Here is a 52,272-nt window from a genome sequence, read left to right on the forward strand (position 1 = left end):
TTGCGACTATCGTGAGGGAAGCATTACTGCTGCGAGCAGATAAGCGATGGTAACCGGTACGAACCCCACCGAGAAGAGCAGGACGATACCGACAATCCGCAGCAGTCCTACCGGCAGTCCCGACCAGGTTGCCAAGCCTTGGAATACCCCCAAGATCAGACCTCGTCTTTCCCGATAGAGGGTTCTCCCCTCTTCTCTGGTGTAGTACTCCATTATTTCTGCTCCTTCTTCTTGCTCATCGACTGCTTCAGACTCTCCAGTTCGGCCTCAAGAGCACTGTCGTTCTCCATCTTGGTGAACTCGTCGCTGGCAGTGGGGGTGCCGTGGTAGCCTGCCATCTCTGCATCGGCTTCCATCCGTTCGATCTTGCTTTCCAGCTCGCTGAACTTGCGGGCAAGCTCCGCACTGTCACTGTTCTTCAGCGTCATGGCGACCTGCTTCTTTTCCTTTGCGCTTCTGGCGCGCTGGACCAGGATCTGCTGCTTGTCCTTCACTTCCTTCAATTTGTCGGAAATCTGGGCAAGTTGGCTGGTCTGGCTGGTAAGGATCGAGGCGATGGTGGCCAGCTGTTCGTCGCAACGCTTCACTTGTTCAGAAGCAAACCGCTTCTCAACCAAAGCCTCTCTGGCCAGGTCTTCCCTGCCGTTGGTGATGGCGAGCTTCGCCCGGTCTTCCCAACGAAGGACGGATTTTTCGAATTCAGCCTTTTCCCGTGCCAAGCTCGTCTGTTCGGCTTTTCTGGCAGCCATGGAAGAACGAGCCTTGGTCTGTGTCTCCTCCAGTTCGGTGATCATCAGGCTGATCATTTTTGCCGGATCCTCAAGCTTGTCCAAAGCACTATTGACATGGGAATTGAAGATATCGGCGATACGTTTGAACATCTGCATCATTGTCTCCTTTCGCCACTGTGTGGCTGGTATGGTTTCGTTTTGTACATAGACACTATTGCATATGGCGTGCCAACTTTCTAAAAGCAGTGAAAACACGCTGTTTTTTTCGGAGAAATCGTGAAAATCCGGTTGATTTGCATTGGTGATGGTGAAAAATGCCAATTGCCTTGGGAATCAATGCCATTACATTCAGCTTGTAAGGGTTCAGCAGAGTGTGTAGACTGAGGTGCATGAGTACCTTATATATGGTGGCCACCCCCATCGGGAATCTGGATGACATCACCTACCGGGCAGTACAAACGCTGCAGACGGTCGAGGTGATCGCCTGTGAAGACACGCGGCATACCCAATTGCTGCTTTCCCATTACAACATTTCCAAACGCCTGATCGCCTGTCATGCCCATAATGAGATCAATTCCGCCCAAGGCATCGTCGCCCTGCTTTCCGACGGGAAGGATGTTGCATTTGTCTCAGATGCCGGTACACCGGGTATCAGCGATCCCGGTTCACGAGTGGTGAGCGCCGTACGCAATGCGGGCTTTCCCATCGTACCCATTCCCGGGCCTTCCGCCCTTGCCACCCTGGTCAGCGTTGCCGGCTTTGTGGGGAAGACTTTCACCTTCGAGGGATTTCTCAGTCCGAGGAAGGGAAGGAGAACCAAGCGTCTAGAGGCCCTGCTGGCCCGCGATGAGGCTTTCATCATCTATGAATCCCCCTTCAGGATCATAAAGACACTGCAGGAAATCGGGGCGCTCGATGAAAAACGCACCGTGGTGGTCGGCCGGGAGATGACGAAGAAGTTTGAGGAGTTTCTGCAAGGGACTGCACGATCGGTAGCCGGACAATTGTCCGATCGACCTGCGGTCAAAGGGGAATTCGCCGTACTGGTAGCCCCCTCGGAGGCAGCGCAAGACGATGATAACGATAGCGAAGCTGAATAGCCTGAAGGACCGCACCTGCGTACGTAAGACTGCGCTTCTGTTCCACCAATCGGCGAATCTTGCCCTGCAGGGGAACGAGGACCGGACCTATATCCAGGCGCTGACCGGCCTGTTCTCCAACTCCCAATTCACCACAGTGCTTGATGGGCCGACGCATACGCGTTTGTTGCAATTGGCTTCTGCTTTACCTGGGAAGACAGGGAGGGAGCTTGCCCTGCTGTGTGACGACATCCACTATCTTCTGCTGGGTGCCTTGGGCAGCGATCCCTCCGATTGGGATTTTGTGGATGCGCAAGGACAGTTGGATCCTTCCAAGCGGCGGGTGTTGGATCATATCCTGGTGCTTGACCGGCTTCGTTCCCCCTACAACGTAGGTTCGATTTTCCGCAGTGCGGATTCCTTCGGGGTGAAAAAGATCTATCTGGTGGAAGGGAGTGCAAACGTCGAACATCCACGGACGGATCGGACAAGCAGAGGATGCACCCATACCGTGGATTATGAGATTCTCGCAGAGGATGCCTTGGTGCAGGCGCTTTCGGCACTCAACCTGCCGATTTTCGCCTTGGAGACCGGGGGAACGAACCTTCAGGGCTTTGCCTTTCCCCAAAAAGGCGTAGGCATCATCGGAGGTGAGGAGCTGGGCGTCAGCCCGCAGCTGCTCAACCTGTGCGATGCATCCCTTGGACGGGTTACGATCGAGCAAGGGGGAACCAAAGGTTCCCTGAATGTGGCCGTTGCCGCTGGAATCATGATGCATGGATGGTATCAGGCATGAGAATTTTTTCTTCCACTTCCCTGGATGCTGAACAGAATTATCAGCGTATGACCGAGCAACCGGTCAAATCATTGGTGTTGCAATTGGCCACCCCGACGATCATCAGTATGCTCATCACCACGTTTTACAATATGACCGATACGATTTTCGTCAGTCGGTTGGGAACCGAGAGCAGTGCGGCAGTGGGAATCGTATACTCGATCATGAGCATCATTCAATCCATCGGGGTCACCTTGGGCCAAGGTTCGGCGAACACCGTCTCCCGGTTGCTCGGCGCAAAGCAGCGCAAGGAAGCGGACCAGGTTTTCAGCACGGCATTCTTCACCTCGATCGCCTTGGCCTTGCTTTTCTCTGTCTTGGGACTTTCTTTCACCCGCGGCTTCGTCCGGTTTCTCGGCTCTACACCCACCATTGAGCCCTATGCCGTCCGGTATGCGTCGGTCATCCTCATCGGTGCTCCCTGGATGGCGGTCAGCTATACCATGAACAATAACCTGCGCTCGGAAGGCAAGGCGTTTCTGGGAATGATCGGAATGAGTACGGGAGCAATCCTGAATGTCATCCTTGATCCGATTTTCATTTTCGCACTGCACATGGGAATCCAAGGAGCCGCGCTTGCCACCGTGCTCAGCCAGGGTGTCAGTTTTGCCATCCTGATTTCCCATTTTTTGCGCAAACGGAGCAATCTCACGCTTGGCTTCAGATATATCCGGCTGAAGTGGTGGATCTACCGCAGTATTCTGGTGGTGGGTGCTCCTTCCTTGTTCAGGACTTTGCTGCATACTGTATCGGCCATCTGCCTGAACGTGTTCTCAGCCCCCTTCGGGGATGAGGCCATTGCCGCCATGTCCATCACCACCCGCGTGATGCAATTCCTCAACTCCGCCTTGATCGGTTTCGGGCAGGGCCTGCAACCGGTGGCCGGTTTCAGCTGGGGCGCCAAACGCTATGATCGTCTGGTGGAAGCCTTCAAATTCTGTGTTCGTACCGGAGTGTTTGCATTCACGCTCATCGGGGCGGTGTGCTTCGTCGGAGCCAAGTACATCATGCTGCTGTTCCTCTCCGATCCTGTGGTGGTTGCCATCGGTACGGTTGCGATCCGCTACCAATGCATCCTCATGCCCCTCTCAGCGTACAATACGCTCAGCGGTATGGTTTTCCAGAGCACCGGTCACGGGACGAGCAGTTCCATCCTTGCCTTGGCAAGGCAGGGGTTCTTCTTTGTACCGGTAGTATCGCTTTTGCCCCTGTTCATCGGACTGCAAGGCGTACAGCTTGCCCAACCGATCGCAGACATTGCAACCTTCATACTCTCCCTGGCGTATATCCTGCCTTTCCTCAAAAAGCTCAGGACCTTATCCTCGATTGGATAGAACTGCCTGGTACATGCGCTTCAACCGGTCCTCGATTTCAAAATTGAAATTCCCCGCACTCCAATTGCCCTTGGCATTGCGGATGCCGATGGGACGACCGGTAAGCAACTGCATTCCCTCATCGATATTGCTGATCGGATAAATGGAGAACTGTTTTTCCTTGATTGCGTTCAGTACCTCATAGGGAAGAATAAGATTCCGTACATTCTGGATGGGGATGATCACCCCTTGTCGACCGGTCAGTCCGGTAGCCTGACAGGTACGGAAGAACCCCTCGATCTTTTCGTTGATGCCACCAACCGGTTGGATCAAGCCCATCTGGTTCACCGATCCGGTGACGGCGATGTCCTGACGGATGGGAAGATCTCCGATGGCCGAGAGCAGGGCGTACAGTTCACTGGAGGAAGCACTGTCCCCGTCGACCTCGGCATAAGATTGTTCGAAGGCGATGCCTGCATAGATGGAAAGTGGGAAGGATCGGGCATAATGCTTACGCAGGTATCCTTCCAGGATGAGCAGTCCTTTGTCGTGGATTTCTCCACTCAATCCCGCTTCATGCTCGATGTTGACGATTCCTTCGTTTCCGGGGGCTACCGTACAGGAGATGACGGTAGGGGTGCCGAAGGACGCGCTTCCCCGATCCATGACTGCCAGTCCGTTGACCACCCCGATCTTGGTCCCGGAAAGGCTGATGATCATTTCACCGTTGATGATTTCCTCATTGATCTTGCTTTCGCTGATGCCGTTGGCATAGGAGCGTTCATCGTTGACTTTAAGGATCAACTGGTCATCTATCTGGTCCTTTCCCGTCTGACGGGCCCACCAATCAGCTTCCTCCAGCAGATCGTATAGTGCGGAAAACTGGGTTGAGAGATGACTGCGTGACTCCACATACCAACAACTGTAGCGAAGCAACTGGGAGAATGCGCTCTCAGCGATGGGCAGCAACCGGTGCCACTTGGCGTATGTATCCAGATTGGTGATGCTTTGGGCTATGGTTTGTGGGTTCAACGGCATGGAATAATCGAATTGAGAACTTATCTTGAACAGGGTGAGAAAGCGTTCATCCCCCTCAGCAAGGGTGTCGAACGTATCCTCGGTCCCAATGAGAATGACTTTAACCGGAAGATTGACCATCTGGGGACGGACTACGCTGTTACGCAACTCCCCCTTCACTCCGACTCCTCCCTCCAATGCCAAGGCATGGGCATCGAGATAGCGTTTAAGTGCGTCGTACAGTCCCGATTCACTGAGCAATTCCTCAGCATCAATGATGATGAAACCTCCGGATGCTTCCAGAAGCGAACCTGCGTGCATCGCGAGATGGGGGATTTTCTCGTTCGGGTCGACCGATCCGAAAAGATTGGAGAACGAAGGGTGGGATTCGATGACCAACGGACGCTCGGTGCTTCGTGCGTGGTTGACCAGCAGATTGACCCGGTATTTGGTAGCGATTGGATCGGCCTTGATCGCCTTCTCATCCAAATGCTGGAGATGAGTCGCCTGTCTTGCAAGGTCGGCTTTCAAATGGTTGAAATATTCTCTGACCGGAAAGGCTTGGAATTGCGCCTCAAGCTCGCTTACAAGGGCAAGAGAACGGGGGAGGAAGTCCTTTTTCTCGAACGCCAGAGCCAGGATCTCCTGATTGAATTGCTGGCAGGCATCACAGAAGATCTCACCTTGTCCTGCGGGGAACACCAATGCCTTGGGGCTGTCTGGCTGGGGAAAATTGCAGACGTATACGACGTCCCGGAGCAGTGTGGTGTCACTTCGCAGTTGTTGGATGCAATATTTGACCGCTTCATGCCGTCCACTGCCGCTGTCGCCGCTGACAAAGATGTTGTATCCACTTTTTTGCAGGGAAAGTCCGAGGGTAAGGGATCTGAGGGCACGAGGTTGGCCGACGATGCGTTCACTGCTTCCAAGCGTTCTGCCAGCCTGGATTGTCTGCAGATCGAAATCGAAGGATGCTTCTTCGTAAGTAAGAGGGCGGACCCTCGTCGTTGCTTCTTGCATGCTCGAACTATAGGTGGTGGAACAAAAGGTGTCAACTCTTTATACTGCACCTATGAAACGCTCGGAATTAGTCACCTATCTTGATACCTATTTGCAAGTTGCATCCTTCATAGGAATCGACCGTTCCCTCAACGGTTTGGTCGTAGGCGGCCGGGACCGCGCAATAGGCAGGGTTGCCTTTGCCGTCGATGCCTGTCTGTCCACCTTCCAGAAAGCCCTGGAATGGGAAGCTGATCTTTTGGTGGTGCACCACGGATTGTTCTGGGGGTCCCCGCTTTCGGTCACCGATGCCCATTATCAGCGTCTGCGCACCCTGATCGAAGGGAATCTGGATCTGTATGTTGCGCATCTTCCCCTTGATGCCCATCCTGAGGTGGGCAACAATGCGGTCATGGCGAAACGACTGGGCCTTGCAGAGGTACGTCCGTTCGCCCCGTACAAAGGGGTATCGCTCGGGTATATGGGTACGCTTTCCCAAAAACGTGATCCAGCATGGGTATGTTCGACCCTCGGTTTCGACCATCCAACGATGCTCCCATTCGGCAAGGCACAGCTGCAAACGATCGGGATTGTCAGTGGAGGGGCGAGCGATGATGTCCATGCGGCTTTGGCGGAAGGTTTGGATTGTTTCATCACCGGAGAGGTTGAGCACCAGATCTACCACGATGCATTGGAAGCGGGAATCACGGTGATCGGGGGAGGACATTACCAGAGCGAGGTGTTCGGTGTACAGGCGCTTGGTGAACACCTGCAACAAACCTTTGGTCTTTCCACCCACTTTGTTGCCAACCCAACCGGGTTATAGTATAGTCACCACTATGGCACCAAAACAACACAGTCGATATCTGCCCTTGCTGCTTACGGTTTTCATTCTCTTGCTCGACCAGCTTTCCAAAGCTTGGATCGTCGCCCATATTGCAGAGAATACGGTGGGGTATCGGTTCCTTGGTGATTTTCTGGCCATCGTGCATGTACGCAACACGGCCATCGCTTTCAGTATGGGCGATTCGTTGCCGTTGATGGTAAAGTTCCTTTTCTTCATCCTGGTGCCCCTTGCTTTGGTGGTTGCCGTCTGCATTGTCTACGGTTCGAGGAAGTTTACGCTTTCATCCTTCCATCGTTGGGTGCTTGCCTTGTTCCTCGGCGGGGGGATCGGAAATTTGATCGACCGTATGTTCCGCGATTTCCGGGTGGTCGACTTCATCAGCGTAAAGGTCTACGGTTTCCTCGGATTCGAGCGTTGGCCGACTTGGAATGTAGCCGATGCCTCCTTGGTGGTCAGCGGCATCCTGCTTGCGCTCAGTCTTCTGTTCGAACAACCCAAAAAGGAAGGTGATGATGTCTAAGAAAACAAATACCCTTTGGTTCATGTTGGCGGCGACGGTGGTGAACATCCTGCTGATGATGATTCTGTTCATCATTTGCTTCGTGCTGATCACTCGCTTTGTCGATCCCAACAGCTCCTTGATACCGCTTTGGTTGGGTTTGACCTTCCTGGTAAGTATCGGAGGCAGTTTCTTTGTGTATTCCAGGATCATCAAATGGATGAATGCCAAGTACAAACTTGAAGACAAGCTTGACCCGTTGTTCAATCCCAAAAGACGGCCTCCCCGCCGCAAGGAGTAGCGGTCATGGACTTGCCGCTCGCCACCTTCTCCAAGATTTCCTGGTATCCGTTCAGCGATGAGCCGGTCATTCGCAGTCTCTGGTATATGCCGCGGCTTTGCGATCCGTTCTTTCTGTTCCCCGAGGAGAGTCCCGATGGCAAATGGCACCTGTTCGGCCATACTTGGGTGGGTATCGAGCATTTCATCAGCGAGAACGGCATCAGCTGGGAACCCAGGAAAATGATCGAATTGCGCGGCCATTCCCCATCCATATATCAGGAAGACGGCATCTACTATCTGGTATACGAGAAGCATAATGCCTCCCTTCCGGCATGGCGTAAAGGCAGATTGCGTAGGAAGGAGGAGGAAAAGATACAGTACAGTCGGTTCGAGATGCGTTCCTCGACCGATTTGATTCTGTTCAGTGAACCGAAGATCATTCTGGACAGCCGTCAGATTCCTTTTGCAAAGGATGGATTGAAGAAACCAAGGATTTCCCGACCCCAGATCATCAGGGATTCAGGTGGATACCGTCTCTATTTCGGGGCTTCTCATCTTGCGTTGCCCGACACCCATCAGAAAACCAGCCGATATTTCGCCTTGGCTCTTTCCAGCACGTTGGAAGGGCCGTATGCCCTGGCCAATGAAGGCGAATGCCTGCTCCAACCCAATGCTGACGATCCGTATCGCAACATGGCGGTCGGCAGCATCAAGGTGGTTCGTGCCCAGGACGGATTTGTCGGATTTGAGTGTGCAATGTATTGGGATAAGAAACTGGGGAGAACCAATTCGGTGCTCCTACAGTTGGAGAGTCAGGACGGGCTGGTTTTCAAGCCCTCCTACCGGGCCCCGCTGCTGACTGTTCCCGAGTCGGGATGGGCCAGCCGGTACATCGTGGGATGCGATCTCCATTACAAAAGCGAGGAAAGTTGCTGGTATTGCTATTTCAGCGCCAATGCAAAGGCAGGCATCCTACCGGTGCGCGAATCGATCGGGCTGTTGCTCGGCAAGGAGCCTTCCTTGCGCAAAGTCTTCATCTGAGATCTTCGCGAGGATTCCATTTTGTGCTTCCTTCCCATACAACCGTAGTACCACCGTCCGCTTCGGTTCGGATGATCTGATGCTCCAGCTGTGGATTTTTCGCTTCCAATGCGTTGGGATCGAGACTGAAGGTGTGTACCGTCAAATCATCACCAAGGAAGGTTTGGCGCTGGAAGGATAGATCAGCTATGACAACTTTGTAGCGGTTGCGGAATTCGGGGGGAAGACTCTCCAATGCCCAGTTCAAATAGGAAATATTGTTGACATGGTGATTTCGGTCGGTATCGAGATAGGCGATTGATGGTTTGTATGCAGATACATGAGTCAGTTCTCCTGTCTCAAGCACGCTGCGCTTGGGCAGATTCATGTCCAAATGATGGGCCTCGTCCTCCAAGGGGGGAAGTCCGATGCGCAGACTCATATCCAACGGCCGACAGGGCCTCGCGGTATCGAGGTCAAGGATCGCCCAGTGGGTTTTGGCGACGAACAGGGGATTGCCTTGTCCATCATATCCCTTCACGGCTCGGGGCAGATGCAGGCGGATCGGTTGTTGTGCCCAAGTCTCTACGGTGATGGGCTCAGGCCATTGCGTGTAGCGGAATACCTCCATATGGCTGCGGGTGATCACCCAGGTCTTTCCTTCCTTGTGCATGGCTGGAATCGAACAACCTCGTTGGGCGGCGTGCATACCAGCGACTTCCTGGACTATTTGGAAGTAGAAAGCCAGGCGTGCTTCGGCAAAGCAATCGGTCTCATAGCTGTAGGTGGTGAAGGCGCTGTGCGCCACGTTGCCGTCATCGATCATTGCCGTTTCCCTGGACATCCGTTTCTCCTGTTTCCTTGGTGTTGCGGTAGAAGCGCAAGGTGCTTCTTCCATATTTGCGCTGGTCGTAACAAACCAGATTTCCGATCCGCTGTGGCCATTGGCCTTTTTCCTCACTGGGATAATGGATGATGAACAACCCGTTTTCGGTCAATAGGTGCTGCTTGTCGACCGACTCGGCCAGCCCCACTTTCCCGTGCATCGGGAAGGGTGGGTCGGCGTATACGATGTCATATTGGCATTTCGCCGTGGGGATGAAACGATGTACATCGGCCATGAATAGTTTGATCTCGCTTTCCACCATGCTGATGTTTGCCTGAATCGTAGCCTTTTTTCCCCGATCCTTCTCCACCAGATGCACCGGACTCGCTCCGCGGCTTGCGGCCTCGATGCCGACACATCCGCTGCCGGTGAACAGATCAAGCCAACTTTTTCCCTCGAGATTTCCCAGAATCGAGAACAAGGACTCTCGCATCATATCCATTGCAGGTCGAATGATTCCTGGAGGACAGGCGACCGTCCTTCCCCGATAGATGCCTCCGGTTATGCGCATAGTTCACACCTCATGGCTAGGATGATAGTTAATGGAGGAAGGTTGTGCAAGTTGCCGCTTCACCCTTCGCCGTGTTCCTCGTCGAAGGGAGGAGCTATGGCAAGCGTGGTGCGGATCGGTTCATGTTCCGCTTTGAGCAAACCAGGATCTTCAGAAAGTATTCGATCAGCCTCATCCCTGGCCAGCTCGATCAAAGGCAGGTCGTCAGAAAGGGATGCATAGGCCAGTTTCAGGTATCCCGACTGCTTGGTTCCTGCGATTTCTCCGGGGCCGCGGATCATGAGATCCTGTTCGGCGATAGAGAAGCCATCGTTCGATTCCTTCATGACCTTCAGTCGTTGTTTTGCTTCCTCGGTCAAAGCATCCCCGAAAACAAGAAAGCAGTAGGACTGCAAGGTGGATCGTCCCACCCGACCACGGAGCTGATGGAGGGCTGACAGCCCGAACCGGTCGGCATGTTCGATGACCATGCAGGTTGCATTGGGGATGTCGATGCCCACTTCCACCACGCTGGTCGACACCAGATAGGCAAGGGTCCCCGCCTGGTATTGCTTGAGGATCGACACTTTGGTCTCCTCATCCAATTTGCTGTGCATCAAGGCGGAAGGAACCGAAGGGTACTCGGTCTTGAGGAACTCGAACATGGTCTGTACATCCCTGAGTTCGCTCTCTCCGCTGTCATCAATACGGGGATAGACGAAGTAGGCCTGATGTCCTCGTTTGAACTCAACCCCAACCGCTTGGTACATCCGTTTTCTGCTCTGCTCATTCACCAGATGGGTGATGACGGGCTTGCGTCCGACCGGCATCGTCTTCAAGGTCGATACATTCAGATTTCCGAATACCGTCAGAGAAAGGGTGCGGGGAATCGGGGTGGCGGTCATCAAGAGCAGATCGGGGACCTGGGCTTTCCCCAGGAGGGCGAGCCGCTGCTCGACTCCGAACCGATGCTGTTCATCTATGATGACATACCGAAGATTTTTGAACACGACCTCAGCAGAGAAGAGTGCATGGGTGCCGATGACGATGTCCACTTCCCCTTGTCTGATTGCCTCCAGCAGCAGCTTTCGTTCCTTGTTCTTTACCGAACCGGTAAGGAATGCAAGGCGGATCCCCAATTCGGAAAGCAGGGCAAACCCCGACTCTGCATGTTGTCGGGCAAGTAGTTCCGTCGGTGCCATGAAAGCCGCCTGACCACCTTGGGAGAGTACATGCAGGGCACTGATCCAAGCCACCAAGGTCTTCCCGCTTCCCACATCACCTTGCAGCAGGCGGTTCATGGGGAGCTCACTATCCAGGTCCTGCCTGATCTCCTTCAGACTGGCCAGCTGGTCAGTCGTCAAACTGAACGGAAGGCGTTCGATGCATTTCAGTTCCAGCTTGGTCGGAATGCTTGGTCCTTTTGGTGCCAGACGTTGCGCCAGACCCTTGTGCCTGCGGGCGACCAATTGCAGATAGAATAATTCGCTGAAGGCCAAAGTCCTACGGGCATGTTGCAACTCTTCGATCGATTTGGGAAAGTGATAGGTCCTGATGGCCTGATCCGTGGACATCAAGTTCAGCCGCTCGTTCATCGAGGGTGTCAGCTCATCAGCAAATCGGTCGACCCCTGCGAGGATGGCTTGCATATTCGCCCTGATCAAGCGCTGGCTGAGTGATCCGCGCAGTGGATAGATCGGAAGGATTTTCCCGAATTGTTTGGGCCAATCCCCATCCTCAGTGGCGGGATACAGCTCGAATTGACTGCATTGCAGTTCCCCCCGGTGAGAGGTGACTGCACCATAGAGGTAGTAGATGCGTCCGATCTTGATGGTTTTTTCCAGAAAGTTGCGGCCGAAGCATAAGAGGCTCAACCGCCCTTCGCCTAAACCCGATACATCACGTACAAGAATTTTCAGGGTACGTTTCTTGCCGGTCTTCAAGCCGAAGTAGGAGTGGGAAAGTACCTGTACGAGGGTATTGGCCATTTGTCCATCGGAAAGATGGGAGAGCGGTTGAATCTGGCTGCGGTCCTCCCAGGTCCGGGGGGAGAGCAGCAACAGGTTACTGTAGGTTGCAATCCCCAGTTCTGCATAGGCCTCTTTTGCACTGGGGCCGACGCCGCTCAAGGCAGTGATGCTTGTCTGCAGGTTTCGCAGGTATTCCATGGCCTTAGAAGCTCAAGCCGGCGAAGAATCCCATCAAGAAACGCAGAAGCAAGGAGCTGAGAATGTACAACACGATGAAGAAAACCAAGCTGGTGATGACCAACTGACGGTCATTGATAGCCTTCTTGGGATAGAAGAGCCGCTGTACCCAGTTCATCACTGATCCGATCATGGAGTCAAGCATGGTGATGTACCCGATCGTCTGGGGACTTCGTTTGAAGCAAAAGAACAAACGGATGCCCAAAAGGATGATCAAGAACCAGAATATCGGGCTGATCAAATAGGACCACAAGGTTTGCAGGACCAAAGCGAAAACCATGCCGACAGTCAGTTTCCCATAGGAACCATATAAGCGGAGCATGGATTGCACGACCGACAGGACGCCAAGTGCCACCAAGGGGGTCAGATCGAAATGACTTCGTCTGAGGCTTTCGATTCCCTTGAACCAGGACAGATAGGGATCGACGATCTTGCCCAGATAGTAGGAAAGGGGATTCTCCTGCAACTGTCCGGGAATCCGTATCCACGTGAGGACGATCCTGAGCCAGATCAACAAGGAATAGAACGAGAGCAGACTGGCAGCGATCGAGGCGATGGTCATGAAAATGTTCGATCCAGCCGTTGCACTCGCTATCCCGCTTTGAGAGAAGGTTTGGTTCATGGTATTCCTCCATCTTTCAAGATATCGAAGTTTTTTCCGTTAGTCGAACCAAATTTGCAGGACTGCCGGATTTTCTTTCATTTCTGTTTCCAACTCATCGCAATAACGGGTGGAAAATTCCCTTCCACATTCCACGGTCATACCGGTTTCTTCGCCCTCTTGGGTGAAATGCAGCAATACCGTGCAACTCCCCCCCCAACTGAGGCAGGTATCCCGCAATTGGAAAATACGTTCGGTATTGCAGAACGATTTCTCCAGTTCTATGTGACATCGGCTTACGGCAATCGGTGCAAGCTGATTCGGATCTGTGAACACCTGTTCGATCAGATAGGAAATTTTGTCGTTGCCCCGGGAATTGTCGAATTTACCGACGAATCCGTAAATGCCGTCGACATGCAGTATGTCACGGTATTGGTCGAAGATTTTGGGGAATAGTGTTGCATCGAAGGTGGCATTCCGGTCGGTGAGCTGCAAAAAGCCCATCATCGTGCCCTTTTGGGTGGTAAAAGGCCTGATTGAGCTGATCATGGCGATGATGTTCGTCGGTCGGGAAAACGGGACTTTATCCAGGAATGCTGTATTGACCGTTACCCGTTGGGCGATGGCTTGGGCGAAGGCATCCAAGGGATGTCCGGAAATATAAAAGCCGAGAAGACCTTTCTCCATCTCCAGTTTCTCAGGCAATTTCCAGTCGTCGACCGGACGCAGGGAAAAGGTCTCCATCGCTGCTTCGGTTTCTTCGTCGAACAGGGAGATCTGGCCGAAAGCGGTGGCTTCCTTCCGTTTCTGAACGTAGGCAATGGCATCGCCGAGGTTTTCCAGCAGCGTGGGTCGGTTGGTTCCCAAACTGTCGAAGGCACCGGCCTTGATCAAGGACTCCAGTAGCTTGGTATTCATTGCCTTTGCATCCAGGCGGGTGAGGAAGTCAAGCAGGTCCTTGAAGGGGCCCCTCTCCTCCCGTTCCTGTACCAGCAGCTCGACCACGCCTTCCCCGACATTCTTGATACCGGCAAGACCATAGACGATTTTCCCGTCGACGACCGAAAAATGCTTGTCCGAGTAGTTGACCGAAGGAGGAAGGATTTCGAGTCCTTGGTCCTTGGCAACCTGCAGGTATTCACTGAACTTGTCCGGGCTGCCCATTTCATTGGTTAGGTTCGCAGCCCAGAATTCCGCCGGATAGTTGGCCTTCAAGAAAGCTGTCTGGTAGGCGACAACCGAATAAGCGACGGCATGGCTCTTGTTGAATCCGTAACCGGCGAACGGCTCGAGCATTTCGAAGATTTCGATGGCGTGCTGTTCACTGCGTCCCAATGCCTTCGCTCCGGCGACGAACTTTACCTTCTCCTTTTCCAGGGCGGCAACCTTTTTTTTACCCATGATGCGTCTGAGGATGTCTGCGCTGCCCAGCGAGTATCCTGCGATGATCTGGGCCACCTTCATGACCTGTTCCTGATACACGATGACCCCATAGGTGGTCTTCAGTTCCTCTTCCAGCTCGGGATTTGCGTAGGTGATGGGCTGTTTACCGAGCTTGCAGTTGATGAACTGGGGGATGTATGCCATCGGGCCGGGACGATAGAGTGCATTCAAGGCGACCAGATCCTCGATATTGGAAGGTTTTGCTTCCTTGAGGATGTTCTGCATTCCCTGGCTTTCAAACTGGAACACGGCGGTGCTGTCCCCTTTGCACAGCATGGCAAAGGTTTTGGGATCCTGTTCGTCGATGGCGTTGATGGTGAAGGATGGGTCTTTCTTGTGGATCAGATCCTCGGTGTGCTTGATCAGCGTCAGTGTCTTCAGTCCCAGGAAGTCCATCTTGACCAAACCGCATTCCTCGATGAGGTCCATTGTATATTGGGTGGAAATGGCTCCGGTCTTTGCATCACGATACAGCGGAACGTAGTTGATCAACTGTTCCTTGCCGATGACTACGCCTGCGGCATGGGTGGAGGTGTGTCGGTTCAGCCCTTCCAGGCGTCGTGCAGCATCGAAGAGTTCGGCGTAAATGCCGCCTTTGGCTTCCAATTCCCCGAGTTCGCTGTTCTGTTCAAATGCCTTGGACAGAGTCATCTTGGGATCATCAGGAATGAGTTTGCAGATGGCATTCGATTCGTCGAAGGGGATGTCCAACACCCGTGCCACGTCCTTGACCACCGCTTTTGCCTTCAAGGTCCCGAAGGTGGCGATCTGGGCGACCCGTTCAGTCCCGTAATGTTCGGTCACGTAATTGATGACTTCCTGCCTGCGTTCGAAGCAGAAGTCGATGTCAAAGTCGGGCATGCTGACCCGTTCTGGGTTGAGAAAGCGTTCGAAGAGCAGATTGAACTTGATCGGATCGACATCGGTGATCTGGATGGCATAGGCAACCAGGGAACCTGCTCCCGAGCCGCGGCCGGGACCTACGGGGATGCCATGTTCCTTCGCCCAACGGATGTAATCCATGACGATGAGGAAGTATCCTTCGAACTTCATCTTGATGATGGTGTCCAATTCGTAGTCCAGTCGCTTCTGCAGCGCCTCGGTAACCTGGGGATACCGTTGTTTGAGGCCTTCATTGGAGAGATGGCGCAGATAATCCGCTGTATCGGAAAACGCCTCGGGAACGGCGAAATCGGGGAGCAGGGGACCGGGGAAATTGATCTCGAGGTGGCATCGCTCGGCGATTTTGCGTGTATTTCCCACTGCCTCGGGACACCAGCTGAAGAGTTCCTGCATCTGCTCTTCGCTCTTCATGTAGAACTCTTGGTTGGGGAAGCGCATTCGATCTGGATCGTTCTTCTTTGCGTTGGTTCCCACACACAGCAGGAGGTCCTGGGCATTGGCATCGCTCTGCTCGATGTAGTGGATGTCGTTGGTGCAGACCAATGGGATGCCCGTTTCCTCACTGATGCGCTTGAGCAGGGGGTTGGTCTTCTTCTGTTCGGCGAGATTGTGGTCCTGCATCTCCAAATAATACCGTCCGTCATCAAAAACCGAGGCGAACCACTGTGCACGCTGTTTTGCCAGGTCATATTGGTCGTTGAGCAGATGTTGGAGGATCTCGCCTCCAAGACAAGCAGACAGGCAGATCAATCCTTCATTATGGCTGACCAACAGCGCATCATCGATGCGTGGTTTGAAATAGAACCCTTGCGTATAGCTGATGGAGTTGAGTTCCATCAGATTGTGGTACCCAGTCTCATTCATTGCGAGCAAGATGAGGTGGTATTGGCTGGTGCGTCTGCCTCCTGAGGCCGGCCGCTCGGTATGGGAGGCAGGATTGCAGTAAAACTCGCAACCGATGATCGGATTGATCCCTGCATCCCTGGCCGCATTATAGAAGCGCAGGGCTCCGAACATATTGCCGTGATCGGTGATGGCAAGATGCTTCATCCCCAAGCGCTTTGCTTTCTCCATATAGCGGGGGATCGGAGCGGCTCCGTCGAGCAGGGAAAAATCGGTATGGTTGTGCAGATGGACGAAGGAACTCTGCATCTCGATGGTTTCGGGTTCGGACATGTATCTCGTACTCCACGTGCTCAGCTGGAGAGCGACTGGGCATTGAGTTCATGCAGGAAGGATTCAAAAATTCTTCTTCCCCGTTCAAGCTGCAGGTCGCTGATCGCTGAATGCATTTTGGTAAGTTCAGTTACCAGCTCATAAGAGAGCGTGTTGACCCGTTCTGGATGAATCGGGAGGGTCTGCCCCGACAGTTTCGACTCAAGGTCCTTGCTGATATGATAGGCCTTGCTGGGAAAGGTAATGCAGAATTGCACCTTGGTAAGGGTATTCTGCGCCCGTGTGGCTTGGAACGCAACTATAACACATTCCTCAGTTGTGCGGATAGGGTCTTCGACCATGATGAACTTCTGATAGTCACCGTAATCCAACCCGATGCGGATGCGGGTAAGCAGCGCCTTTTGGGCTCCCAGGAGCAACTTGCCGTCCTTGTCATACAGTTTGGCTATGGGTATCCAATGGGTTGATATCTTTCCATTCTGATAGTATTTCACTTCCGCCATCGCATCCAATACGGCTAGGGTGGTGGAGAGGGGAAGGCGGACATCCGGGACACAGAGCGAACCGCCGATGGTGACCTGGCGGCGAACGATCCGGGATGCCAAGGTCTTCAGGGTTTCCTGGAGGATTGGGGGAAGCACAAGCCGACCGGCGTACAGCAGCTGGCTGGCGGTGACCATGGCCCCGATTTCTACGAACCGGTCGTTTCGGGTGATTTTCTTTAGTTCATCCACCAATCCGAGGTCGATGATCCCATCTTTGACCTCGCTGGGATAATAGTCCTTCTGGCTCATCAGATAGGTACCACCCGCCCAGATCCTTGCCTGCGGGTAACGTGCGGCGATGGCCGCGAACTCCCCCAAGGTTTTGGGGGTATGAATGACCGGAGACCTAATTCCTTCGTACACGCTTGCGCCTCCTGTAGGTCAGGGCGATCTCAACGATCTGCAGAAGCTCGGACATGTCCATGCATTGGCAGGTATTCAGCGAAAGCTCTTGGATGAGATCCTTCTTGTCCAGTTTCTCCTCTTCCTCGCCGGGATTCTGCAAAGGCGGATTGTTCCGGCCCAGGAGCCTGACCCGGCTGTTGTTGGTTGATTCCTGCAGGATCGACTCGATGATCAAGGTCTTGGATGCATAACAGTTCGGGCACGGAGTATTGCCGGTAGCCTCATAAGCGCGTTCTATATCCCGATACTGCCGGGTTTTCTGATAGCTCTCGAAGGTCTTGATCACGGCATCCTTGAGCCTGAAGGCGGGAATGACGCAACTCAGCACCGCTTCGTCGTTGAGCAGTACGATGCAATTGCCGCAGGCTTTTCCCTTGCAATGGCTGATGATGGATTTGTTCCCCACATCCTCCATGAGGATCAAGGAGAGCGGTTTGTTGGAATTGACGGAGAGCGAAAGGGCCTTCCCGTCAATGGTGCATTCTATTTTCATGATTTGCCTCGCATGGCCCTCAGTAATGTTGCTCCGTCGACGGGAACCTTCGACGGGGAGGAGAGCATGGCTTGTTCGACCGCTGAAATGAAAGCTGCTGTAACCACTCCTTTCAGGGCGCTGGTGATGGAGGAGGAGATTTGCTCTCCGTCACCCTTGATGGTGATGACGATATCGAAATCACTGCGATGGGAAAGCAGAGCCCCCGCTTCCCGGAGTGTAGTGACGATGGTATGTCGGATTTTGCTCTTCAGACTCTGTTCGTCGAAGATCCGGGAAAGGGATACCGAGGCCCAGACAGAGCGTACCAACGGCTGAAGGGTGACCGAATCGACCTCCAGTTCCAAGGCGACCGCCACCCAGCTGTTACTGAAAAACAAGGAACCCTTGGTCCCCGGCTGTTTGGGAGAAAGGACGCTCTCACAAATCGGCAATGGTTGGACAAAGCGTTTTTCCTTGATCTGGTTGCATGCCCTGAGGATTTGGGTCGGCATTCTGCCGCTGTTGGCGGCCAAGACGGAAGGACCGCTGTCCAACATGTCCTTCTGTTCCTCGACAAAGGAAATATCGTTCTTGGAGACCCCCAGTTCCTCGCTGATGATCTGCTTCCAGATTTCAGCGCTGGAACCATTGTTGTAGAAGGAAGTGTTCACCTCGACCTTGTTGTTTGGATTGAGGGTGATCTGCACAGGCTGCTGGGGTAGAGAACGGCATTCGCTGGAGAATCCGCTGATGCCCGACCCGCAGGTAAGGGCGATGCCCCTGCTGTAATTGAAGAAAGTGGAGAGCTTTACCCGCATCTGCCGTTGCATCTCATAGGCCGCACTCTTGCGCTGGAAGTCGGAACTGTTGCTGACTTCGGTGATCATGTCCTTGAGTTTGGCGTATTTGTCCGATCGGATCACCTGACTGTGGCTGGGACTGTCAATGGCGAACTTCAACCTCCAGGAAAGCGGGTTGTACCCCGTGAGTTTGGCCAAATGGCAGTAATGGCTTTCCGTACTGCACAGTGCATCGCTGTAGCCGAGATCCCCGAAGAAATGGGCCGGTGCAGTGTTGCTGGTGGCGAAGACTATGGAGATGCTCAATGCTGTAAGGCTGTAGATCGGGACCAGCCCGGCGATGAGCTGGTTGGCCATTTCGTCGCTGAACATGGGTTCGCAGCCCTGGTTTACTTGCACCCGGATATCCTCGGCCTGCACCCTCCCATCGGCGAAGTACCAACTTTTTCGGGTGATCGAGAGCTCGGGCCGGTAACTTTCCACCTTGCACAGCAATTCAACCGGGCAATTGCCTTTGATGCAGGCGATGGATGCCAATGCGCAAAGCGAGGAAGGGGAGGTCAGCATTTCATCATGCGGAGCATAGAAGGGGAGGCGGTGGATGATGATCTTGCGTTTGGGGATCGCTGTGGTGTCGCTGACCGTTTCCCGAACATGGTTCGGCCATTGCGTCGGAGTATAGATGTGCAGAAGGTCCCCTTCCATCTCCACATTGATACGGGTGAGCGTGTTGCTCAGGTAGTCGCTTCCGGAGAACCGATACGTGCGTTCAATGCTGGAAAGATCCGCAGCTGCCGTAGCTTCATCGAGATTCCCGAAGCGATAGGTGTAGGGTGTGGTCTCTATCAGCGGCTGGATTTCAGCTTCTTGGCTGGGCAACTGGTAGGAGATGTTGATCTCCTTGCTCTTGAGCTGCACCGATTCGCTGTCATACCCGAAGAGGGCGAGGATCGGCTGCTGGTAATAGGAAATGGTTGAGGAGGTAAGCAGCGGCACCGAAGCGTCCAAGGTGCGTACCCGGTTGGTTCCCGGAATGTCCCGGGTGGTAACCAATACGAAATTGTTGTCGAATTCGGGCAGGGAAATCTCTTCAATCCTACCGGCATCGATTGAGGAGGTGATGACCATCCCGTGGAGCATCGTTACCTTGCTTGTCGATGGTTTTCTCTCTGCCATACCGATTCCTCTCTTGCCTATGAAAGATACCATGGACGGCAGGGAGAAGCAATGCAACCCTTGCTTGCAATTGGGGACGGTCACACCGTACAATCAAGGGCATGAATGCACACTATGATACGTTGGAAGAAGAGGTCGAGGATCTGATTGAACAATTGAGGCGCTATCAACAGGCCTATTATGTCGACAACCGTCCGTTGGTCAGCGACCTTGCCTATGACCATCTCTTTGATCGTCTTGTTGCCTTGGAGACCGAGCATCCGCAGCTCAGACGCCAGGATTCACCCACTCAACGGGTGGGCAGCGACCTTGACTCCTCGTTTCCTGAAGTACGCCATACCATTCCCGTGCTCAGTTTGGACAAGGCGTACAGTGATGCGCAGTTGCTTGCCTGGATTGAAAAGACGGAACATAAGGTATCGCAGGATGTGGGCATCGTCATTGAGGAAAAGATTGATGGGATTTCCATCGTTCTCTATTATGAGGAAGGCCTTCTGGTGCGAGCCGTTACCCGGGGAAACGGGACGGTGGGCAATGATGTGACGGCGAACGTGAAGACGATACGTTCGGTACCCCTGAGGATTCCGGTCGCCAGAAAGCTCGCAGTCAGGGGAGAAGTCTATCTTCCCAGGCAATCGTTTTCCGCTCTGAATGAGCAGATGGACGTTCCCTATGCCAATCCCCGCAACCTTGCGGCGGGGACGATCAGAAGGATCAAGAGCAGTGAGGTGGCAAAGGTTCCCCTGCAGATCTTTGTCTATGAGGGATTCTGGGAGGATGACCGGCAAATCGGCAATCATCTGCTGATTCTCTCAACCTTGGCTTCCTACGGTTTTTGCATCAACCCCAACATGGGGTATTTCACCAGGGATGCACAAACATCACGAGCAAATCTGGAACGGGCCGGTCTCAAGGGGTTTGCCGGTTCGTTTGCCGAGATCGGTTCCTATATCAAAGCGCATACCGCCGCCCGCTCCTCCCTCCCGTACGAGATTGACGGATTGGTGGCCAAGGTTGACGAGTTGGCCCTGCGGGAGAGTCTGGGCTATACGGAGCACCATCCCCGATGGGCAATGGCCTACAAGTTCGAATCGCCGCAGGCGCAGACAGTGGTGCAGGCCATCGACATCCAAGTGGGGCGCACCGGACGGGTAACCCCGGTGGCTCGGGTCAAGCCTGTGCAAGTAGCGGGTTCGATCATCAGCAACATCACCTTGCACAATCAGGACTACATCGACATGCTCGAATTGGGCTTGGGTGACAGTGTGGAGATCTCGCGCCGCGGGGATGTCATCCCTGCCGTGGAGCGGGTGATCGAGAAGAATGAACAGTCGGATGGTACCTATCATATGCCCCCCACATGCCCGGTCTGTTCCACCCCATTGGTCCAGAAGGGGGCGCATACGTTCTGCCCCAATGTACAGTGTCCCGCCCAGGTGAAGGGTCGCATCGAGTTTTTCATTTCCAAAGAGGCCATGGATATTGAGAATTTTGGTCCGGAGACGGCGTCCGTCTTGTTTGAACTCGGGCTGATGCAGGATGTCCAGGATCTCTATACGATCGATTATCGCAAAGCCCTGTGCGACCAACCCGGGTTTGGGGAAAAGAAAATCCGCTTGATCGAGGAAGGAATTGAGAAAAGCAAGAACCAAAGCTTCAAACGGGTGTTGGTGGCTTTGGGAATTCCCGAATTGGGGAAGAAAGGCGCCGAGATTCTTATCAACGCGGGCTTGGACAGCATGGACAAGCTGCTCGAGGTGGCTCGCAGCAATGATATCGAGCAATTGGTCGCCATCAAGCAGGTAGGGATGAAAAGCGCCCGAATGTACATTGATGCGTTGCAGGATCCTGTGATGCTCAAGCGTATCGAAGCGCTTTCCGCCGTGGGGTTGAAGATGGAGCAGGACGCAGGAGAGCCGATGAGCATTGATCAACGGTTCGCCGGCCAGGTTTGGTGCGTCACCGGTTCTTTCACCCATTTCAATCCACGGTCATTGGCGATGGATGAAGTGACCAGACGCGGAGGCCGGACCGTCTCCTCGATAACCGGAAAGACCACGCATCTGCTTGCAGGTTCCGGTGCCGGAAGCAAACTGGATGCGGCACGAAACCTCAACATCACGATTGTAGACGAGCAGACGTTTCTGTCCATGCTCGAACAAACGCCCACTGAAGAGGAAAAACAAGGCGAATTCTCTTTTTAGACTGGTTTTAGTGACATTTTTCCCGAAAACGTATATACCCATACCTATATGCAGGAGGACACGTTATGCACGCACTTGCCAAAGAACTGAATGAGACGTTGCACGCTACCATTGTGGACGCAATGCTCTCCGACGTCGGGCGGAGGATGTTTTTCCCCAAGGGGATCGTCGCCCAGAGCGCCGAAGCCGGCCAAAAAGCAACTCGGTTTAATGCCACCATCGGGATGGCGACATCACAGGGACAGCCGATGTACCTGACCGACATCTACAGCCAGTTTGCGGAAAACGCCTTCAAGCCCTCCGAACTTTTTTCCTATGCCCCGGGAGGCGGGGATCAGCAGCTGAGATCCCTCTGGAAACAACAGCTTCTGAAAAAGAATCCCTCATTGCAAGGAAAGCAGATCTCGCTGCCCATCGTCACCTCCGGACTTACCCATGGATTGGGCATGCTCGCCCAGCTGTTCTTTCAGGAAGGGGATACACTGGTCATCCCTGATCTGGCTTGGGACAACTATGAGTTGATCTTCGCCCATCAAGCGAACGGTTCGATCGTGACCTTCCCCTTGTATACGGCCGACGGGGCCTTCAATGTTTTGGGAATGCAGAAAACACTTGCCTCCATCCCCAGCCGGAAGGCCAGGGTTCTGCTCAATTTCCCCAACAACCCCACCGGCTACACTCCCTCGAAGGATGAGATGCAGCGCATCGCCCAAGCCTTGGTTGAGTTGGCTGAGGACGGGATGCAGTTGATGGTCATCAGTGATGATGCCTATTTTGGTCTTTTCTTCGAAGAGGAGACTGCACGGGAAAGTCTGTTCTCCTATCTCTGTGACGCCCATCCCAACATCTTTCCGGTCAAATGTGATGCTGCAACCAAGGAGGATATGGTCTGGGGATTCCGCATCGGGTTCATCACCTATGGCGGAAAGGGCCTTACCGAGGCGCATTTCGATGCGCTGAACAAGAAGACGCTCGGGATCATCCGCAGTACGGTTTCCAACTGCGATCGTCCCGGCCAGAGTCTCTTGCTCAAGGCAATGAAGGACGGTGCGCGCTATGAGGCGGACAAGGAACATGCCAGGGCGGAGATGGAGAGGCGCTATCGCACGCTCAAACAGGCATTGCGAGCATATGAGGGCAATACACTCTTGGTTCCCCATCCGTTCAACAGTGGATACTTCATGGCTTTCAAATGTAAAGGCAGTGCAGAGACGTTGAGACGGCATCTGCTGGAGAACTATCAGGTGGGGTGCATCAACATTGCCGATGTCACCCTCCGACTTGCCTATTGTTCGGTGGAATGTGATAAGATTCCTGAACTGGTGGATTTGGTCTACCGGGCGGCAGGAGAAGCATGGAACTAAAGACAAAGCTCTACCTCGTCGATGAGGAAGGCAACAAATTCATGGGGATAGGGGTGCTGTGGTTGCTGGACCAAGTGGCGCAGCACAATTCCTTGCGCAAGGCTGCCTCGGAATTGGGCATATCCTATTCCAAGGCGTTTGCCATGGTGCAACACCTGGAGCGGAGTTTGGGAGTGCCTGTTCTGCATCGACGGAAGGGGGGCTCCAGTCGCGACGGCGCCACGCTTACCGAATTCGCCGTACACTATCTCGAGCTGTATCGTGTATTCGAGAAACAGGCGAAAGCGGATATTCAGGTGCCGTTTACCCGATTCAAGCAGGATGTGGCGGTCCTGCTTGAGGGCCAAGATCACAACGGAGGTGAAGCGTGACCACAAACAAGTTGGATTTTTCGATTCCGAGTCTGGGAGAACCCAAGATCTCTTCCCCGATCATGATGAGTACCACCCAGAATGATGGGCAGGCCGATTACGTCAATGATGATGATCATATCCTGTTCAGTATAGATACCGACATCGATGAGAACGGGCATCCGGTTCCCCGACACGAGGAGACGGTTGAGGTCGCCGGGCCACGGGCGAAGATCTACTTCAATCCTGCCCATGTCCATGCCGCCATTGCCACCTGCGGTGGTATCTGTCCCGGTTTGAACAATGTCATTCGTGCAGTGGTTCGTTGTTTCTGGTACCGCTATGGGGTGCGAAGGATCAGCGGGGTGCAGTACGGCTATCAAGGTCTGTTGGAGAACAGTCCCTGGCCCTTGATCCCCCTTGATCCCGATGTGGTTGACGACATCCAGGAGAAAGGCGGTACCATCCTCGGCTCTGCCCGCGGTGGCGGCAAACAGGTTGAGGAGATCGTCGACTCGCTCGAACGGTTGAACATTAACATCCTGGTCACCGTCGGCGGGGATGGCACGCTTAGGGGTGCCTATGATATTTATGAGGAAGTAAAGAAACGGGGTTTGAAGATCTCCATCATCGGCATTCCCAAGACGATCGACAACGACCTCTCGTTCATCCAGAGTTCCTTCGGCGTCGATACCGCCGTCCAGATGGCCGTCCCCGTAGTACGGTGTGCCCATATTGAGGCGAAGAACTCCATCCATGGAATCGGCTTGGTGAAGGTCATGGGGCGTGAGTCCGGTTTCATTGCAGCAAACACCTCGTTGGCCCAAAGTGATGTGAATTTCTGCTTGATCCCCGAGAACCCGTTCGACCTCGATGGCCCGAACGGAATGCTCGAGCATCTGCGTCGTCGCATTCTCGACCGCGGTCATGCCGTGGTGCTGGTAAGTGAAGGGGCAGGACAGGAAATGCTTCCGCCCAGCAGCGAGACCGATGCATCGGGAAATGTGAAGTATCATGACATCGGGGTGTTCCTCAAGGACCGCATCACCGAGTACTTCAAGCGCGAGGGGATCGAGACCAATGTGAAGTACATTGATCCTTCCTACATTATCCGCAGTGCTCCTGCCGACAGTTATGACTCCATCTACTGTGCTCGGTTGGGTGCCCATGCCGTGCATGCCGCAATGGCAGGGAAGACCCAGGCCTTGATCGGCCTGTTGCACAATCGGTTTGTGCATCTTCCGATCAAGGTTGCGGTCTCAAGCCGCAACCATGTGGATATCGAAGGTTCCTTGTGGAGGGATGTATTGGAGAATACCCGCCAACCCATGTCGATGAAGAACTTCAAGTTCGATTGAACGGAGTCCCTGCATCAGGGAAGCATGGAGGGGCTGTGGACAAGGGGCGATCCTTGGAAGCAGCTTCTTTTTTATATTGCGAATACATACCCTCTGGTCGGATTTCCTGCTTGGTACGTGTTTTTCACTGTGGGAAAAACCATTGGCTTGGTGTATCCGATACGGTGTGAAGGATTTTCCCAAAGTTTGAATAATTTTTAGAAAATGGGGGACTTTAATTTCTAATTCAAGGTAGTGCAACTAAAAGAGATTGGATAATTTTTTAAAAATTTCAAGAAACCGCTTGACGTTTTTTTCTGATATCAGTACTGTACGACTCAGAAAGAGAACGACATGCTTCTGCACCCGTTGGGTCGGTTAGCAACGAAATCGGATTTTTTCTAACCTCCTTTTGTTCCCCTCAGGGTTTAACCTCCTTTTCCCTGGGGGGTTTTTTTATACCTTTGTTGACGACGAATTTGATTCGGCGTATCATCGGCCAATGGAAGATGCATTGCTTACCACCATTTTGCTTGATCTGGACGGCACCTTGCTTCCTTTGGATCAGAAAGGATTCATGCAAGGCTATATGACTTTGTTCGCCGAACGCTGTTCTCAGCTGGGCTATGCGCCTAAACGCATGCTTGCCGCACTGCAGGCTGGCCTGGCAGCCATGCTGGAGAATGACGGGAGCATGACCAACAAGCAACGGTTCGACCAAGTTTTTGCTGAGATCAGCGCCGTTGACAATGAATATTTCAATCAGCAGTTTGCATCCTTCTATGCAGAGGAATTCAATCAGCTCAGACTCCATGCAAATCCTACCACCCAGGCATCGGCCTTGGTGGAGGAGTTGCGTGCAAAAGGGTACACGGTGGTACTGGCCACCACTCCGGTATTCCCTTGGCAGGGCACCTGGGCACGTCTTGGATGGGCCGGACTCACCAGCGAACAGTTCAGTCTGATCACCACCTATGAGGATTGTTCCTTCACCAAACCGAAACTCGGCTATTATGAGGAAATTCTTTCCCGTCTTCAGGTTCCTGCACGGAATTGCCTGATGATCGGAAATGATGTGACCGAGGATATGGCTCCGGCCCAACTGGGGATGGATGTGTATTTGGTGACCGATTGCCTGATCAATGAAGGTGCAAATTCAATTGATTCCTACCGAAAAGGTTCCTTCGAGGACCTGATGCGATTTTGCAAGGAGCTTGCGGTATGCCCACAACCTCGTCGCGTTTGAGCAACCCGGTGCTTGCCTCACTTCTGGCAAGTCTCTGTGCCATTCTTTGGGGAAGCGCCTATCCCTCGATCAAGCTGGGGTATGAACTGTTTGCCGTTGGCTTTGACGATACCCCGGCCAAATTGGCATTTGCCGGTCTTCGATTTGCCTTTGCTGGATTGCTGGTACTGATGTTCCGGGCATTCCAGAAAGGAGAGAAGCAATCGATCCGCTCGCTGGGCGGGAGTGCATGGCTGCAGGTGCTGTTGCTTGCCCTTATGCAGACCACCATCCATTATTATTTCTTCTATGTCGGGGTTTCCTACACAACCGGGGCGAAAAGTTCGATCCTCAATGCATCCTCGGTGTTTTTCAGTGCCATCCTGTCCCATTTGGTGTATGCCAACGACCATATCTCGGTAAGGAAGGGCGTGGGGATTTTCATTGGATTCCTTTCGGTGGTATTGGTAAACCTGCAATCAGGCTTTGGCTTCTCATTTTCGGTGCAAGGCGAAGGATTTGTTCTGATTGCAGCCTTTTTGACGAGTCTGAGTGCCTTGTTCAGCAAGCGGACGAGTCGACGCATCGATCCCGTGCTGCTGACCGCCTTGCAACTCTTTCTGGGAGGGACGATCCTCTTGGTTCTCGCTTTGCTTGGCGGAGCATCCTTTCCTTGCAGTTCGGTATGGGGCTATTTGTTGCTGCTCTATATGGCAGGCCTGAGTGCCGTGGCGTTTTCCCTCTGGACCAGCCTGCTCAAGCACAACAAAGTCAGTTCCATCACCGTGTTCAATTTCCTCATCCCGGTGGTGGGTACCTTGCTTTCCGCTCTCATCCTGGGCGAATCGATTCTGCGTTTCCAATACCTGATCGCCCTTTTGTTGGTGGTCTCAGGCATTGTTCTGGTAACCTACTCCTCTCCAAAAATTCAGCTGCATCATTGAGGTTGCCGGACATCGGTATTGCACGGATTTGTATTGAGTCAAAAAAAATCAGGTCCCTGATTTCCCGAAGCAAAACGGAAACAGGAACCTGATGGTTGAAACCACCGTAATCCAAGGATTTCTACAGCAGTTCGGTAAAGGCTTTGAGCACTGCATCGCCCTCACAGCCGTTGAGGACTTTGGTGGCCAGGACCTTGCCCAGCTGTACGCCTTCCTGGTCGAAACTGTTCAGATTCCATAAGAAACCTTGGAACATCACCTTGTTCTCGTAATGGGCCAGCAAGGCTCCGAGAACCTTCGGGTCGAGACGGTCGGCATACAACAGGCTTGCAGGTCGGTTCCCTGCGAAGCACTTGTTCGGGTTTGCATCCTCCTTGCCGCGAGCAAATGCCACAATCTGGGCGATGAGGTTTGCGTTGAGTTTGGCTTGGCTGGTCGAGCCTTCCACCAGAACATCCTTGCCATACTGGGACTTGGAGAAACCGATGAACTGCAACGGTACGATATCGGTCCCTTGATGGAGCAACTGGTAGAAGGAGTGTTGGCCGTTGGTTCCCGGTTCACCGAAAATGACCGGACCGGTGGGATAGGACAGGTTTTGCCCGTCCCTGTTCACATGCTTGCCGTTGCTCTCCATGTCCAATTGCTGCAGATGGGCGGGGAATCGGCTGAGTGCCTGGGAATAGGGGAGGATTGCGGTGCTCGGATAGTGCAGCACGTTGCGCAGGTAGACACCGAGCAGGGCGTCGAGCAAGGCTGCATTCTCCTTGATGGAAGGCTTGAGGGCCTGTAGATCCGCTTCATGTGCTCCGGCAAGCAGGGCTTTGAAGGTATCGAATCCGAAAGCCAGGGAAAGTACCACGGCCCCAACGGCGCTGGTAGAACTGTACCTGCCACCAATGTAGTCGTCGATGAAGAAGGCCTGACGCACCGAGCCGGAATGGGCAAGCGGGCTGGTTTTGCTGGTGACCGCCACCATGTGTTGTGAAGGATCAAGTCCATGGATTCCGGCCTGTTTGATTGCATCGATCACCAAATCTCGGTTGGTAAGCGTTTCCAAGGTGGTTCCGCTCTTGGAAACCAGAATGAATAAGGTTCGTTCCAAATCGAGGGTACGAATGATCGCCTGGGCGTCATCAGGGTCCACGTTGCTGATGAACCGGGCGTCCAGAGATGTGATGTCTTGCGCGCTGCACCAGCCTTTGAGGGCAAGATGGAGGGCTCTCGGGCCCAGGTCGCTGCCGCCGATTCCGATCTGTACCACGGTTGTGAAGCGCTTACCGGTGGAGCCCGTCAGCTTTCCGGTACGAACCTGGTCGGAGAAACGCTCAATTTCCTTGAGTTGCTCTTGATAAAACGTAGCCTTGTTCTCCCCATCTGCAATCACATTCTTGCCGATCTGCCCACGGGTGAGTTGGTGGAGAACCAATCGCTTTTCTCCGGTGTTCATCACTTCTCCGTCCAGCAGAGCCTGGTATTTGCTGATCAGCTGCTGTTCTTCGGCCAATGCGGCAAGAAGTTGCAAATGTTCTTCCTGTACAGGCATGGCCGCATATTGGTAGGTGATGCCCGCCCCGGCAGGAGCTTGGTATGCTTTGATGCGTTCTGCATTCAGCAATGTTTTGGGATTTCCCGGTTGAAGATGGGAAAGCGCATCGAATGCGCCGGTGGTATCAAGATTTTTGAAAGTCATCTCTGCTTCTCCTTATGGTACACGAATGCCCCTCCATTGTAGACGGAGGGGCACTGCGATACAAGCACGGTCATTCCTCGATGTCGGGGATGCGGGTCTTGAAACTTTCCTGCAGATCTTCCTTGGTCATACCTTCCCTGAGGATGACAAAAATCGTGTCATCACCGGCAAGGGTGCCCAGGATTTCAGGGATGGCCAGTACATCCAAGGCGATGCCGACGGAATTGGCATGGCCGGGCCTTGTCTTGATGACCCCGAAATTACCGGAAAATTCGATGGAAAGGATTCCTCTGCGTACATCCTGGATATAACTCTTCTCAGATTCGCTGATCAAGTCGTTTTCCGGAAGGCTGTAGTAGTAACCGGACCAACCGTCGCTTATCTTGCCGACCTTCAGCATCTTCAGGTCGCGGGAGAGCGTGGCCTGGGTAACGTTGTACCCTTCTGACCTAAGCATCTCCAGCAGGGTGTCCTGATTGTCGATTCGATTGTTTTTGATCAGTTCCTTGACAACCGCCAACCGATTATGTCGTTCCCTCATGGTTTGGCTTCTCCTGAAATGGAATATTTATGCGATTTACACGAATAAAGATACAGTACAATTGCTTTCGTGACAAGCTTTGCTGTTCTCTTTTTGTCTTGCTCTTGACCGATGTCCGGCGTTGTTGCATGCTACCAATTGGTATAGGAAGAGAGGAGGATTGTATGACAATTTTGTATATTCTGCTTGCGGTGCTTCTGCTGCTTGTCTTGTATGGTATCAGCGTGTACAACCGGTATGTTCGGTTGCGCAACCAAGGTGAAGAAGCCGAGTCGGCCATTGATGCACATCTGAAACAGCGCTATGACTTGGTGCCCAATCTGGTCGAGACGGTCAAAGGGTATGCAAAGCACGAGGAAAAGACCCTCACCTCGGTCATCGAGGCCCGCAACAAGGCAATGAGCGCCACCACCATGGAAGACAAGGAATCGGCCAACCAGGCGTTCAGTTCCACCCTCAAGTCTCTCTTCGCCCTCAGTGAAGCATATCCGGACCTGAAAGCCAACCAAGGTTTTCTGGATCTTCAGCAGCAGCTGCAGAAGATAGAGGAGCAGCTTTTGATGGCCAGGAAGTACTACAATGCCATCATCAAGCAACTGAATACCATTTGTGAGGTGTTCCCTTCCTCGGTCATTGCATCAATCGCCCATTTTGCCAAGAAACCATACCTTGTCATTGAGGAAGAGGCGCGTGCCCGCGTCGAGGTCAAATTCTGATGAAACGGATGGCAGTGGCCTTTGTATTGCTCTTCTTCGGTCTCTCCTTGCTTTCGGCACAGGACTATGTCTTCGAGCAGTATGACTTTGCCATGGATGTTGCCCTGGACAACAGTTATTCGGTTTCTGAACAGATTGTGGCAAATTTCTCCATACCCCGCCATGGGATTTATCGGGAGATCCCGATCCGTTTCGGTAAGGTACGGGTGAAATTGACGGACCTTACCGCGAACGAACCGATCATCGAAGACTCCACCTCTGCCGATTATGTGACTTTCCGACTCGGATCTGCAGACAAGACGGTCGTCGGTAGGAAGGAGTACCGGCTTGCATACAACTATGCCGTCGGTGATGACCGCAATGATTCCTACGATGAGCTCTATTATAATCTGATTGGTCCGGGTTGGCAGGCTCCGATCCAGAATTTCACCTTCCGTGTCACGTTCCCCAAACCGATCGACCCCTCCCTGGTGTTTTTGACCGGAGGGGCCTATGGTTCGACCCTGCAGCGGGGAACCTACAGTATCAGCAGTGACCGAAGGACCATCACCGGAAAGGCGGACAACCTGCAAGTCGGTGAAGCGTTGACTCTGCGCGTGCAGATGGAACAAGGGTATTTCTCATCCGTCAAGCCGTTTGTCGATTACACCATCCCTGTTTCGGTGGTTGTCCTCTTGCTTGCCCTTGCCGGATGCGTTCATGCAACAATCCTGTTCAGACGGTATGGCCGTGAAGCGTTGTTTGTTCCGGTCGTTCGTTTTGAACCGCCAGATGAGCTGAGTCCGCTTGAGGTCGGCTATCTTGCCGACGGGGTGGTAGACAATAAGGATTTGACCAGCATGCTTTTCTTTTGGGCCGACCAAGGTTGTCTGCGCATTGAGGAACAAGGCAAAAAGGAATTCCTCTTCACCAAGATCCGTGAACCGAAGACGGACAAGATGCATGAACTGCGGTTGTTCGATGCGTTCTTTGCCTGCGGGGATGGATCGTCGGTAACGCTCAAACAACTGGAACAGGGGAAGTTCGCCATAGCGTTGGCCAAGGCCAAAGGTGATGTGCGCTCGTACTTCAAGGGTGAGCGTATTCTGAAAGACCGTGTAGCCGAGCGAAAGCGGGTGTATGCCATGCTCTATGGTGCGGCTCTTGCCGTGCTGTTTGCCATTGCTTCCACAATTACCTATCTGGCAGCCGAGACGGTATTGCTGATGGTCGTCGGCTTTTTCAGCATGGTGGTAACTGTACTGGTTGCCAGTAGGTTGTCCGCCGTCTGGGTGATCAGTTCAACCTTCAGGAAGGTCCTCAAATTTTTCGCTTTGGCCCTGTATTGCATCCTCATGATCGTCATTGCATGGGTGATGGAGTACTATGTCATTGGAAACGGCATGCTGTATTCGGTGTTGTTTGCTCCTGTGTTGGTGCTTGTTCCTGCATATTTGGGTTTCCTGACAGTGGTGACGGCTAAACGCAGCATGTATGCACAGCTCATGCTTGAGCAAATTGTCGGGTATCGCGAATTCATCAGCAAAGTGGAAATCGATAAGCTGAAGATGATGATCGATACCGATCCCCAATTGTTTTACCATGTGTTGGGATATGCCATCGTCCTCGGCCTTGAGGATACCTGGGCGAAAAAGTTCGCTTCCATCCATATGCCGGAGCCCACGTGGTATAACGGCATGCATCCTGTCCAGGATGCGTTATTCTACAGCGTGCTCTCCCATAGGTTGCATTCCACGGTCATGGAGCATGCCATCTATCCCCAGGCCCGCGGTGGCGCACGTTCCCCGATCCTCTCCTCATTCGGTTCCAGTGGTTTCAGTGGAGGCGGTTTCGGCGGTGGGGGAGGTGGTGCATGGTAGTTCCCAAACCGATGAAAAAGGGTTTGTACCGGCATTTCAAGGGGGGCATGTATGAGGTGGTCGACACCGTCATCGATAGTGAGAGCCTGGAGACGATGGTGCTCTATCGACCGATTGGGACTGCCTATCTTTGGGTACGTCCCTATACGATGTTCTGTGAGTCGGTTGAATCAGAAGGGGTGGTGAAACCACGATTCAGCTTCATTTCTGAGCACACGAAGACCTGAAAAACGGAGCCTTGCGGCTCCGTTCCCGTTACTGAATCTTTACGTTTGCGTTAGTTCCGATAGTTGCCGTGAGCCGGCCTGGGTTTTGCAATTGCTTCGTTGACACGAAGATTGCGTCCACCGAATTCCTTTCCGTCCAACTGGGAAATTGCGGCGTCGGCAGAAGCGTCCTCCTGCATTTCCACGAAGCCGAACCCCTTGGGGCGGCGGGTTTCGCGGTCAATGATGATATTGGCACTCAGGACAGTGCCGTACTGTGCGAACAGGTCCCGAAGTTCTTCTTCGGAAGTGTTGTAACTCATGTTTCCAACATAGATTTTCTTTGCCATTCAAAGCATCCTTCACAGGCCATGCCTGTCATTCAATAATTGCTTCATGTGGCGCAGTCTTGAACTCTTACCTGTCTGCGGGAGTGATTCAGTAACGCACGCGAGCGAAGATTAGGAATTCCGTACCAGCTGCAACACAAAATCGAAAGCAATTGAACGGTATCATGCGCAATTTTGGCTGTCAATTCTTCCTCTCTGCAAAATTTCGGTTTTCCCCTTGACAATCCGTTTTCGCTGAACTCTTGCAATTCTTATACATTCTTTGCATGATGACGCACATGAATAGTAATATCATAGGTTTGCTTGTTTCCTTTCCCTTTCTCGCCGTAGTCATTGCAGTCGGTATCGCGCTGCGGCATGTATACTCGATTTCCAGTGAATCCATGCGTAAGTTCGTCCACATCGGGGTATCCAACTGGTGGTTCCTTGAATTGGCGTTCTTCACCTCCTTTTCCTATGCCTTGGTCGGTCCGATCGTATTCATCATCGTCAACAGCCTGTTCACGTTTCTGGGTTGGGGCAAGGCATTGGGGATGGACGACCGCAAGCGCAACTATGGATTGATCTATTTCCCCATAACCTTGGTGATTCTGGTAATTCTGCAATACCAGGGCTTGGTCTCTTCCCTGGCCTGCACCATAGGCGTATTGGTCATGGGGTACGGTGATGGATTGGCTGCCTTGATCGGGCATAAATGGGGAAAGAAGCATCTGCCGATCCGGATGGCAAAAAAGTCGTTTGTAGGCAGTCTCACCATGGCGATTGTAAGTTTCCTGATCACCTTCATTGCCTTGATCGCCTACGCTCCGCTGTCATTCGGCATGACTTTGTTCGTCTCCGTGTTGGTCAGCCTGATCGCCACCTTGGTGGAGGCCTTGACCCCACTTGGGCTGGACAATCTGTCGGTGCCGTTGGTTGCTGCACTGCTGGTCGAGGTGTTTGTATGAATGCGTATGCGAATCTGGTGCCCCCCAACGCTTCGCTTACTTCCTTGTTCAATGGTTTCTTTTTCTCCCTGCCGTTTGCCTTCTGGGCATTGGTTTTCATCATGGTGGTGGTGGCTGTCGCATCATATGCCGCCGGACAGTTGACCGTCGGAGGATCTGCAGCCGCCTTTTTGGTGGGCTTGGGAAGTACCTGGATTCTGGGATTCGGGGCGTTGGCGACGCTGTTGCTGTTTTTCATTGCAGCAGCCTTCCTGGGGAAACTTGCCAAGCGGATCGGTTTCGTCGATACCATGAAAATTCATCGCAAGGGGGGCAAGCGGGATGCTATGCAGGTGTATGCCAATGGTTTGATGGCACTTGTCGGTGCATTGCTGTATGCGTTCAACCCATCCATCCCATTCTTGGTCATGTTCGGTGCGGCCGTCGGGGAGGCTGCCAGCGATACTTTCGCCGGTGAGGTGGGGATCCTGTCCAAGACAAACCCGGTTTCCATCATTACCGGCCGGCCCATGAAACCCGGTCTGAGCGGTGCGGTCAGCGCTCTGGGATTTGTTGCAGCATTGGTGGGTGCTTTGCTCATCGCCTTGTGTGTCTGGGGCTGTTTCCTTCCTTTGACGGGAAAGAGTGCGGCGTATGCCTCGGTCATCGGTGCAAGTTCCTTTTTCGGCTGCTTGATCGACAGTGTCCTGGGAGCGACGGTGCAGGCCCATTATTATGATGAGGCGAATGACCGGCTTACCGAACATCCTAGCGTAAACGGCAAAGCACTGCCGTTGGTAAGAGGGATCCGTTGGATCGACAATGATATGGTGAATCTGATGAGCAATGTGGTTTCAGCACTTCTGGCTCTATCCTTGGTCCTGATAATCGGGTAATGTGCATTTTCCACTTGCTTCTGAGCTTTTTTCTTTGTATGTTACATGACGGTGGGCCAAAGAGGTCTATCATGTGTAATCGCACCACATATTCTTTAAGTGAGGATATATCGTATGGCAAAACAATTGCAGTTCAATGAAGAGGCACGCAAGTCTTTGGTGACTGGTGTTGAAAAGATCTCCCGCGCAGTCATGGCGACTCTAGGGCCGAAGGGAAGACTGGTGGTACTGGACAAGAAGTTTGGTGCTCCCACCGTAACAAAAGACGGTGTCTCCGTAGCTCGTGAGATTGAGCTTGAGGATCCGTTTGAGAACATGGGCGCCCAGCTTCTCAAGGAAGTCGCAACCAAGACCAATGATGTCGCCGGAGACGGTACCACCACCGCTACGGTACTTGCCTGGGCGATCACCAAAGAGGGTATGAAGAGTGTGGCAGCCGGAGTGAATCCGATGGGTATCCGCCGTGGTATCGACAAAGCTGTTACCGATGCCGTCAATGAGATCAAGAAACAGGCCAAGATGATCAAGGACAAGGAAGAAATCGCTCAGGTTGCTTCCATCAGCGCCAACAATGATCGCACCATCGGCGATGAAATCGCCAATGCCATGGAGAAGGTCGGTCTGGATGGCGTCATCACTGTCGAGGAATCCAAGACCATTGAAACCACCACCGATTTCGTCGAGGGGATGCAGTTCGATCGTGGGTATCTCTCCGCATATTTCTGCAACAACCGTGATACCATGACCGCAGTTCTGGATGATCCGTTCATCTTGATCTATGACAAGAAGATTTCAAACATGAAGGAGCTGCTCCCCATTCTGGAGAAGATTGCACAGTCCAGCAAGCCGCTGCTCATCATTGCAGAGGATGTCGACGGTGAAGCCTTGGCAACCCTCGTGGTGAACAGTGTTCGCGGCATCCTGAATGTTGTAGCAGTGAAGGCTCCCGGGTTCGGCGACCGCCGCAAGGCAATGCTTGAGGATATTGCCATCCTCACCGGTGGTGAAGTGATCAGCGAAGAGCTCGGCCTGAAACTCGAGAATGCTGATCTCTCCCAGCTTGGTCGTGCCAAGAGCGTGAAGGTGGAGAAAGAGAATACCACCATCATCAACGGCAACGGCAAGCAGAGTGACATCAAGGATCGTATAGCACAGATCAAGGTCCAGATTGGTGATACCACCAGCGACTATGACCGTGAGAAGCTCCAGGAACGGCTTGCAAAGCTCGCCGGAGGCGTAGCTGTCCTGAACGTTGGTGCAGCCACCGAAGTTGAGTTGAAAGAAAAGAAGCATCGGGTGGAGGACGCCCTTTCGGCAACCCGTGCAGCCATTGAGGAAGGGGTTATCCCTGGAGGTGGTGTTGCATTGGTGCAGGCAACCCAGATGATGGAGAAGATCGATCTGTCCAAGCTTACCGAGGACGAGAAGGTCGGGTACAAGATTGTTCGCCGCGCCCTTGAGGAACCGATCCGCCAGATTGCCGAGAATGCAGGGCTTGACGGTTCGTTGATTGCAGACAAGTGCAAGCATGAGAAGCCGGGTGTCGGGTTCGATGCCGATGGCTTCAAGTGGGTCAACATGTTCGAAAGCGGCATCATCGATCCGGTGAAGGTCACCCGCAGTGCACTGCAGAATGCAGCTTCCATCGCGGCTTTGATCCTGACCACCGAATGTGCTGTCACCGATATTCCTGCTCCCCCAGCCCCCGTAGCGCCGGGCGCCGAGGGAATGGGCGGAATGATGTAAGACCATGCCTCAACAGGGGGGCCGCAACTGCGGCCCCTTTGCTGTATCCGGGCCATGCTATGGAAAACTTGACTACCCTAGTATGAACGTGCTACTTTAATCGATACTTGGAAAATCGGACGCAGCGTTGTCCTTGTATTACGATGCCATCCATTTTCATGCAAAGTGAGGATCACCCATGCTTTCATTGCTTAGTGCTTTAGCCGCTCCGGAGTCGACCGGCGGCGCCGCGAGCTCCACCGGTTCTATGATGACGACCTTCATCACGTTTGGTCTCATCATTGTCATTTTCTACTTTTTGATCATCCGTCCGCAGAAGAAACGGGACAAGGAGACCAAGGAGATGCTTGCCTCCATCAAGAAGGGAGACAAGGTTGTCTCCATCGGTGGTATCCATGGGACCGTTCTGGCAGTCAAAGAGACTACCGTGGTGGTCAAAGTGGATGACAACACTCGTCTTGAGTTCTCCAGGAATGCCATCAGCAGTATCGTCGACCGTAAGGCCGAAGGTGCTTCGACTTCCAGCAAGAAGAAGAGCAAGAAGGAAGAGCAGGTTACTGCTCCTCAGGATACGGAAGCCAAAGCCGAAACGACTGTAGTCGAAGCTGATGCTGAATCGAAAGACAACAAATAATTCTATTTAGACTATCTGGAGAGTATCATGAAAAAACGGAGTCGTCTGGTGATCGTTCTGGCGGTCGTCTTGTTGTGTGGATATTTCCTCTATCCCACGGTCAAGTGGTATGGATTTGTACCGCAGGACGCCAAGGAATTGGCAACAGGCTCAAATGTACAGATTAAGGAGTATTCCCGTGGACAGGCTTCACGTGATCTCCGCGCCCTCAAGGATCTGATTGCGAAGGATGCCAAGGCAGCCCTTCCTGCACAGTATGATTATCTGAAGGATGCAGCAAAGGCCAATTACAAGGCCATGAAGCAGCCCGTACCCAAGACTTGGACGCTGGAAAGTCTCTTCGGCGGATTCTACAATGAACAGAACATGTTCGATGCCGCCGAATCGTACTACCGTTCCAGTCTGCTGGACCTGAAGACCCTCGGCAACAAGGCTTTGCAACTGGGCTTGGACCTTCGTGGTGGTATGAGCATCCTGCTTGAGGCGGATACCGCTGCATTTGAAGCAAAAAAGGGGAGCAACGCTTCCGCCTCGGAGATTTCCACTGCGATCAAGCAGGATATCGAGATCCTCGAGAAGCGTATCGACCAATTCGGAGTCAGTGAACCGGTCATCAGATTGCAGGGAACCGATCAGATCCTCATCGAGGTTCCTGGTGCTGCTGATCCGGAACGCGTGAATTCCTTCCTTCGCGGCAAGGGATCCTTGGTATTCAAGATGGTCGACACCACCTTGACCCAGCAGCTCAATGACTATTACAAGGCTAATCCTTCCGAAGTGTACACCGACACCGGTGCCCTGAAGCAGCCTGACTTCCTGCCTGCAGGCAAAATTGCCGCTGGTTACTACGTCAGCGACGCCTATGGCATCGACGAGCTGGAAAGCTATGTCGTGGTTAATGAGGAAGTGGGATTGGATGGAATGCATCTGGAGAGCGCCACCACCGGAACCGATGGAATCACCGGCCGTCCGGTCGTGAACTTCCAGCTTGACAGCCTTGGTGGTGACATTTTCTACAAGCTTACCTCCACCCATGTCGGTGACACCTTGGCGGTTGTCATGGATGGGAAGGTGAAGGCAATGGCCACCATCAATGAAGGCATCCGAAACAGTGTCCAGATTTCCGGATTCAACGCGGCTGAAGCCAACGATCTTGCGATCGTGTTGCGTACGGCAGCCCTGCCGATCGAGTTGGTTGTTTCCAGCCAGCAGGCTGTGGGTGCAACCCTTGGAGAGGATGCTGTTGCCGCTGGTCTGAAGGCGATTGCGATCGGCTTCGTTCTGGTGGTCCTGCTGATGTTCGCATACTACAGTGCAAGCGGCTTGGTCGCCGACCTTGCCTTGTTGTTCAACCTGTTCATCATGGTCAGTGTACTCTCTGCTTTCAATTTCACGTTGACCTTGACCAGTGTCGCCGGTCTCATTCTCACCTTGGGTATGGCCGTAGACACCAACGTCATCATTTATGAGCGTATCAAGGAAGAGAGAAGACTCGGCAAGAGCGACATCGCATCGGTGAAAGCAGGTTTCGACAAGGCGTTCTGGACCGTCATGGACGCCAACATCACGACGATCATCGCTGCGTTGGTGCTGTCCCAGTTGGGAAGCAGTTCGGTCAAGGGCTTCGCGAACACATTGGCCATTGGTATTGTCAGTTCGGTGTTCACCGCCCTGTTCGTCTCGCATCTTATCTTCGATGCGACGGTGGTGGACCGTGAGGGTAAGAAGCTGCACATCAGCTGGAGGAAAAACTAAATGCTTAAGAAAGATATTCCTGTCATTAAATTGCGCTGGTATGCCTGGGCATTGGCTGGTGTCCTCCTGCTTGCCGGTGTCATCTCCTTGTTCGTCTTTGGTGGCTTCAACCTCGGGGTCGACTTTGAAAGCGGTCTGAGTCAGCGGATTCAGGTTGCTCCTGTCGGTCTTGAAGTGACCTACAGCGGTACGAAGGATGCAGTCCTGTCTGTCAGCGGCAATGCCCTGACGCTCGAGATTCGCGGTGAGGAGGGTGTTTCCACAACCAGCTTCCATGCAGCTTCCTACGCGACCGCAGCCGATCTTGGTGCAGCCCTCGATGCAGTGGATAAGATCAACGCAACCGTAATCGACGGTTCTTTGAAGACAGCGGATCTGCTCAGCGGATACGGCTTTCCGGCCACGCTTTCCTCAACACCGACCAAGTTGAATTTCAGAAGCAGCGGGACGACTTCCATTGAGAACGTCCGCTCCGCCCTCTCTTCCTTGGGAAATGTGAAGGTGCAGACCGTCGGTGCTGATTCGAACCAGATGTTCCAGGTCCGCTTCGGGATCAAGGACAACGGCACCCAGGCTTCCATGGAGGCTGAGGTGAAACAAGCCCTTGCCACAGCTTTCGGTGAAGGAAACGTCGTGGTCCTGCAGAGCGACTACATCGGACCGAAGTTCAGCGCCACCTTGCTTTCCAGTTCCATCATGGCCATCCTTGCCGCTATGGCGTTGATTCTGGTCTATGTATGGATCCGGTTCCGCTTTGCCTATGCCGTCTCTTCCCTGATCGCCCTGGTGCATGACGTATTCATGATGCTCACCTTCATTTCACTGATGCGTCTTGAATTCTCAAGTACGACGATCGCAGCTTTGCTGACGATCATCGGGTACTCGCTGAACAACACGATCGTTATTTTCGACCGTGTGCGTGAGAATGTGACGTTGCACAAACAGATCGGGCTTGCAGCACAGATAGACAAGAGCGTGTCGCAGTCAATGTCCAGAACGGTTATGAGCGCCGTCACCACCTTGATGGCGATTCTTCCGCTGGCAATTTTTGCTTCCGGCGATATCCGCCTCTTTGCAATCAACATGCTGCTCGGCATCGTATTCGGTACCTACTCATCCAACCTGCTTGCCCCGGCAATGCTGTATTGGATCAGCAAGGCACAGAAAAAGGTGGACATCGAACCCAAGAGTGCCGTATAACCACTCGTTTCGAAGATTCAACCATGCTGTCGTAGGGGTTACCTTGCGACAGCTTTTTCGTCATACTAGGAAGCTATGAAGATCGTATTGTCACAAACCATGGGATATTGCAAAGGGGTTTCCCGTGCATTGGGTATGGCTGAAAATGCCATCAGCCAAGCGGCACTGAAGGGAAAACCGGTATATTCCATGGGTAAATTGATCCATAACAGACAGGTCTGCGCATGCTTTGCCCAGCAAGGTATGGAGGAGATTGAAGGCCCCGAGGGCCACGCACAGGGTGTAGTGGTGCTGCGTGCTCATGGGATACCCGATGCGACGCGTACAGCTTTTCTGGAATCGGGATTCGAAATCGTCGATGCCACCTGTCCAGTCGTCAAACGGAATCTGCATTTGATCGCTGAATACAGCAAAACCCACCGTATTGTGATTGTCGGGCATGCCCATCATCCGGAAACAGCAGCAATGCAGGGCGTGATGGTCGCTGGGCAGCCGATTTTCTCCAAGTTGATCACCGATATCGAACATATAGGGGTTGCTCAGCAGGACGGGCGGTATGCTGTATTTGTCCAGACGACGTTCGACCAACAGCAATGGATCGAAATCAAACAAGCCTTGACGCATTGGTGCACCCGTGGGTGTGAGCTTGTGTTCGTCAATGAGATTTGTCCCTCTTCGATCAACAGGCGGGAGGCGGTTCTCTCGCTTGCCCGAGCGTGCGACGGGGTCGTGGTTATCGGGGGTAAGGAGAGTGCAAACACCAATGCCCTGTACGAATTGGTGGTGCAACAAGGAAAGAAAGCCTGGCATATTGAGGATGAGACACAAATCACCGAAGATATGTATGCCTGTGCTATACTGGGCATAACTGCAGGGGCTTCGACCCCGCCTTCCTTGATTCAACGTATTGTAGAGAAGCTAGAAGAGGAGTAATACATGGCAACAGATTACCGGGGGATTCCGATTCCTACCATCAAACGTTTTCCTTCCTATCTGAGGCTGCTCAAAGGATATCACGAGCAAGGCCTGGAAATGGTATCGGCCACCATGTTGGCCGAGGAGCTGGGACTCAAGCCCATCCAGGTACGCAAGGATATTTCCTGCACCGGTATCGAAGGCAAACCGAAAGTGGGCTTTACGGTGACCAAACTCATCGATGCCATTATTCATACACTTGGATGGGACAACGCAACCGATGCGATCTTGATCGGAGCCGGGCACCTTGGTTCCGCGCTAGCTCGCTATGAAGGTTTTGAGACCTACGGTTTAAAGATTGTTGCAGCGTTTGACATCGACAAACAGAAATGGGGCAGCAAATTGGGTGAGGTCCCGGTATTTCCCCTCGATTCATTGAAGCAATACATTGAGGAAAACCATGTGAACATCGCCGTTCTTGCCGTTCCTGCCGCCCAAGCACAGGAAGTTTCCGAATTGGTGGTGGAGTGCGGGATTCTGGCAATTTGGAATTTTGCCCCCAAGGATCTGAAACTGCCTGAACGGGTGGTCGTACAACGTACCGATCTTGCAACCAGCTTCGCCGTCCTTTCTGCGAAGGTAAAGCGCAAGATGAGCAAGGAGCAGCTTCTTTCAGAGGAAGATGAGTGGTAAGGGTGTGCCTGATGCAGGGGTGTCATGAAGACATCCCTTATTAATATTCCTATAAGAATATTAATAGTATGTTTGATTGAATATAATTCTCATAAATCACAAACATAAGATAATAAAAACTCAATTTTTCATAAATTATTGACTTTACAGCCATAAGTGAATACGATGAGACCCAATGTTAGGAATATGAGGGTACAGCATGGACAGGTTGGTAGTCGAATTGTGCATGGGGAGTTCCTGTTTTGCACGAGGCAATTCCCAGACCTTGCAGGCGTTGGAGACGTTCTTGCGCAATGAAGGGTTGGCTGATCAGGTGGAATTGGTCGGGCACTTGTGCCTGGGCGCCTGTTCGAAGGGGCCGAATGTCCGCATCGGGGATCAAGCCTACCGAGAGCTTGACGCCGAAGGCGTGGTGGCCTTGGTCAAGCAATCGCTCACGCTCAGGAAACAAACTACATGATACACCCGATATATACCGAGCTCACCGAGTGCCGCGATTGCTATAAATGTGTACGCGGCTGTCCGGTGAAAGCGATCCAGGTCAAGGATGGATCGGCGGTGGTCGTAAAGGACCGGTGCATCTACTGCGGGCATTGTGTGGATATCTGTCCTTCCCATGCAAAGAAAATCCGTAATGATCTGGCCCGGGTACGGCAGTTTCTGACCGGAGGAAGGGCAGTGTACTGTTCGCTTGCCCCGTCTGCGGCAGCTGAATTTTCCTGCAGTATGGATGCATTGGTGCTTGCCTTGCATCGTTTGGGTTTCACGGCAGTCAGCGAGACCGCCCTTGGCGCGGCCTTGGTCAATGAGGCAATCGAGACATACGCCGACCAACATGAGGGGACTTGCCCTTGGATTTCCACCGCCTGTCCTACGGTGGTGCAGATGGTCAAGAAATATTACCCATCCTTGGTTCCCCATCTTGGCAAGATTCCCTCTCCTCTGCAATGTCATAGCGCGTATTTGCGCTTTCTGTATGGGGATGATATCGGCATTGTGTTCATAGGCCCGTGCATCGCGAAGAAGGTGGAAGCCGACCAAACCCCGGGGTATCCCGATTTTGCCCTCACCTATGAGGAACTTCGTACCTGGTTGCATCTGGAAGGCTTGGACCTTGGCCTGATGGAAGCGAAGTTGGCTGCCGATCCATCCCAAGCATACTCCTTTGTTCCCGCACGGGCGGGAAAGTCCACCCTCTATCCGATCGAGGGGGGCATGATAGCATCCCTTCGGTGGGGTGGCGATCCTTTCCAGACCAAGGCGGTGGCGGTCAGTGGGTCCAATCAGATTGAAGGAACGCTGAAAGGCATGCAATCCGGCCAGCTCTCCAGCGATTTTATGGAGCTGCTTTTCTGCGAAGGTGGTTGCATCAACGGAAGCGGGAGTGAAAAGGGTCGGTCCTCTGCACTCAAGAAGGGGTATGCGACCCGGTTCACCAGAAGCCGTATTTCGCAATCGGGGCCTCTGTTCCAAGGCGCCCCTTCCTTTGTCGCCGATTTGCTGGCCAAGGGGTATGCCATCATTGATTCGAAACATGCCGGGGAATCGGATATTCCTGTTTCCTCGTTTGTCTCTTCCCATCGTGAAGAGGATATCGATCGTGCACTGAGAGTGTTGGGGAAGCGGGATAAATCCGATGAATTGAATTGCGGCGGCTGCGGCTACAACAGTTGTCGGGAGATGGCGATCGCCTATCTTGACGGAATGGCCGAGATGGAGATGTGCGTCACCAAAATGCGCAAGGAAGCCCAAAGCAAAATCGACGTTCTGCTGCGGACAATTCCCATCGGGGTGGTCATCGTGGATGAAAAGTTGAGAATCGTTGATTGCAACAACGGCTTTCTCACGTTGTTCGGCGATCTCGATTTTGCACTGGAACAGTCATACCTCAACTTGGTCAAGGATTTGCCGGTTGAACGGTTCGTCCCCTTCTCCGAGAGGTTTTCCGAGCAATTCGGGTCGCCCAAGGCACGGCAATACAACCTGCATTATCAGGATACCTTTCTGAAGACGACCTTTTTCTCGGTGGAGCAGCAGCATCTGGTAGGTGCTTTGTTCGAGGATATAACCACACCGACGGTGCGACGTGAGACAGTGATCAAGAAGGCCGAGGATGTCATCCAGAAGAGCTTGGAAACCGTGCAACAGATAGCCAGTCTGCTCGGAGAGAATGCAGCAGAGACCGAAATCATGCTCAATAGTCTGATTGACGCCTTTAAGGTGCCTGACACCAACCAAGGTGATGGTCTGGCCAAGGAAGAGCAATGAACGACGTATTCCTTGATGTCGATTATGCCCAGATATACAAGCATGATCAGAAGATTGGAGGGGATGTGTTTCTGCTTTCCCGGGATAAGGAGAGCAATCAGATTGTTTGCACGCTCAGTGATGGGCTCGGCAGCGGCGTAAAGGCGAATGTATTGGCAAGTCTGACCGCACGGATGGCCCACAAGTTGAGTTTCAGCCCGATGGATCTGACGCATTCGGCGCAGATCATCATGAATACACTTCCGGTCTGCAAGCAGCGCAAGATCAGTTATTCCACGTTTACCATCGCCGATCTTCGCCCTGCCAGCCCTGATGAGATCACGGTAAATCTGGTGGAGTACGACAATCCTTCGGCGTTGGTATTCCATGGCAGCTCCGAATATGCCTGGCAGCCGAAGCAGATCGAACTGCATCGTGACGGTGCGTTCAAGAAGGAAGTTCTCGGACACTCCCACCTGAGGCTGAACATCGGCAGCAGATTGGTAATCTTCAGTGATGGGGTCACCCAGGCGGGAATGGGCAAGGAACTTCCTCTCGGTTGGCGGCTGGATGGCGTAAAGCGGTTTGTACAAACCAGAATTGCAGCTGACCCTGACATTTCCAGTCATGATCTTGCGCAGGCGATCGTGCATCGGGCGCATGCGCTTGATCGCCTCTGTGCAAAGGACGATATCACCTGTATGGTGGTATATGTACGCAGACCGAGGCGGACGTTGGTGGTTACCGGACCGCCATTCACCAAGGAGCATGACCAGCAGATGGTGGATGCGATCCGATCGTTCGAAGGTAAGAAGATCATCAGCGGAGGAACGACGGCCCAGATCGTTTCCCGTTTGTTGGGCAAGCCGCTGAAGGTCGACCTGCACTGCTGGTCACCCCAGGTCCCGCCGTGTTCGGTCATGGAAGGCATCGATTTGGTCAGTGAGGGGATGCTGACCCTCAGCAAAGTGGCCAGCGCCTTGGAGGAGAAGACCCCGTTGAGTTCACTGCCCGACGATGCGGTGAAGAAATTCATCAGTGTCATGCAGGAAAGCGATCAAGTGCACTTTCTGGTCGGAACGAAAATCAACGAGGCGCATCAGGACCCGAGCATCCCGGTGGAAATCGGTATACGCAGGACTTTGATCGGACGTTTGAGAAAGGCTTTGGAAGAGAATTATTTAAAGGAAACCTCGCAGCAATACATCTAGCGGGAAGGAGCAGGTGATGAACAGGAAAGAGAAAGTAACGGTAAAAATCTGCGTGGGGACGGCTTGTTTTGTCCAAGGAGGAGCCGATTTGCTTCTGTATAATGAATTCTTGGACCCGGTGGTGCTGGCGACCTGTGAATTGGAGGGTGTTTCCTGCTTGGGAGGCTGTAAAATGGCCGAATCGAACGAACGGCCTCCCTTTGTGGAGATAAACGGGAAACTCTATGGGGATATGACCCAGGAAAAGTTGTGCAAACTGCTTTCGGAGGCGATTCATGCTTGAATTGAACAACCAGTATACGGTAATCAAGCGACAGGTCCAGACCGAGGTGCTCAAGGAGTTCTTTGCAGGGACCCTTGCCGAGCATGCCGATGCAATCCCATTCAGACTCATTCCCAAGCAGAGGGTTCCCAACCGTTGCTGCATTTATAAGGAACGGGCGATGGTCCGTTACCGGATTATGGCTTTGCTGGGGGTGGACATCGAGCATGAGGACGATGAGATGAAGGGGCTCGGTGCCTATGTACAGGAAGCACTCGGCAGCCATCGTCCGACGCTTCCCATTTTGACCACCATCAATACAGCCTGTTCCTCCTGTCCACCGGACCGGTATCTGATCAGCGATGCCTGCAGGGGGTGTTTCGCCAGACCCTGCCTGGCCAATTGTCCGAAGGATTGCATCAGCTTTTCCAATGGACAGGCCCACATTGATGAGAACCGATGCATCCGTTGCGGCAAGTGCAAGGAGGTGTGCCCTTTCCATGCCGTGGTCCATATTCCCGTCCCCTGCGAGGAAGCTTGTCCGGTGAATGCGGTGAAGAAGAACGAGGATGGGTACGTCGAGATTGATTATGAGAAATGCATCAGTTGCGGCCGATGTGCGATGAGTTGCCCGTTTGGGGCGATTGTCGATCGCTCCTCCGTCCTTCCCGTTGCAAAGATTCTGAAGGATAATGAACCGGTTACCGCCTTGATTGCACCGGCGATTGAAGGCCAGTTTCCGGGGACCTTGGCGCAGATCAAGCAAGCCTTGCTGGCCGTAGGATTTTCCCAGGTGATCGAGGTCAGTGAAGGTGCACGCATCACCTGTGAACATGAGGCCTCAGAGTTGAATGAACGCAAGCTGGCGGGCAAGGGGTATCTGACCACCAGCTGTTGTCCTGCATACATGGAACTGATCGACAAGCATCTGCCGTTCCTGTCCGAACATCGCTCGTCTGCACTTTCCCCTATGGGATATGCCGCCCTGCTGGCGAAGCAGCTGCATCCCGAGGCGAAGACGGTGTTCATCGGCCCCTGTCTTGCCAAGAAAGTAGAAGCCGTCAGATTGGGGACGTTGGACGGGGTGATAACCTTCAGTGAGCTGGCTTCCCTTTTCATTGCCCGGGGGGTTGATGTTCGGGAGATGGTGAGTGCCGACCTTGGTGATACCGCATCCTTTGTGGATTGCCGGGAATTTGCACTTTCCGGCGGGGTTGCTTCCTGTGTGCTCTCCCGGATGACTGCCGGTTCGGAGATAACGGTTCTTCCGATCAACGGAATCGACAAGAAGATGTTCAGAGCCATGAAAGTCTGGGAGAGACGACCGGTGGAAACAGATTTGGTGGAAGTGATGTGTTGTGAAGGCGGCTGCATCAACGGTCCGGGGGTGGTGGTCAAGCCTTCGGTCGCAGTCAAGCTTCGCGGTGGCGACAAGGCAACCATGCCGGTCAAGGCGATGCGGTCCGTATTGGGCCCCAAGGAGGGTGGCGTATGATTGAATTGGGTGGTGGATCCTTGCTTTCCCAGATGGAAGCTCTGGTACATGATTGGGATGGAAGCACCGAACGAAGGTATTGTCATCTGGCGAATGCTTCAGCTTTGTTGTGCGAACATTTGGAACGGGTCATCTGGGTGGGATTCTATCTCACCGTCCCCGGAACCGAGCGGTTGGTGCTCGGCCCGTTCCAGGGCAAGGTTGCGTGTACCGATATCAGTTTCACAAGGGGTGTCTGCGGACTGGCGGCCCGGACAAAGCAGAGTGTACGGATTGCCGACGTACACCAGATTCCCGACCATATTGCATGCGACAGTGCGTCGCAAAGCGAGTTGGTCATTCCTTTGTTCTCTCCGTCGCACGATGTGGTGGGCGTATTGGATATCGACAGCGCCGAAGTGGGTCGTTTCACTGAAGAAGACCAGCGCGATATGGAAGCAGTGGCCGCTTTGCTGTCCCATAGGCTTTGGACTTGACTAAATTCCCCAATGTACGCATTCTATGCAGTAAGGCGATGAGAAAGACGAGTAACCGGAAGCGGAGCCACAGAGAGGATTCCCTTGGTTGAGAGGAATCCGGCAAGCGCTCGATGAAAACCCCTTTTGAGCCGCATACCGAACGGGAAACCCAGTAGATTATGCCGCACACCTGGCGATACAGGTACTTGAGTGTCCTTTCCGATACCTTTGGAGCGGGAAGGGAAGCAAGGTGGAACCGCGGAACATGAGAGCCCTCATGTCTTCGTCCTTGCCGGTGGTGGAAGATGCCGCCCGGCGAGGGAAGGCATGAAGGCTCTTTTTTTATGTGGAATATACTCTGGGAAGGAGATAGTATGGCAAAGGAAGATGCAGGAGAGAAACTCTCCAAGATTAGGCACTCGATGGCGCACGTCATGGCAGAGGCCGTGCTGCAGATGTTTCCTGATGCGCAGATAGCCATCGGCCCTGCGATCGAGAACGGGTTTTATTATGATTTCGATTTACCCCGTCAGTTGGTGACCGAGGATCTGGAAGAGATCAGCGAACGGATGCGTGCCATCATAGCCGAGGACAAGAAGTTCGTCCGGACGGTGGTCAGTCGTGCAGAGGCGCAGAAGCAGTTTGCCGACCAGAAGTACAAGCTTGAGCTGCTTCAGGCGATCCCCGAGGATGAGGAGGTCTCTCTCTACAACCAAGGGGGCTTCACCGATTTGTGCCGTGGCCCCCATGTGGATTCGACCAAGGAGCTCAAAGGGGATGCGTTCAAGCTGATGAGCATCGCAGGCGCTTATTGGAGAGGCAAGGAGACCAATCCCATGCTCACCCGCATCTATGGGACGGCGTGGGCGAATGCAAAGGAGCTCCGCTTGTATCTCCAGCATCTTGAGGATGTTGAGAAACGGGACCACCGTAAGCTCGGCAAGGATCTTGATTTGTTCAGCCTTCATGAAGAGGCCGGTCCCGGTTTGGTGTACTGGCATCCGATGGGGGCGAGGGTCAGACAGGCGATCGAGAACTTCTGGCGCCAGGAGCATTATGCCAATGGCTATGAAATGGTCTATACCCCCCATATCGGACGTTCCTGGCTGTGGGAGACCAGCGGGCATCTTGGGTTCTACAAGGAAGGCATGTATCCTCCGATGGAAATGGACAAGAGCGACTACTATGTGAAGCCGATGAACTGCCCATTCCATATCATGATCTACAAGAACAGCAAGCATTCCTATCGGGATCTTCCGTTCCGGTGGGCCGAGCTTGGTACGGTCTATCGATATGAGAAAGCCGGCGCCATGCATGGACTGATGCGGGTCCGGGGTTTCACCCAGGATGATGCTCACCTGTTCGTGACTCCCGACCAGATGAATGAGGAGATCCGCGAGGTCTTGCGGTTCTCCCTGCATATGCTGCATAGTTTCGGATTCCGTGAGATCAATGCGTATCTTTCCACGAAGCCGGAGAAGTCGGTGGGAGATCCTGCACGCTGGGACGACGCCACCGAAGCGCTTCGCCAAGCCATCGTGGCTGAAGGTCTTTCCTATGAGGTGGATGAGGGCGGCGGTGCCTTCTACGGGCCGAAGATCGACTTGAAGATCAAGGACGCCATCGGTCGTGAATGGCAGCTGTCCACGGTTCAGTTTGACTTCAATGAACCGGAACGCTTTGATATGACCTTTGTGGATAAGGATGGACAGGAGAAGCGGCCGTACATGATCCACCGGGCATTGCTCGGATCGATCGAGCGGTTCTTCGGCGTGCTCATCGAACATTATGCCGGAGCGTTCCCGCCGTGGCTCAGTCCCGAGCAGATCAAGATCATTCCGGTCGGCGAAACGTTCTTCGATTATGCCAAGGAGCTTGAGAAGCGTCTGAGAAGCGAAGGCTTCCGGGTTTCTGCAGATCTTGGTGATGACCGGATGAATGCAAAGATTCGCAATGCCCAGCAGCTGAAGATCCCCTATATGGTGATCATCGGTGAGCGAGAGGCTGAGAATGACCAGGTTTCGGTGCGACTGCGGACCGGAAAGCAGGAAAACGGGCTTTCCACCCAGGTTTTCATCGACCAGGTCAGGGCAAAGGTGCAGAGCAAAGAGCAGCTCTGAGAAACAACGTGAACATCGTACTGGGGAGCCGGAGTGATCCGGCTCTCAGTCGCTTGGAGGTTCCATGACCCAACGAGAAGCATTTGAACGCCTGGAGACACTGGATCGACAGGTTGTATTGATGGAGCATATAGGTTCCACCCTTTCCTATGATCAGGAGATATCGCTCTCCGAACTCGGGGTGGAAGAACGTGCGGCCCAGCTTGGATGGATCGCCGCCCGGGAACATGAGTTGGTCAGTGGATCGGAAATGGGTGATCTGCTTGCCGTCCTAGATGAAAAGCAAGCGGAAACCCCGTTCGAGCAGGCCTTGGTCAGAACCAGACGAAGGGAATATGAGAAGCAGGTCAAACTTCCTGAGGAGTTGGTACGTTCAATTTCTGAACAGGGAGCGAAAGCCCATCAGAGTTGGGTAAAAGCAAGAAAGCAGTGTGACTGGAGTGTGTTTTCCCAGGACTTTTCGGTCATGGTGGATTTGGTCCGCAGGAAAGCAGAATTGCTGTGTACTTCCGACCAATGTCCCTATGATGCCCTTTTGGATGAATTCGAGGAGGGAATGAGAACCGAGCAGGTGCGTTCCTTGTTCGGTTCGATCAAACATGATCTGGTCGGTCTTGTCGACCGAATCAGTGATCAACCGGTCCGCACGGATTTCTTGTTCCAGCCTTACCCGATCGATAAGCAGGAGCAATTCGCCCGACAGGTGCTTTCCGATATGGGATTTGATTTCAGGCGTGGAGGATTGTCGGTTACCGTGCATCCCTTCACCACCACGGTTGGTGCTGACGATATCCGCATCACCACGCGCTATTCCGATCCCAGTGTCATGGACAGCTTCAGTTCCACCATTCATGAAGGTGGGCATGCCTTGTATGAGATGGGTGCATCCCAAGGCCGGATCAAGGGAACCAGCTTGGCAAATGGGGCTTCGTTCGGCTTGCATGAATCCCAGAGCCGGCTGTGGGAGAACATGATTGCAAAGAGCCCGGCTTTCTGGGAGCATTACTACCCGCTGTTCCAAAATCTGTTTCCCGACCAGACCCATGCTGTTTCCTTGGAGCAATTCATCCGAGCTGTCAACAAGGTGGAGCGGACTCCCATCAGGGTGAATGCAGATGAGGTGAGCTACAGCTTGCACATCATGCTCCGTTTCGAGCTTGAACAGCGGATTCTGGACGGTTCGGTCAGCATCGGCGAGTTGCCGGAAGCATGGAATGAACTGACCCGAAGTCTGCTTGGTTTCACGCCGAAGAATGTGAGTGAAGGGGTTCTGCAGGACGTGCATTGGAGCAGCGGCGACTTTGGGTATTTCCCCACCTATGCGCTGGGAAACCTGTATGGGGCACAGTTTTTCCAGTATGCAGGAGAGAAGCTGCCGATCGAGGACCTGTTGCGCTCGGGCAAGCTTGGTGTGATCAAGGACTTCCTGGAAACGGAAATATATGCACAAGGGGCTATGCATACGGGATTGCAGACACTGGAATCGGTAACCAAGCGAGCTCTTGACGCGACCTGCTTCACAAGCTACCTTGAAGGCAAATTCAGCCGGTTGTTCGGCTAACATGAGGTATGTATGAATCTTCCGAATAAGCTTACCGTATCCCGGCTGATTATGGCGCCGTTGTTCTTTCTTTCCTTCCATCTTGGGTATTGGTTCGGTCCTTCCTATCAGAGTCTCGCTTCCGTTTTGACGTTGGTTCTGTGGTTGTTGACCGAGCTCACTGATTTGCTTGACGGACAGATCGCCCGTAGGAAGAATTTGGTCACGGATTTGGGGAAGGTGATGGATCCGTTCGCCGATACCTTTTCCCGTTTGACGTATTTTGTATGTCTCAGCGGTGTGGGCATCATGCCGCTTTGGACGTTCATCCTGATCATGTGGCGGGAGTTCTCCATCCTGTTTGTCCGTATGTTGATGATGGGCAAGGGCAAGCCGGTCCCTGCAAACATTTGGGGGAAGAGCAAGGCTGTTTTGTATGCACTCAGTGGTGCGTTGGGAATCCTGTACATCGCGTTGGAGCATTGGTTGGGGGATTTTGCATTCCTGCTTTCCGTACGCCCGGTCCTCACCGTGGTGTTCATCCTTGCAGCGTTGAGTTCGGTGATGTCCTTTCTTACCTATATCAGGGCGATTGTCCGAGACAAGAGCCTTGCTTCCCTGACACGATGAGGGCGTCCATGCAAGCATTGACAAATCTCACCGTCGAAGAGGCCGGAAAACTATCGTTTTTGTTGACTGATGTGGATGATACCATCACCACGAAGGGGAAATTGCATCCTGAAGCCTTGGACGCCCTGTATCGGCTTGCCAATGCGGGTATCCGCACCATTTGTGTAACCGGAGGATCTGCAGGGTGGGGCGATACCTATCTCAGGCAATGGCCGATTGAGGCTGTGCTCAGTGAGAGCGGGGCGGTCTGTCTGTATCGCAAGGATGGCTCGATCAAACACTACATCCATCCGTCCATCGTGCAGGATGGATATCAAGATCGGATGAAAGCGTTGATGGAACGGGTTCTCTCCTCTGTGCCGAACGCAAAGCTTTCCAGTGACCAGTTTGCACGATTATATGACATTGCGTTCGACCATGGCAGCGAGCCTCCGTATCTCGACCAGGCCGGGATTGCCCAAGTGGTTGCCCTCTGCCAGGAGATGGGTGCATCGACGGCGGTCAGTTCCATCCATATCAACGCTTGGTTCGGCAGCTTCGACAAGTTTCGGGGAACCAAGGCTTTCTTCTCCGATGTGCTTGGGTTGGATGAGCAGTACGTATGCAACCACAGCTGTTATTGCGGGGATGCTCCGAATGACCAAGTCATGTTTTCTCGTTTTCCGGTCAGCTTCGGGGTAGGTAATATCCGTCGCCATGTTTCATCAATGCAAGTGTTGCCTGCATATGCAGCTGAAGCAGAAGGCGGGGCCGGCTTTGCACAGATAGTTGATGCATTGCTGGAAAGGCGTGGTAAATTATTGTGAAATTCTTTGTGAGGACTGCTTGACACTAGCAGAGGAGTTTTGTTATGTTATCGGAGCACGCTGAGCGACACCAAGTCGTGATGCGGCAGATTTTTGACAGATATATGAGAGAAGAGAAGAGAAGATATACACGAGATGATTGCCGAAAGGTCGTTGATCGAGTGTTTTGGAAGCTGTAAGGGCTTCCCAGTCAATTCGAGGAATAATGATGAACAGTAGA

General features: G+C 53.2%; 48 protein-coding genes. 34 read left to right on the forward strand and 14 right to left on the reverse strand.

What is annotated here, in order from left to right:
• Positions 1 to 6: 6 nt before the first annotated feature.
• Together AB7C91_RS04900 and AB7C91_RS04905 are read right to left on the reverse strand one after the other, a co-directional pair.
• Positions 7 to 213 carry a PspC domain-containing protein gene (locus tag AB7C91_RS04900; protein WP_332446556.1) on the reverse strand — a complete coding sequence of 69 codons (207 nt, stop codon included), beginning with the start codon at positions 211 to 213 and terminating at the stop codon, positions 7 to 9.
• Entirely contained in the window at positions 213 to 887 is a 675-nt protein-coding gene (locus AB7C91_RS04905; RefSeq protein ID WP_332446557.1) for a PspA/IM30 family protein, read from the reverse strand. Before AB7C91_RS04905 ends, AB7C91_RS04900 begins: the two co-directional genes overlap by 1 nt.
• A gap of 233 nt (positions 888 to 1,120) precedes the next feature.
• On the opposite strand from AB7C91_RS04905, the gene rsmI reads away from it, so the two are divergent.
• From rsmI to AB7C91_RS04920, 3 genes are read left to right on the forward strand one after another with little or no spacing between them, the layout of a single operon-like run.
• Entirely contained in the window at positions 1,121 to 1,831 is a 711-nt protein-coding gene (gene rsmI / locus AB7C91_RS04910) for a 16S rRNA (cytidine(1402)-2'-O)-methyltransferase (RefSeq protein ID WP_428589597.1), read from the forward strand.
• A complete protein-coding gene (locus AB7C91_RS04915; RefSeq protein WP_332446559.1) occupies positions 1,806 to 2,606 on the forward strand; it encodes a TrmH family RNA methyltransferase in 801 nt (266 codons plus the stop codon). Before rsmI ends, AB7C91_RS04915 begins: the two co-directional genes overlap by 26 nt.
• Positions 2,603 to 3,979, forward strand: coding sequence for an MATE family efflux transporter (locus AB7C91_RS04920; RefSeq protein ID WP_332446560.1), 1,377 nt, complete (start codon positions 2,603 to 2,605; stop codon positions 3,977 to 3,979). Before AB7C91_RS04915 ends, AB7C91_RS04920 begins: the two co-directional genes overlap by 4 nt.
• Here AB7C91_RS04920 and AB7C91_RS04925 read toward each other — a convergent pair.
• Positions 3,962 to 5,995 (reverse strand): Lon protease family protein, encoded by a 2,034-nt coding sequence (locus AB7C91_RS04925; protein WP_428589602.1) that lies wholly within the window; start codon positions 5,993 to 5,995, stop codon positions 3,962 to 3,964. The two genes, AB7C91_RS04920 and AB7C91_RS04925, sit on opposite strands and share 18 nt — an antisense overlap.
• Positions 5,996 to 6,047: 52 nt before the next feature.
• Between AB7C91_RS04925 and AB7C91_RS04930 the strand changes: the two genes are divergently transcribed.
• Genes AB7C91_RS04930 through AB7C91_RS04945 form a run of 4 tightly spaced genes read left to right on the forward strand, consistent with a single transcriptional unit; the run spans position 6,048 to position 8,643 of the window.
• A complete protein-coding gene (locus tag AB7C91_RS04930; protein ID WP_332446562.1) occupies positions 6,048 to 6,800 on the forward strand; it encodes a Nif3-like dinuclear metal center hexameric protein in 753 nt (250 codons plus the stop codon).
• A 13-nt stretch (positions 6,801 to 6,813) separates the two neighbouring features.
• A complete protein-coding gene (gene lspA, locus AB7C91_RS04935; RefSeq protein ID WP_332446563.1) occupies positions 6,814 to 7,341 on the forward strand; it encodes a signal peptidase II in 528 nt (175 codons plus the stop codon).
• Positions 7,334 to 7,621, forward strand: coding sequence for a leader peptide processing enzyme (locus AB7C91_RS04940; RefSeq protein WP_332446564.1), 288 nt, complete (start codon positions 7,334 to 7,336; stop codon positions 7,619 to 7,621). The genes lspA and AB7C91_RS04940 overlap by 8 nt, the downstream gene beginning before the upstream one ends.
• A gap of 5 nt (positions 7,622 to 7,626) precedes the next feature.
• Positions 7,627 to 8,643, forward strand: coding sequence for a hypothetical protein (locus tag AB7C91_RS04945; RefSeq protein ID WP_428589606.1), 1,017 nt, complete (start codon positions 7,627 to 7,629; stop codon positions 8,641 to 8,643).
• On the opposite strand, the gene AB7C91_RS04950 is transcribed toward AB7C91_RS04945, so the two are convergent.
• Genes AB7C91_RS04950 through AB7C91_RS04985 form a run of 8 tightly spaced genes read right to left on the reverse strand, consistent with a single transcriptional unit; the run spans position 8,636 to position 19,729 of the window.
• Entirely contained in the window at positions 8,636 to 9,466 is an 831-nt protein-coding gene (locus AB7C91_RS04950) for an acyl-[acyl-carrier-protein] thioesterase (protein ID WP_428589609.1), read from the reverse strand. The genes AB7C91_RS04945 and AB7C91_RS04950 overlap by 8 nt on opposite strands.
• Positions 9,438 to 10,019 carry a 16S rRNA (guanine(966)-N(2))-methyltransferase RsmD gene (gene rsmD, locus AB7C91_RS04955; protein WP_332446567.1) on the reverse strand — a complete coding sequence of 194 codons (582 nt, stop codon included), beginning with the start codon at positions 10,017 to 10,019 and terminating at the stop codon, positions 9,438 to 9,440. Before rsmD ends, AB7C91_RS04950 begins: the two co-directional genes overlap by 29 nt.
• A 59-nt stretch (positions 10,020 to 10,078) precedes the next feature.
• Entirely contained in the window at positions 10,079 to 12,166 is a 2,088-nt protein-coding gene (gene recG, locus AB7C91_RS04960; protein ID WP_428589613.1) for an ATP-dependent DNA helicase RecG, read from the reverse strand.
• Positions 12,167 to 12,170: 4 nt separating this feature from the next.
• On the reverse strand, positions 12,171 to 12,827 hold the full coding sequence (locus AB7C91_RS04965) for a YggT family protein (protein WP_332446569.1): 657 nt from the start codon (positions 12,825 to 12,827) through the stop codon (positions 12,171 to 12,173).
• Positions 12,828 to 12,866: 39 nt separating this feature from the next.
• On the reverse strand, positions 12,867 to 16,328 hold the full coding sequence (dnaE, locus tag AB7C91_RS04970) for a DNA polymerase III subunit alpha (protein WP_332446570.1): 3,462 nt from the start codon (positions 16,326 to 16,328) through the stop codon (positions 12,867 to 12,869).
• 20 nt (positions 16,329 to 16,348) lie between these two features.
• The gene (locus AB7C91_RS04975) at positions 16,349 to 17,236 is read right to left on the reverse strand and encodes an FAD binding domain-containing protein (RefSeq protein ID WP_428589617.1); all 888 of its coding nucleotides are present in this window, start codon (positions 17,234 to 17,236) and stop codon (positions 16,349 to 16,351) included.
• Positions 17,220 to 17,771, reverse strand: coding sequence for a 2Fe-2S iron-sulfur cluster-binding protein (locus tag AB7C91_RS04980; RefSeq protein WP_332446572.1), 552 nt, complete (start codon positions 17,769 to 17,771; stop codon positions 17,220 to 17,222). The genes AB7C91_RS04975 and AB7C91_RS04980 overlap by 17 nt, the downstream gene beginning before the upstream one ends.
• Entirely contained in the window at positions 17,768 to 19,729 is a 1,962-nt protein-coding gene (locus tag AB7C91_RS04985; RefSeq protein ID WP_332446573.1) for a molybdopterin cofactor-binding domain-containing protein, read from the reverse strand. The genes AB7C91_RS04980 and AB7C91_RS04985 overlap by 4 nt, the downstream gene beginning before the upstream one ends.
• Positions 19,730 to 19,830: 101 nt before the next feature.
• On the opposite strand from AB7C91_RS04985, the gene ligA reads away from it, so the two are divergent.
• From ligA to AB7C91_RS05015, 6 genes are all read left to right on the forward strand, one after another.
• Complete coding sequence (gene ligA / locus AB7C91_RS04990) at positions 19,831 to 21,933, forward strand: NAD-dependent DNA ligase LigA (RefSeq protein WP_332446574.1); 2,103 nt, start codon at positions 19,831 to 19,833, stop codon at positions 21,931 to 21,933.
• A 65-nt stretch (positions 21,934 to 21,998) separates the two neighbouring features.
• Positions 21,999 to 23,297: an aminotransferase class I/II-fold pyridoxal phosphate-dependent enzyme gene (locus AB7C91_RS04995; RefSeq protein ID WP_332446575.1), complete on the forward strand. Its 1,299-nt coding sequence runs from the start codon at positions 21,999 to 22,001 to the stop codon at positions 23,295 to 23,297.
• Positions 23,288 to 23,668: a winged helix-turn-helix domain-containing protein gene (locus AB7C91_RS05000; RefSeq protein ID WP_332446576.1), complete on the forward strand. Its 381-nt coding sequence runs from the start codon at positions 23,288 to 23,290 to the stop codon at positions 23,666 to 23,668. Before AB7C91_RS04995 ends, AB7C91_RS05000 begins: the two co-directional genes overlap by 10 nt.
• A complete protein-coding gene (locus AB7C91_RS05005) occupies positions 23,665 to 25,005 on the forward strand; it encodes an ATP-dependent 6-phosphofructokinase (RefSeq protein ID WP_332446577.1) in 1,341 nt (446 codons plus the stop codon). Before AB7C91_RS05000 ends, AB7C91_RS05005 begins: the two co-directional genes overlap by 4 nt.
• 481 nt (positions 25,006 to 25,486) lie before the next feature.
• Positions 25,487 to 26,230 carry an HAD family hydrolase gene (locus AB7C91_RS05010; RefSeq protein WP_428589624.1) on the forward strand — a complete coding sequence of 248 codons (744 nt, stop codon included), beginning with the start codon at positions 25,487 to 25,489 and terminating at the stop codon, positions 26,228 to 26,230.
• A complete protein-coding gene (locus tag AB7C91_RS05015; protein ID WP_428589627.1) occupies positions 26,206 to 27,153 on the forward strand; it encodes a DMT family transporter in 948 nt (315 codons plus the stop codon). The genes AB7C91_RS05010 and AB7C91_RS05015 overlap by 25 nt, the downstream gene beginning before the upstream one ends.
• A gap of 121 nt (positions 27,154 to 27,274) precedes the next feature.
• Here the strand turns inward: AB7C91_RS05015 and AB7C91_RS05020 are convergent, their stop codons facing one another.
• Both AB7C91_RS05020 and AB7C91_RS05025 read right to left on the reverse strand, forming a co-directional pair.
• Positions 27,275 to 28,846 carry a glucose-6-phosphate isomerase gene (locus AB7C91_RS05020; protein WP_332446580.1) on the reverse strand — a complete coding sequence of 524 codons (1,572 nt, stop codon included), beginning with the start codon at positions 28,844 to 28,846 and terminating at the stop codon, positions 27,275 to 27,277.
• Between the two features lie 70 nt (positions 28,847 to 28,916).
• Positions 28,917 to 29,387, reverse strand: coding sequence for an ArgR family transcriptional regulator (locus tag AB7C91_RS05025; protein ID WP_332446581.1), 471 nt, complete (start codon positions 29,385 to 29,387; stop codon positions 28,917 to 28,919).
• 164 nt (positions 29,388 to 29,551) lie between these two features.
• Between AB7C91_RS05025 and AB7C91_RS05030 the strand changes: the two genes are divergently transcribed.
• The 3 genes from AB7C91_RS05030 to AB7C91_RS05040 are packed head-to-tail and all read left to right on the forward strand — an operon-like array spanning position 29,552 to position 32,189.
• Entirely contained in the window at positions 29,552 to 30,103 is a 552-nt protein-coding gene (locus AB7C91_RS05030) for a LemA family protein (RefSeq protein WP_332446582.1), read from the forward strand.
• Positions 30,103 to 31,962, forward strand: coding sequence for a DUF2207 domain-containing protein (locus AB7C91_RS05035; protein WP_428589631.1), 1,860 nt, complete (start codon positions 30,103 to 30,105; stop codon positions 31,960 to 31,962). The genes AB7C91_RS05030 and AB7C91_RS05035 overlap by 1 nt, the downstream gene beginning before the upstream one ends.
• Positions 31,956 to 32,189, forward strand: a complete 234-nt coding sequence (locus tag AB7C91_RS05040; protein ID WP_332446584.1) for a DUF1653 domain-containing protein — start codon at positions 31,956 to 31,958, stop codon at positions 32,187 to 32,189. The genes AB7C91_RS05035 and AB7C91_RS05040 overlap by 7 nt, the downstream gene beginning before the upstream one ends.
• 50 nt (positions 32,190 to 32,239) lie before the next feature.
• On the opposite strand, the gene AB7C91_RS05045 is transcribed toward AB7C91_RS05040, so the two are convergent.
• Positions 32,240 to 32,518: an RNA-binding protein gene (locus AB7C91_RS05045; RefSeq protein WP_332446585.1), complete on the reverse strand. Its 279-nt coding sequence runs from the start codon at positions 32,516 to 32,518 to the stop codon at positions 32,240 to 32,242.
• Positions 32,519 to 32,796: 278 nt separating this feature from the next.
• Between AB7C91_RS05045 and AB7C91_RS05050 the strand changes: the two genes are divergently transcribed.
• The 18 genes from AB7C91_RS05050 to AB7C91_RS05135 all read left to right on the forward strand — a co-directional run bounded on the left by AB7C91_RS05050 (position 32,797) and on the right by AB7C91_RS05135 (position 52,052).
• A complete protein-coding gene (locus AB7C91_RS05050) occupies positions 32,797 to 33,465 on the forward strand; it encodes a hypothetical protein (protein ID WP_332446586.1) in 669 nt (222 codons plus the stop codon).
• Positions 33,462 to 34,340 (forward strand): DUF92 domain-containing protein, encoded by an 879-nt coding sequence (locus tag AB7C91_RS05055; RefSeq protein WP_332446587.1) that lies wholly within the window; start codon positions 33,462 to 33,464, stop codon positions 34,338 to 34,340. Before AB7C91_RS05050 ends, AB7C91_RS05055 begins: the two co-directional genes overlap by 4 nt.
• Positions 34,341 to 34,454: 114 nt before the next feature.
• On the forward strand, positions 34,455 to 36,086 hold the full coding sequence (gene groL, locus AB7C91_RS05060) for a chaperonin GroEL (RefSeq protein WP_332446588.1): 1,632 nt from the start codon (positions 34,455 to 34,457) through the stop codon (positions 36,084 to 36,086).
• Positions 36,087 to 36,264: 178 nt separating this feature from the next.
• Positions 36,265 to 36,720: a preprotein translocase subunit YajC gene (yajC, locus tag AB7C91_RS05065; RefSeq protein ID WP_332446589.1), complete on the forward strand. Its 456-nt coding sequence runs from the start codon at positions 36,265 to 36,267 to the stop codon at positions 36,718 to 36,720.
• Between the two features lie 27 nt (positions 36,721 to 36,747).
• Positions 36,748 to 38,475, forward strand: a complete 1,728-nt coding sequence (gene secD, locus AB7C91_RS05070; protein ID WP_332446590.1) for a protein translocase subunit SecD — start codon at positions 36,748 to 36,750, stop codon at positions 38,473 to 38,475.
• A complete protein-coding gene (gene secF, locus AB7C91_RS05075; RefSeq protein WP_332446591.1) occupies positions 38,476 to 39,675 on the forward strand; it encodes a protein translocase subunit SecF in 1,200 nt (399 codons plus the stop codon).
• 75 nt (positions 39,676 to 39,750) lie between these two features.
• The gene (ispH, locus tag AB7C91_RS05080) at positions 39,751 to 40,608 is read left to right on the forward strand and encodes a 4-hydroxy-3-methylbut-2-enyl diphosphate reductase (protein WP_332446592.1); all 858 of its coding nucleotides are present in this window, start codon (positions 39,751 to 39,753) and stop codon (positions 40,606 to 40,608) included.
• Positions 40,609 to 40,611: 3 nt separating this feature from the next.
• Positions 40,612 to 41,283, forward strand: coding sequence for a redox-sensing transcriptional repressor Rex (locus AB7C91_RS05085; protein ID WP_332446593.1), 672 nt, complete (start codon positions 40,612 to 40,614; stop codon positions 41,281 to 41,283).
• Between the two features lie 199 nt (positions 41,284 to 41,482).
• Complete coding sequence (locus tag AB7C91_RS05090; protein WP_332446594.1) at positions 41,483 to 41,743, forward strand: (2Fe-2S) ferredoxin domain-containing protein; 261 nt, start codon at positions 41,483 to 41,485, stop codon at positions 41,741 to 41,743.
• Positions 41,740 to 43,551: a [Fe-Fe] hydrogenase large subunit C-terminal domain-containing protein gene (locus AB7C91_RS05095; RefSeq protein WP_428589639.1), complete on the forward strand. Its 1,812-nt coding sequence runs from the start codon at positions 41,740 to 41,742 to the stop codon at positions 43,549 to 43,551. The genes AB7C91_RS05090 and AB7C91_RS05095 overlap by 4 nt, the downstream gene beginning before the upstream one ends.
• On the forward strand, positions 43,548 to 44,741 hold the full coding sequence (locus AB7C91_RS05100) for a SpoIIE family protein phosphatase (protein ID WP_332446829.1): 1,194 nt from the start codon (positions 43,548 to 43,550) through the stop codon (positions 44,739 to 44,741). The genes AB7C91_RS05095 and AB7C91_RS05100 overlap by 4 nt, the downstream gene beginning before the upstream one ends.
• A gap of 16 nt (positions 44,742 to 44,757) precedes the next feature.
• Positions 44,758 to 45,024 (forward strand): NAD(P)H-dependent oxidoreductase subunit E, encoded by a 267-nt coding sequence (locus tag AB7C91_RS05105; protein ID WP_332446828.1) that lies wholly within the window; start codon positions 44,758 to 44,760, stop codon positions 45,022 to 45,024.
• Positions 45,017 to 46,498 carry a monomeric [FeFe] hydrogenase gene (locus tag AB7C91_RS05110; RefSeq protein WP_332446827.1) on the forward strand — a complete coding sequence of 494 codons (1,482 nt, stop codon included), beginning with the start codon at positions 45,017 to 45,019 and terminating at the stop codon, positions 46,496 to 46,498. Before AB7C91_RS05105 ends, AB7C91_RS05110 begins: the two co-directional genes overlap by 8 nt.
• Positions 46,495 to 46,974, forward strand: coding sequence for a GAF domain-containing protein (locus AB7C91_RS05115; RefSeq protein ID WP_428589644.1), 480 nt, complete (start codon positions 46,495 to 46,497; stop codon positions 46,972 to 46,974). Before AB7C91_RS05110 ends, AB7C91_RS05115 begins: the two co-directional genes overlap by 4 nt.
• 356 nt (positions 46,975 to 47,330) lie before the next feature.
• Entirely contained in the window at positions 47,331 to 49,076 is a 1,746-nt protein-coding gene (gene thrS / locus AB7C91_RS05120; protein WP_428589646.1) for a threonine--tRNA ligase, read from the forward strand.
• Between the two features lie 64 nt (positions 49,077 to 49,140).
• On the forward strand, positions 49,141 to 50,637 hold the full coding sequence (locus AB7C91_RS05125; protein WP_332446824.1) for a carboxypeptidase M32: 1,497 nt from the start codon (positions 49,141 to 49,143) through the stop codon (positions 50,635 to 50,637).
• Between the two features lie 12 nt (positions 50,638 to 50,649).
• A complete protein-coding gene (pgsA, locus tag AB7C91_RS05130; protein ID WP_428589650.1) occupies positions 50,650 to 51,246 on the forward strand; it encodes a CDP-diacylglycerol--glycerol-3-phosphate 3-phosphatidyltransferase in 597 nt (198 codons plus the stop codon).
• A gap of 8 nt (positions 51,247 to 51,254) precedes the next feature.
• Complete coding sequence (locus AB7C91_RS05135; RefSeq protein WP_332446822.1) at positions 51,255 to 52,052, forward strand: HAD hydrolase family protein; 798 nt, start codon at positions 51,255 to 51,257, stop codon at positions 52,050 to 52,052.
• Positions 52,053 to 52,272: the final 220 nt, after the last annotated feature.

It is taken from the genome of Sphaerochaeta sp., assembly GCF_050256055.1.
Classification (GTDB): domain Bacteria; phylum Spirochaetota; class Spirochaetia; order Sphaerochaetales; family Sphaerochaetaceae; genus Sphaerochaeta.

What these genes read in the sequence shown, in the direction of transcription:
- AB7C91_RS05055 (WP_332446587.1), top strand. Translation starts at nt 33,462, where the DNA reads ATGAATGCGTATGCGAATCTGGTGCCCCCCAACGCTTCGCTTACTTCC.
- AB7C91_RS04920 (WP_332446560.1), top strand. Translation starts at nt 2,603, where the DNA reads ATGAGAATTTTTTCTTCCACTTCCCTGGATGCTGAACAGAATTATCAG.
- AB7C91_RS05035 (WP_428589631.1), top strand. Translation starts at nt 30,103, where the DNA reads ATGAAACGGATGGCAGTGGCCTTTGTATTGCTCTTCTTCGGTCTCTCC.
- AB7C91_RS05025 (WP_332446581.1), bottom strand. Translation starts at nt 29,387, where the DNA reads ATGAGGGAACGACATAATCGGTTGGCGGTTGTCAAGGAACTGATCAAA.
- AB7C91_RS05125 (WP_332446824.1), top strand. Translation starts at nt 49,141, where the DNA reads ATGACCCAACGAGAAGCATTTGAACGCCTGGAGACACTGGATCGACAG.
- AB7C91_RS05045 (WP_332446585.1), bottom strand. Translation starts at nt 32,518, where the DNA reads ATGGCAAAGAAAATCTATGTTGGAAACATGAGTTACAACACTTCCGAA.
- lspA (WP_332446563.1), top strand. Translation starts at nt 6,814, where the DNA reads ATGGCACCAAAACAACACAGTCGATATCTGCCCTTGCTGCTTACGGTT.
- AB7C91_RS05020 (WP_332446580.1), bottom strand. Translation starts at nt 28,846, where the DNA reads ATGACTTTCAAAAATCTTGATACCACCGGCGCATTCGATGCGCTTTCC.
- AB7C91_RS05050 (WP_332446586.1), top strand. Translation starts at nt 32,797, where the DNA reads ATGAATAGTAATATCATAGGTTTGCTTGTTTCCTTTCCCTTTCTCGCC.
- AB7C91_RS04915 (WP_332446559.1), top strand. Translation starts at nt 1,806, where the DNA reads ATGATAACGATAGCGAAGCTGAATAGCCTGAAGGACCGCACCTGCGTA.
- AB7C91_RS04965 (WP_332446569.1), bottom strand. Translation starts at nt 12,827, where the DNA reads ATGAACCAAACCTTCTCTCAAAGCGGGATAGCGAGTGCAACGGCTGGA.
- AB7C91_RS04930 (WP_332446562.1), top strand. Translation starts at nt 6,048, where the DNA reads ATGAAACGCTCGGAATTAGTCACCTATCTTGATACCTATTTGCAAGTT.
- secF (WP_332446591.1), top strand. Translation starts at nt 38,476, where the DNA reads ATGCTTAAGAAAGATATTCCTGTCATTAAATTGCGCTGGTATGCCTGG.
- AB7C91_RS04980 (WP_332446572.1), bottom strand. Translation starts at nt 17,771, where the DNA reads ATGAAAATAGAATGCACCATTGACGGGAAGGCCCTTTCGCTCTCCGTC.
- AB7C91_RS05030 (WP_332446582.1), top strand. Translation starts at nt 29,552, where the DNA reads ATGACAATTTTGTATATTCTGCTTGCGGTGCTTCTGCTGCTTGTCTTG.
- AB7C91_RS04940 (WP_332446564.1), top strand. Translation starts at nt 7,334, where the DNA reads ATGTCTAAGAAAACAAATACCCTTTGGTTCATGTTGGCGGCGACGGTG.
- rsmI (WP_428589597.1), top strand. Translation starts at nt 1,121, where the DNA reads ATGAGTACCTTATATATGGTGGCCACCCCCATCGGGAATCTGGATGAC.
- recG (WP_428589613.1), bottom strand. Translation starts at nt 12,166, where the DNA reads ATGGAATACCTGCGAAACCTGCAGACAAGCATCACTGCCTTGAGCGGC.
- AB7C91_RS04905 (WP_332446557.1), bottom strand. Translation starts at nt 887, where the DNA reads ATGCAGATGTTCAAACGTATCGCCGATATCTTCAATTCCCATGTCAAT.
- AB7C91_RS05135 (WP_332446822.1), top strand. Translation starts at nt 51,255, where the DNA reads ATGCAAGCATTGACAAATCTCACCGTCGAAGAGGCCGGAAAACTATCG.
- thrS (WP_428589646.1), top strand. Translation starts at nt 47,331, where the DNA reads ATGGCAAAGGAAGATGCAGGAGAGAAACTCTCCAAGATTAGGCACTCG.
- AB7C91_RS04900 (WP_332446556.1), bottom strand. Translation starts at nt 213, where the DNA reads ATGGAGTACTACACCAGAGAAGAGGGGAGAACCCTCTATCGGGAAAGA.
- rsmD (WP_332446567.1), bottom strand. Translation starts at nt 10,019, where the DNA reads ATGCGCATAACCGGAGGCATCTATCGGGGAAGGACGGTCGCCTGTCCT.
- AB7C91_RS05105 (WP_332446828.1), top strand. Translation starts at nt 44,758, where the DNA reads ATGAACAGGAAAGAGAAAGTAACGGTAAAAATCTGCGTGGGGACGGCT.
- AB7C91_RS05115 (WP_428589644.1), top strand. Translation starts at nt 46,495, where the DNA reads ATGATTGAATTGGGTGGTGGATCCTTGCTTTCCCAGATGGAAGCTCTG.
- AB7C91_RS05010 (WP_428589624.1), top strand. Translation starts at nt 25,487, where the DNA reads ATGGAAGATGCATTGCTTACCACCATTTTGCTTGATCTGGACGGCACC.
- AB7C91_RS04945 (WP_428589606.1), top strand. Translation starts at nt 7,627, where the DNA reads ATGGACTTGCCGCTCGCCACCTTCTCCAAGATTTCCTGGTATCCGTTC.
- AB7C91_RS04985 (WP_332446573.1), bottom strand. Translation starts at nt 19,729, where the DNA reads ATGGCAGAGAGAAAACCATCGACAAGCAAGGTAACGATGCTCCACGGG.
- dnaE (WP_332446570.1), bottom strand. Translation starts at nt 16,328, where the DNA reads ATGTCCGAACCCGAAACCATCGAGATGCAGAGTTCCTTCGTCCATCTG.
- AB7C91_RS05110 (WP_332446827.1), top strand. Translation starts at nt 45,017, where the DNA reads ATGCTTGAATTGAACAACCAGTATACGGTAATCAAGCGACAGGTCCAG.
- AB7C91_RS04925 (WP_428589602.1), bottom strand. Translation starts at nt 5,995, where the DNA reads ATGCAAGAAGCAACGACGAGGGTCCGCCCTCTTACTTACGAAGAAGCA.
- secD (WP_332446590.1), top strand. Translation starts at nt 36,748, where the DNA reads ATGAAAAAACGGAGTCGTCTGGTGATCGTTCTGGCGGTCGTCTTGTTG.
- AB7C91_RS04950 (WP_428589609.1), bottom strand. Translation starts at nt 9,466, where the DNA reads ATGTCCAGGGAAACGGCAATGATCGATGACGGCAACGTGGCGCACAGC.
- AB7C91_RS05085 (WP_332446593.1), top strand. Translation starts at nt 40,612, where the DNA reads ATGGCAACAGATTACCGGGGGATTCCGATTCCTACCATCAAACGTTTT.
- AB7C91_RS05100 (WP_332446829.1), top strand. Translation starts at nt 43,548, where the DNA reads ATGAACGACGTATTCCTTGATGTCGATTATGCCCAGATATACAAGCAT.
- AB7C91_RS05000 (WP_332446576.1), top strand. Translation starts at nt 23,288, where the DNA reads ATGGAACTAAAGACAAAGCTCTACCTCGTCGATGAGGAAGGCAACAAA.
- ispH (WP_332446592.1), top strand. Translation starts at nt 39,751, where the DNA reads ATGAAGATCGTATTGTCACAAACCATGGGATATTGCAAAGGGGTTTCC.
- AB7C91_RS05015 (WP_428589627.1), top strand. Translation starts at nt 26,206, where the DNA reads ATGCCCACAACCTCGTCGCGTTTGAGCAACCCGGTGCTTGCCTCACTT.
- pgsA (WP_428589650.1), top strand. Translation starts at nt 50,650, where the DNA reads ATGAATCTTCCGAATAAGCTTACCGTATCCCGGCTGATTATGGCGCCG.
- AB7C91_RS05095 (WP_428589639.1), top strand. Translation starts at nt 41,740, where the DNA reads ATGATACACCCGATATATACCGAGCTCACCGAGTGCCGCGATTGCTAT.
- groL (WP_332446588.1), top strand. Translation starts at nt 34,455, where the DNA reads ATGGCAAAACAATTGCAGTTCAATGAAGAGGCACGCAAGTCTTTGGTG.
- AB7C91_RS04995 (WP_332446575.1), top strand. Translation starts at nt 21,999, where the DNA reads ATGCACGCACTTGCCAAAGAACTGAATGAGACGTTGCACGCTACCATT.
- yajC (WP_332446589.1), top strand. Translation starts at nt 36,265, where the DNA reads ATGCTTTCATTGCTTAGTGCTTTAGCCGCTCCGGAGTCGACCGGCGGC.
- ligA (WP_332446574.1), top strand. Translation starts at nt 19,831, where the DNA reads ATGAATGCACACTATGATACGTTGGAAGAAGAGGTCGAGGATCTGATT.
- AB7C91_RS05040 (WP_332446584.1), top strand. Translation starts at nt 31,956, where the DNA reads ATGGTAGTTCCCAAACCGATGAAAAAGGGTTTGTACCGGCATTTCAAG.
- AB7C91_RS05090 (WP_332446594.1), top strand. Translation starts at nt 41,483, where the DNA reads ATGGACAGGTTGGTAGTCGAATTGTGCATGGGGAGTTCCTGTTTTGCA.